The following is a 57,193-nucleotide window of genomic DNA, read 5'->3' as shown; positions in this document are numbered from 1 at the left end:
CCAGCAACCCGCCGCCGGCCTCCACCACCGGCAGCGCGTTGCGCTTCTGCTCCTGGTTGCTGTGCGGGTAGGGCACGTAGACGGCCGGGAGGCCGATCGCGGCCACCTCGGCGCAGGTCATCGCGCCGCCCCGGGCCAGCATCAGGTCGGCGGCGGCGTAGCCCAGCTCCATCTCGGACAGGTACGGCAGCGTGACGTACGGCACCGGCAGGTCGGTGGGGACCGAGACCGGCTCGTTGCGGGCGCCGATGACGTGCAGCACCTGAACGCCGTTGCGGGCCAGCTCCTTCGCCGCGCCGGAGACGGCCAGGTTGATCGAGCGGGCGCCCTGCGAACCACCGGCGACGAACAGCACCGGCAGGTCGGGACGGAGTCCGAAGTGGGCGCGGGCGGCGTCGCGCAGGGCGGCCCGGTCCAGCCCGGCGATGCCCCGGCGCAGCGGCACACCCACCACGCGGGCGTCACGCAACGCCTCAGCCTGAGCCGGCTGGTGCGGGAAGCCCACCGCGACGTTCTTGGTGAACTTCATCCCGAGCCGGTTCGCCACGCCCGGCGGCACGTTCACCTCGTGGATGACGATGGGCAGTTCCCGCCGCCACGCGGCCAGGTAGCCGGGCACCGAGACGTACCCGCCGAAGCCGACCACGGCGTCGGCCTGGACCTCGTCGATCACCTTGCCCGCCGCGCGCGCCGCCTTCCACATCCGGTCCGGGGTGCGCACCAGGCTCATGTTCACCGACCGGGGAAGCTGGTAGGCCGGGATCTGCCGCAGGTCGTAGCCGGCCGGCGGGATCAGCTCGTTCTCCAGCCCTTTCGGCGTGCCCAGACAGGTGATCCGGACGCTCGGGTCGTGTCGGCGCAGGCAGTCGGCGAAGGCGAGCAGCGGGTAGATGTGCCCGCCCGTACCCCCTCCGCAGAGCACCACCGAACGCAGCGGACCCATCAGCGTCTCCTCTCGTTCGCCGTTCCGGCGCGCGCCCGGTCGGACCGGGCGCCGCGCGGCGCGGCCTGGTCGTCCTGCCGCCGCTGCCGGGACCGGGGCACGGACCCTCGGTCGGCCGGAGGCGGCGCCGGTCGGCGGCGCCGGCCGGGAAGCGGCGGCAACGGGGCCCACACTAGTCGGACCCATCGGGCGGGCGGACGGGCGTGCAGCGCTCGCGCCGCGTCCGGCTCCGCGCGGGCGAACGAGGCGAGCATGCCGATCGCGGCGAGCGTCACCACGAGGGCGCTGCCGCCGTCGGAGATGAACGGCAGCGGCACGCCGGTCAGTGGCAGCAGCCCGGTCACGCCGCCGACGTTGATGACGGCCTGGCCGACCAGCCAGGCGGTCACCCCGGCGGCGGCGAGCCGGCGGAACGGGTCCTCGACCCGGCGGGCGATCCGCATCCCGGTGTACGCGAGCACGGCGAACAGCGTCAGGACCACCGTGCAGCCCACCACGCCCAGTTCCTCGGCGACGATGGCGAAGATGAAGTCGTTGTGCGCCTCGGGCAGGTAGTTCCACTTCAGCGAGCTCTGCCCCAGGCCGACGCCGAACCAGCCGCCGTTGCCGATCGCGTAGCGCGCCTGCACGAGCTGGTAGCAGTAGTCGAGCTGCTGCTCGAAGCAGGTCTTCGGGTCCGGCGGGTCGAGCCACATGGTGAGGCGGCCGAGCCGGTAGTTGTCGGCGTCCCGGGAGCCGGAGCCCGCGCCGAGTGAGGCGGCGGCCACCAGCAGGCCGACGCCGGCAAGGCCGATCGCGGACAGCGCGGCGAACACCCGGGCCCGCACCCCCGCCGCCCAGAGCATGCCGACCACCAGCGCGAGCAGGCAGAGCATGCTGCCCAGGTCGTTGTAGCCGACCAGGACGAACAGCAGGCCCACCACCGGGAACAGCGGCGTGGCCAGTTCCTTCCACCAGCCCAGCGCCGCGCCCTTGCGGGCCAGCACGTGCGCCGCCCACAGCACCAGCGCGAACTTCGCCACCTCGACCGGTTGCAGCGAGATCGGGCCGAGGGACAGCCAGAGGAGCTCGGCCTTCAACGGCCCGATCGACGTCACCCCGAACAGCGAGTTCAACGCGACGAGCAGGTTGAGTGTGAGCAGCAGCGCCACCGCCACGCCGAGCGCCGGGCGGCTCACCGCCCGGAACGTGCGCGCGGGCAGCCGCTGGCAGGCCCAGAACGCGCCGATGCCGATCACCGCGAACACGGCCTGTTTGGTCAGCGACGCGGACGCGTCGCCGCCCTCGGCGAAGTCCTTCACGCTGGTGGCGGAGAAGACCATGGTGAGGCCGATGAGCAGCAGCAGGCCGGCGCTGGACAGCAGCAGGTAGTACGAGGCCAGCGGCCGGGCCAGCAGACCGCGCAGCGCGGCCAGGCCGCCGGCCGGATCCCAGCGCGCCCCGGGCGGGTCGGCCGGTGGCGTGGCCGCCGGGGCACGGCGGGCCGGCGGGTCGCTGGTCACCTGGATGTCTCGTCCCTCCCCCACAGGCCCATCATGGCCGCTCGACCCGCCCGCCCGTGGCGCAACGGCCCGGTCGGCGTGTCGGCCGTCAGCTCACGGCGGCGAGGAACTCGCTGTAGAACAGCCCCAGCGCGATGGCCACGCCGATGCCGGCGATGATCCAGAAGCGGACCACGATGTTTACCTCGCTCCAGCCGGCCAGCTCGAAGTGGTGCTGCAGCGGCGACATCCGGAACACGCGCTTGCCGGTGGTACGGAAGGAGATGATCTGGATGACCACGGACATCGTGACGATCACGAACAGGCCGCCCAGGATCGGCAGCAGCAGGATGGTCCGGGTGGACATCGCCATGCCGGCGATCAGGCCACCCAGGCCGAGCGCGCCGGTGTCACCCATGAAGATCCGCGCCGGGGACGTGTTCCACCACAGGAAGCCCACACACGCCCCGGCCGCCGCACCGGCGATCAGCGCGATCTCCAGCGGGTCACGCACGGCGTAGCAGTACGACTCGGTGTAGTTCGGGTCGGCGCACCAGTGCCGGTACTGCCAGAACGCGATGAGCGCGTACGCCGCGAGCACCATCACCGAGGCGCCGGTGGCCAGTCCGTCCAGGCCGTCGGTGAGGTTGACGCCGTTCGTGGCCGCCATCACCACCATGATGATCACGATCACCGCGCCGACCTTGCCGATCTCCAGCGCCGTGATGTCCCGGATGAAGCTCAGCGTGGTGCTGCCGACCGTCTCGGTGTTCGTCGCGTTGCCGCTGACGTCGGTCATGCTCGACGGGAAGTAGACCGCCACCGCGCCGAACGCCGCGCCGACAAGGATCTGCCCGGCCAGCTTGCCGCGCTTGTTGAGGCCGCCGCTGTGCCGCTTGCGCACCTTCAGGAAGTCGTCGATGAAGCCGACCGCACCGGAGAACACCATCAGCCCCAGCAGCACCAGCGCCGTGATGGTCGGCTCGACCTGCGCGATCTGCTTGTCCGGCAGCGTGGTCAGCGCCAGGTGCCCGGCGACGTACGCGATGACGGTGGCCAGGATGAACACCACGCCGCCCATCGTCGGCGTGCCCTTCTTGCCCTGGTGCATGGCCGGGCCCTCGGCCCGGATCGGCTGCCCGGCCTTGAGCCGGGTGAACACCTTGATCGCGATCGGGGTGCCGAACAGCGAGATCAGGAACGCGACGCCGATGGCGACGATGACCGCCCTCATGCGGCGCCGCCCTCCGTCGCGCCCTCGGGGGCGTCCGCGCGCAGCGCGTCGGCCACCTCCCAGGTCCGGTACCGGGAGCCCTTAACCAGCACCACGTCTCCCGGACGCAGCCCGCTCCGCAGCACCTCGACGGCCGCCGCCTGATCGGTGAGCAGCACCGACTCTCCTCCCCAGTTACCTACCGCTGTCGCGCCCTCGTGGATCGGCGCCGCCGGCTCGCCCACCACGAGCAGCCGGTCCACTCCCAGCTCGGCCGCGAGCCGGCCGACCTGCTGATGCCCCTCGCGTTCGAAGTCGCCCAGCTCGGCCATGTAGCCGAGCACCGCGACGGTACGCCCCTCCCCGCGCATGCTGGCCAACGCCCGCAGCGCCACGCCGGTGGAGGCCGGGTTGGCGTTGTACGAGTCGTCGATCACGGTCACCCCGTCGGGACGCTCGAAGACGTCCATCCGCCGGGTGGAGACCAGGCCCAGCTCGTTCAGCGCCGCCGCCAGGTCGGGCAGCGGCAGGCCCAGCTCCCGGCCGACCGCTGCGGCGGCGAGCGAGTTGGAGACCTGGTGCCGGCCGGTCAGCCCGAGCCGCACCGGCGCGCTGCCCTCCGGGGTGACAAGGGTGTACGACGGCCGTCCCCGGCCGTCGAGCGTCACCTCCACGGCCCGCACGTCGGCGCGCTCCGACTCGCCGTAGCGGATCACCCGGGCCCGGGTACGCGTCGCCATCGCGTCGACCCGCGGGTCGTCGGCGTTGAGCACGGCCAGCCCGTCTTCCGGCAGCGCCTCGACCAGCTCCCCCTTGGCGAGCGCGATGGCCTCCACCGAGCCGAACTCGCCCAGGTGCGCCACGCCGACGTTGAGCACCACCGAGATCCGCGGCGGCACCACGTCGCACAGGTAGCGGACGTGCCCGACCCCGCGGGCGCCCTTCTCCATCACCAGGTAGCGGGTCTGGGAGGTGGCCTGCAACGCCGTGTACGGGTGCCCCAGCTCGTTGTTGAACGAGCCGGGCGGCGCCACCGTCGCGCCGAGCCGGACCGCGATCTGGGCGATCAGGTCCTTGGTGGTGGTCTTGCCGGACGATCCGGTCAGCCCGATCACCGTCAGCCCGGGCAGCCGGTCGACCACCGTGCGGGCCAACCGGCCCATCGCGTCGAGCGCGTCGCCGACCAGCACCATCGGCACGCCCGGCACCTCCCGGGTGCCGAGCACCGCCACCGCGCCGGCGGAGATTGCGCCGGCCGCGTAGTCGTGGCCGTCCACCTGCTCCCCGGGGAAGGCGACGAACAGCCCGCCCGGGCTCACCTTGCGGGAGTCGAACTCGACGGTGCCGGTGATCCGGGCGTCCGGGTCGGCACCGGCCAGCCGGCCGTCGACAGCGGCGGCCACCTCGGCCAGCGTCAGCGGGATCACCGCTGACCCACCAGGTCACCGAAGCGGGCGCGCAGCGCCGCCGCCAGCTCCACCCGGTCGTCGAACGGCAGCACCTCGCCGCCGATCTCCTGTCCGCGTTCCTGGCCCTTACCCAGCACGGCCACCACGTCACCCGGTTCGGCCACCCGGACCGCCTCCTCGATCGCCGCCCGCCGTCCGGGCACCTCGATGGCGCGGGCCGGGGTCGCGGCGGCGTACGCGCCGGCCAGCACCTCGGCCCGGATCGCGGCCGGGTCCTCGGTCCGCGGGTTGTCGTCGGTCACCAGCACCACGTCGGCGCCGCGCGCGGCCACGCCGCCCATCACCGGCCGCTTGCCCCGGTCCCGGTCGCCGCCGGCGCCGAGCACGCAGATCAGCCGGCCGGTGGTCAGGCCGCGCAGCGCGGTCAGCACCGCCTCGATCGCGTTGGCCTTGTGGGCGTAGTCGACGACCCCGCGCACCGGGGCGTCCCCGCTGACCAGTTCCAGCCGGCCCGGCACGCCACCGCAGGCGGCCACGCCGCGCGCCGCCGTCTCCGCGTCCACCCCGGCGGCGACCAGCAGCGCGACGGCCAGCAGCGCGTTCGCGACGTTGTGCCGGCCGGGCAGCGCCACGCCGGTGGGCAACATCAGGCCGTCCGGCCCGTGCAGCGTGAAGCGCTGCGCGTACCCCTCGCCGTCGACGCCGTCGGCCCACCAGGTCGCGTCCGGGTCGCCGGCCGCCGAGTAGGTGACGGTGCCCGGCTTGTACAGCGGGCGCAGCGCCGGATCGTCGTGGTTGAGCACCTCGACCCGGCAGCGGCCGTCGAACAGCCTGGCCTTGGCCGCGAAGTAGTCCGCCTCGTCGGCGTGGAAGTCCAGGTGGTCGGAGCCGAAGTTGGTGTAGCCGCCGACGTCGAACCGGACACCGCCGACCCGGCCCATGGCGAGGGCGTGGCTGGACACCTCCATGACCACGGTGTCCACCCCGTGCTCGCGGGCCACCGCGAGCATGGCATGCAGGTCGGTGGCCTCCGGTGTGGTCCGGACGCTGTCGATCACCAGGTCCCCGAGGCGGGTCTCCACGGTGCCGATGAGTCCGGTGACGTGCCCGGCGGCGCGCAGCCCGGACTCCACCAGGTAGCTGGTGGAGGTCTTGCCGGCGGTGCCGGTCACCCCGATCACGGCCAGGCCGGCGGTCGGGTCGCCGTAGATGGTCGAGGCCACCTCGCCGAGCGCGTCGCGCGGGTCGTCGACGACGAGCACGGGCAGGTCCGTGCCGGCCGCCAGCGCCACGCCTGCCGGGTCGGTGAGCAGCGCCACCGCGCCCGCCTCGGCGGCGGCGGCGGCGAACTCCGCGCCGTGGCGCCGGACGCCGGGCAGGGCGGCGTACAGGTCGCCGGGGCGTACCTCCTGGCTGGCGTGGGTCACGCCGGTGACGGCCGGCTCGGCGGCCTCCTCCGGCACGGTCGCCGCCAGGCGGGCGGCGAGGTCGCCGAGCCGTACGGGACGCACGGTTGTGGGACGTGGATTGCCGGGCACGGCGTCAGACCCTACCCGGTCGTCCGGTTCCGACCGCACAGCCGCCCCGGTGGTTCGTCGCCACTCACCGATGATGTCCCGCCGTCCCCGCTCAGCGCGGAAAGACCTCGAACTTCGGGGACTTGTTCGTGAGCGACGGCGGCACCCGGTAGTGGCGGAGAGTGAAGCCCATCATCTCCCGGAACGCGGGCGCGGCGACCGCGCCGCCACCGCCGCCGGGGCTCCACACGAAGACCGCCACCACGTACCGGGGGTTCTCCGCCGGGGCCATGCCGATGAACGAGCCGACCTCGCCGGGCTGGAGCTTGCCGCCGTCGTAGCGCAGCCCGGTGCCGGTCTTGCCGGCCACCCGGTAGCCGGGCACCGCCGCGGCCAGCCCGGTCGCCGGGCCTTCCGGGCCGTCGACCGTGGTGACCGCCTCCATCATCTGGCGCAGCGCCGCCGCGTTGGCCGGGCTGAGCACCGAACGGGTGGTGGGCGCCGCGGCGGGGCTGCGCGCGCCGTCCGCGCCGATGGTCTCCTTGACCAGGTGCGGCTGCACGTACGTGCCGTTGTTGGCGATGGCGGCGTACGCGGCGGCCATCTGCAGCGGCGTGGCGTCCACGCTGTGCCCGATCGGCACCGACCCGTACGCCGAGCCGCTCCACTGGTCCGGCGGCAGCAGCCGGCCGGGCGCCTCACCGGGCATGCCCTCGCCCGTCGCCTGGCCCAGCCCGAACCGCTTCTGGTAGTCGAACAGCCGCTCCTTGCCCAGTTTCTCGGCGACCTCGATGGTGCCGACGTTCGACGAGTAGGCGAGCATGCCGGGGATGCTCATGGTGCGGCCGCCCACCGGGTGGGTGTCGCGGAAGGTGATGCCGCCCCGCACGATCGTGTTCGCCACCGGGAACGAGGTGTCCGGCGTGATCACGCCCTCCTGGAGCGCCGCGCCGTACGTGATCGCCTTGTGGATCGAGCCGGGGTCGACCACGAAGGTGGTGGCCGCGTCGTCCCGGTCGGCCGGCGAGCCGACCTTCGTGGGGTTGGCCGCGTCGTACGTGGGCTGGCTGGCCTGCGCCAGCACCTCACCGCTCGGCACCTCGATGATCACCGCCGCGCCGACGCTGCCCTTCACCTTCGCCGTCTGCCGGGCCAGGATCCGCTGCGTCATGAACTGCAGGTCCCGGTCGACGGTGAGCTTCAGCGAGCTGCCCGGTTGCGGCTGGGTGGTGCGGCTGTAGCCGCCCGGGATGGGTGCGGCCAGGTCTCCGAGGCCCACCTCGTAGGTCCGCTTACCCGCCTGCCCGCGCAGCACGTCGTCGTACTTGGCCTCCAAGCCCTCCAGGCCGTTCATGTCCTGGCTGACGAAGCCGATCAGGTTGGCGGCCAGGTCGCCGCCGGGCACCTCACGACGCTCGTCGCGGTGCACGTTGATGCCGGCCAGTTCGAGCGCCATGATCCGCTTGGCGGTGCCGATCTCGACGCCACGGGCCAGGTAGACGAACTGCAACGGGGTGTCGGTGCCGGGCAGGGTGCGCTTGCGCATCTTCTCGGCCAGGTCGGAGGCGGGCATCCCGAGCAGCGGGGAGAGCAGGCGCGCGGCGGCGAACCGGTCCTTGACCCGGGTCGGGTCGGCGAACACGTACCGGGCCTCGACGCTGTGCGCCAGCGGCTCGCCGCTGCGGTCGAGGATCGCCCCGCGCGCGGCGGGCAGCTCGACCACGGCGAGCCGGTTGGGCAGGCCGCCGTCGGCGTATGCCGGGGTGTCCACGGTCTGGAGGTAGACCAGGCGCACGCCGATGCTGGCGAACAGCGTCAGCGCCAGCAGGGTGCCGAGCCGCAGGCGCCGGCGCGGGTCGCCCAGCCGCGGCGGCCGGCGCGGCTTGCGGACCGGGCGGCGGGGCTGGGCGGCCGGGCGGCGCGGCTGGGACCGGCGGCGCGGCGGCGGTGCGTCGTCCTCGTCGTCGAACGGTTCCCGCACCGGCCGGGACGAGACAGTCCGCACCACGCCGGCCCGGCTGCCCGCGGCGGTGGACCGGCGGCCGGACCGGGCGCCGTCGGTGGCGGGCTCGCGTGTGCCGGCCCGCCCGGCCCGGCCGCCGTCGAGCACCTGCAACGCGGGTCGGAACGGGTCGCCGGACCGGTTGCTCCGGGGGGTACGCCGTTGCTCGGCGCCACCGCCCTCACGCACGGTCCGCCCGCGCGGGGTGTACGCGCGGGCGTCGGAGATCCCGCCGAGGCCCGGCTCGCGCGGCTCCGACCCCCGCGACGATCCGCGCCGGGAGCCAGTGGCGTCCCGGCGCGGATCCTCCGATCTCGGCGGCATCGCTCAGCCTCCGTTGCCCTGCTGGCTGGTGACCGACGGGGCGCCCTGCGCGGGGTGCGGCACCCCGATGGTCTGCCCGTCCGGCAGCCGGATGTACGCCGGGTCCTCGGACTCGACCAGGCCCAGCTTGCGGGCGTTCGCGGTCAGGTTGCCGGGCGCCTTCTGCTCGGCGATCTCCTTCTTCAGCTCCTGCTCGTCGACGTTGAGCTTGTTCTGCTGCTGCTGGAGCTTCTCCAGCTTGAAGGCGTTCTCGTTGATCTTGGTGTTGACGGCCAGGATGCCCAGCACCCCGCCGACCACGAGCACCAGGATCAACGCGACGAAGGGCGCCCGGGGAACCCGGATCGGCGCCGGCGGGGCGACCCGCAGGCGCGGCGCCGGCGTGCCGGTGACCCGGGTACGCTCGGCCGGCCGCAGGGCGGCGCTGCCCTGGGTCGGGAACTCGCGCGCCGCCCCCCGGGCGCGAGTGTCCTCCCGGCCGCCGGCCGCCGTCGTGTCTCGCGTGGTGCGCTGCGCCGCGGTCCGGCCCCCCGACCGCGGTGCGCGCTGCCCGACGGCTCCCCGGCCGTCGCGCTTCTCGACGTTCATGTCCCCTCCCCCTCCTCGTCCGTCCCGTTCGCGTCTCCCGGGGCCGACCGCGGGTCCTCGCCGGACCCCGGTGACCCCGTCCCCGGTTGGTGCATCGCCTTCGCCCGGCGGCGGTACCGTTCGCGGTCGGTACGCCCCTGCCGGGCCGCCTCCGGGTCGAGGCGTTCCGCTGCTCGCAGCCGCACCGAGGCGGCACGCGGGTTCGCGGCCACCTCCGTCTCCCCGGGCAGCTCGGCGCCCCGGCTCAACAGCCGGAACGTCGGGCCCGACCCGGGCAGCTCGACCGGGAGGTCGATCGGGCCCTTACTGCGGACCCGGTCGGCGAGCGCCTGCTTGGTGAGCCGGTCCTCCAGCGAGTGGTAGGACAGGACCACCATGCGGCCGCCCACTGTGAGCTTGTCCAGAGCAGCCGGCAGCGCCGTCTCCAGCGCTGCCAGCTCTCTGTTTACCTCGATCCGTAAAGCCTGAAACGTTCTCTTCGCCGGGTGTCCACCGGTTCGTCGGGCCGGGGCCGGAATGGCGTCGCGGACCAGCTCGGCCAGCCGGGCCGAGGACGTGATCCGGGTCCGCTCCCGCTCCCGGATGATCGCCGAGGCGATCTTTCCGGCGAACTTCTCCTCGCCGTACACCCGCAGCAGGCGGGCCAGGTCCGGGTGGGAGTAGGTGTTGACCACCTCCTCGGCGGTCACCCCCCGGGTCTGGTCCATCCGCATGTCCAGCGGCGCGTCCTGCGCGTACGCGAACCCGCGGTCGGGCGCGTCGAGTTGCAGGGACGAGACGCCGAGGTCGAACAGCACCCCGTCGATCGCCGGGTAACCGAGCCGGTCGAGCACCTCGGGCAGCTCGTCGTAGACGGCGTGCTCCAGGTGGATCCGGTCGGCGAACCGGGCCAGGCGGACCCGCGCGTGGGCCAGCGCCTCGGTGTCCCGGTCCAGGCCGATCAGCACCGTGTCCGGGTGCGCCGTGAGCACCGCCTCGGCGTGTCCGGCCAGGCCGAGCGTGGCGTCGACGTGCACGGTGCGACCGGGCCGGCCCAGTGCGGGGGCCAGCAGCTCGAGGCACCGCTCGAGCAGCACCGGCACGTGCGTGCCGCGTAGCTCCCCCATGTCGACCCCCACCCCGTTCGCCAGCCGTTCGGTCACGTGTCCGTCGTCGCCACGACGCCTCGCCATACCGCCAGATCCCCATCCGCTCCCGCCCGCCGGAGGCCGAGGCCCTCCGTGTCGGATCGTGCGCCTGGCACCGGGGAAGGGGTGCCAGGAACTCGAAAGCGGCTGGAGATCTCGCAGTACGTCGGGCGCCGTCACGCCCTACAGACCGCCGGGCAGCACCCCCTCCTCGATGTCGGCGAAGTCGTCTTCGCTCTCCGCGAGGTAGGCCTCCCAGGCCGCCCTGTCCCAGATCTCCACCCGGGTGCTCGCTCCGATCACGACCAGATCCCGGTCCAGTGCCGCGTACGACCGCAGGTGGCCGGGAATCGTGACCCGCCCCTGCTTGTCCGGCACCTCGTCGTGCGCGCTGGCGAAGAAGACCCGGCTGTAGGCCCGGGCCGCCTTGCTCGTCATCGGCTGCGCGCGCAACTGGTCGGCGATGCGCTGGAACTCGGGCATCGGGAAGACGTAGAGGCAGCGCTCCTGCCCTTTGGTGATCACGACACCCCCCGCCAGCTCATCCCGGAACTTCGCCGGAAGGATCAACCGGCCTTTGTCGTCCAGGCGCGGAGTGTGGGTGCCGAGGAACATCGGCCCAACCCCCTCGCCCTGAGCGGCGTTCGCGGCGCCGCTGACCCCCCGGGCCGGTGCGGCCCTCCCGGCCTCACCATCGCGCCCCACTCTACTCCACTTCCCTCCACCTGCAACCAGAATCGCCCGCGCGGCGTGGCGTTTCCGCGCGCAAAACCGCACGTCAACCCGGGTGGGGCGGAGTGGAGGGGGCAGGGCGCCCGCCGCACCGTCCGCTACCCGACATCGACCGCCGCCGTCCGGCCCCACGCGCTCCGGCCGTCCGCCGCGCCGTCCCCGGCCGAACGGTTCGCCGTCGGCGGCGATCTGGTGGAGGTGGCGGTCCGGTAACCTCGCTCGGGTGACGGACGCGAAGATGCCCTTGCGGGCGAAGGTGGCCAGCTCTGTGTCGCGCACCGCCGCGGCGCTGTCGCGGGCCGCGGGCCGTGGCGACGGCTCGGTGATCGGCGGCTGGATCGGCCTCAAGATCGACCCGGACCTGCTCGCCCACCTCTCGGCCGGGCGCGCGATCGCCCTGGTGTCCGGCACCAACGGCAAGACCACCACGACCCGGCTCACCACCGCCGCGGTCGGCGTGCTCGGCCGGGTCGCCACCAACTCCTTCGGCGCGAACATGCCCACCGGCCACACCTCGGCGCTGGCCAAGGCCGGCAGCACGCCGTACGCGGTGCTGGAGGTGGACGAGCACTACCTCGCCCAGGTGCTGGAGGCGACCGAGCCGCACGTGGTGGCGCTGCTCAACCTCTCGCGCGACCAGCTCGACCGCGCCAAGGAGGTCGCCATGATGGCGCAGCTCTGGCGCGCCGCCCTGGTCCGGCACCCGCGGGTACGGGTGGTCGCCAACGCCGACGACCCGATGGTGGTGTGGGCCGCCTGCCCGCCGGCCGACCCGGCCCAGGGCCACGTGCCGCCGCACGTCACCTGGTTCAGCGCCGGGCAGCGCTGGCACGACGACTCCTGGGTCTGCCCCGAGTGCGGCTCCACCATCCAGCGTTCCGGCGAGCAGTGGTGGTGCACCGGCTGCCCGCTGCGCCGTCCCGAGCCGAACTGGACGGTCGAGGACGACGGCGTGCTCGACCCCACAGGGGCCTGGCACAAGATCCAGCTCCAGCTCCCCGGCAAGGTCAACCTGGGCAACGCGGCCACCGCCCTGGCCGTCGCCGCCGAGTTCGGCGTACGCCCGGTGGACGCGGTCTCCCGGCTCGGCAGCGTCACCTCGGTGGCCGGCCGCTACGCCCAGGTGGACCGCGACGGGCGCAACATCCGGCTGCTGCTGGCGAAGAACCCGGCGAGCTGGCTGGAGGCGTTCGACATGGCCGACGTCGCGCCGACACTGCTGTCCATAAACGCCCGCGACCCCGACGGGCTGGACACCTCCTGGCTGTTCGACGTGGACTTCTCCCCACTGATCGGCCGACAGGTGCTGATCACCGGCGACCGGGCGTACGACCTGGCGGTGCGGCTGGAGGTGAACGGCGTGCCGTTCCAGCACGTACGCAGCTTCGACGAGGCGGTCCGCGCGGTGCCGCCGGGCCGGCTGGAGGTCATCGCCAACTACACCGCCTTCCAGGACATCCGAGCGGAGCTGGACCGTGTCAACTGAGAGCCTGCGCATCGTCTGGATCTATCCCGACCTGCTGTCCACCTACGGCGACCGGGGCAACATGCTGATCCTGGCCCGCCGGGCCCAGCTGCGCGGCATGCCGGTCGAGGTGCTCGAGGTCCGCTCCGACCAGCGGCTGCCCGCCACCGCCGACATCTACCTGATCGGCGGCGGCGAGGACGGCCCGCAGGCGCTCGGCGCCCAGCGCCTGATCGCCGACGGCGGCCTGCACCGGGCGGTGGCCCAGGGTTCGGTGGTGTTCGGCGTCTGCGCCGGCTACCAGCTTCTCGGCACCTCCTTCTTCGCCAAGGGCACCCGATGCACCGGGCTGGAACTGCTCGACCTCTCCTCCGACCGGGGCCCCACCCGCGCGGTGGGCGAGCTGGCCGGCGAGGTCGACCCGCGGCTGGGCATCCCGCACCTGTCCGGCTTCGAGAACCACGGCGGCCGCACCCACCTCGGCCCGGGCGTGTCCCCGCTGGCCCGGGTCACCGCCGGGGTCGGCAACGACGGGGCCACCGAGGGCGCGTGGCGGGGCAAGCTGCTCGGCACCTACTCGCACGGCCCGGCGCTGGCCCGCAACCCGGACCTGGCCGACCTGCTGCTGCGCTGGGCGACCGGCATCCACCAGCTCCCCCCGCTCGACGACACCTGGGCCGACCGGCTCCGCTCCGAGCGCCGCGCAGCGGTGGCCGCCGCACCGAGGCCGTGACCGACGCCGCCCGGCCGGGGCGGCGACCGGTGGCCCGCAGGCTCGCCGGGTTGCTGCGGCAGCCCTCGGCGCGCCGGTTCGGGCTGCTTCTGCTGCTGCTCGCCGGGTTCGGCGTGACGCTGCTGCTGGCGCCCCGGCCGGATCCGGCCGCCCTGCCCCGGCTCGCCGACTCGCTCGGCGGCTACGGCCCGCCCGCGGCGGTGATCGGCGGTGCGCTGCTGCTGGTGGCGCTGGTGCCGCGGACGTTCGTCACGCTCGCCGCGGGCGCGATCTTCGGCCCGGTGCAGGGCGCCGCGTACGCGCTCGGCGCGGCGCTGCTCGCGGCGGCCATCGGCTTCACTGTCGGCCGGGTGCTCGGGCGCGACTTCGTCGCCGAGCGGGTACGCGGCCGGCTGGCCCGCCTCGACGGCTGGTTCGCCCGGCAGAGCGTCGTCGGCGTGGTCACCGTGCGGCTGCTGCCGATCGCCGGGTTCGGTCTGGTCAGCTACGGCTACGGCACCACCGCCGCCCGGGTGCTGCCGTTCCTGGCCGGCAGCGTGATCGCCTCCGCCCCGACCGCGATCGGCTACGCGGCGATCGGCGCGGCCGCCACCAGTCCCGGTTCGATCAACTGGTACGCGGCCGCGCCGGCCAGCCTCGGCCTGATCGCCAGCGCGCTGCTCATCCACCGCTGGTGGCGGGCGGAACGGCGCCGCCGCCTCGACCAGGGCTGAGCCGGCCGGCGACCCGGCGGGGGCGCACCCGGATCGGCACGCCCACGCCGCGGTCTCAGGCGACGACGGAGACCATCCGCCCCTTCACCACGATCACCTTGCGCGGCTCCTTGCCGGCCAGCGCGCCGGCCACCGCCTCCAGCGCCGCCGCGCGCACGGTCTCCTCGGTCGCGTCGGCCGGCACCTCGACCCGGCCGCGGACCTTGCCGTTGACCTGCACCGGGTACGTGACCGACTCGGCCACCAGCAGGGCCGGGTCGGCGACCGGGAAGTCCGCGTACGCCAGCGAGTCCTCGTGGCCCAGCTTGTGCCACAGCTCCTCGGCCATGTGCGGGGCGAACGGCGCGACCATCAGCACCAGCGGCTCGGCCACCTCACGCGGGGTACGCGCCAGCCGGGTCAGGCCGTTCGTCAGCTCGATCAGCTTGGCGATGGCGGTGTTGAACCGGATCCCGTCCATGTCGGCGCGGACCCCGTCGATCGCCTTGTGCAGCAGCCGCCGGGTCGCGTCGTCGGCCGGCTCGTCGGTGACCCGCAGCTCACCGGTCTGCTCGTCGACGACGGTGCGCCAGACGCGCTGCAGGAAGCGGTACGAGCCGACCACCGCCCGGGTCTCCCACGGGCGGGACACCTCCAGCGGGCCCATCGACATCTCGTACACCCGGAACGTGTCCGCCCCGTACGCCGCACACATGTCGTCCGGGGTGACCACGTTCTTCAGCGACTTGCCCATCTTGCCGTACTCGCGCCGGACCTCGGTCTCGCCGTGGAACCAGCGGCCGTCGACCTCGACGACCTCCTCGGCGGGCACGTAGGCGCCGCGCGGGTCGACGAACGCGTACGCCTGGATCATGCCCTGGTTGAACAGCCGGCGGAACGGCTCGAACGACGAGACGTGGCCCAGGTCGTACAGCACCTTGTGCCAGAACCGGGCGTACAGCAGGTGCAGCACGGCGTGCTCGGCGCCGCCGACGTACAGGTCGGTGCCCCCGCAGTCGCCCGCGCCGCGCGGCCCCATCCAGTACGCCTCGTTCTCCGGGTCGGCGAAGCGTTGCGAGTTGGTCGGGTCCAGGTAACGCAGCTCGTACCAGCAGGAGCCGGCCCACTGCGGCATCACGTTGGTCTCCCGGGTGTAGCGCTTGGGCCCGTCACCCAGGTCCAGCTCCACCTCCACCCAGTCGCGCCGCCGCGACAGCGGGGTCTCCGGGTTGCTGCCGGCGTCCTCCGGGTCGAACGTCTTCGGCGAGAAGTCCTCCACCTCGGGCAGCTCGACCGGCAGCATCGACTCGGGCAGCGCGATCGGCGCGCCGGTGGAGTCGTACACGATCGGGAACGGCTCGCCCCAGTAGCGCTGCCGGGAGAACAGCCAGTCGCGCAGCCGCCAGGTGACCGCGCCGGCCCCGTGCCCGTTCGCCTCCAGCCACCCGATGATGCGCGCCTTGGCGTCGGCCACGCCCAGGCCGTCCAGGTCGATGCCGCGCTCCGGCGCGGCGCTGTTGACGGCCGGGCCGTCCCCGGTGTACGCCTTGCCGTCGAAGCCCTCCGGCGGCTGCACGGTCCGCACGATCGGCAGCTCGAAGACCTCGGCGAAGTCCCAGTCCCGCTCGTCCTGGGCGGGCACTGCCATGATCGCGCCGGTGCCGTACCCGGCCAGCACGTAGTCGGCGATGAAGATCGGGATCTGCCCACCGGTCGCCGGGTTGATGGCGTAGGCGCCGACGAAGACGCCGGTCTTCTCCTTGCTGTCCGCCTGCCGCTCCACGTCCGTCTTGGCCGCGGCGGCCTTCCGGTACGCCTCGACGGCCTCGCGCGGGCCGGCGTGCCCACCGGTCCAGGCGTCCCGGGTGCCCTCCGGCCAGGCGGCCGGCGTCAGCACGTCGACCAGCTCGTGCTCGGGCGCCAGCACCATGTAGGTGGCGCCGAAGACGGTGTCCGGCCGGGTCGTGAACACCCGCACCGGGGCCGCGCCGGTCGGGAAGTCGATGTGCGCGCCGGTCGACCGGCCGATCCAGTTGCGCTGCTGCAGCTTGATCGGCTCGGGCCAGTCCAGTGTGTCCAGGTCCTCCAGCAGCCGGTCCCCGTACGCGGTGATCCGCATCATCCACTGCTTCAGATTGCGCTTGAAGACCGGGAAGTTGCCGCGCTCGGAGCGGCCGTCGGCGGTGACCTCCTCGTTCGCCAGCACGGTGCCCAGCCCCGGGCACCAGTTCACCGGCGCCTCCGAGACGTACGCCAGGCGGTGGTCGTCGACGATCCGCCGCCGCTCCCCCACTGTCAGCTCGGCCCACTGACGCCCGTCGGGGGTGGCACGGGTGCCGCCCTCGAACTCGGCGATCAGCTCGGCGATCGGGCGGGCCTTCCTGGCCTCGGCGTCGTACCAGGAGTTGAAGACCTGCAGGAAGATCCACTGGGTCCAGCGGTAGAAGTCGGTGTCGATGGTCGCCACCGAGCGCCGCTCGTCGTGGCCCAGGCCCAGCCGGCGCAGCTGCTCCCGGTACCGCTCGACGTTGGCCACCGTGGTGGTCCGGGGGTGGGTGCCGGTCTGCACCGCGTACTGCTCGGCGGGCAGGCCGAACGCGTCGAAGCCCATCGCGTGCAGCACGTTGCGCCCGGCCATCCGCTGGTAGCGGGCGTAGCAGTCGGTGCCGATGTAGCCCAGCGGGTGCCCGACGTGCAGGCCCGCGCCGGACGGGTACGGGAACATGTCCAGCACGTACAGCTTCTCGGCGTCGGCGCGCGGGTGACCCGGGTCGGCCAGCGGCCCGGTCGGGTTCGGCGCGTGGAAGGTGCCGTCCCGCTCCCAGGTGTCCTGCCAGCGGTGCTCGATCTCGTCGGCCAGGGCGGCGGTGTACCGGAACGGGGGGATGTCGGTCGCCGGTGCGGCTGCCTCACTCATGGCGTCTCCTCGGCGCGGATCGATACGAAATATGTGGGCGGTCTGCTGCGGGCACAAAAAAGCCCCTCGCGCAGGAGGGGCGGCCGTGCTGTCGCGCGTTTTCAGCGCATCAACACGGCTCGGTAAGAAGCAGGAAGAACCCGGCCATGCACGCAGTGTACCTCGCCCCCCTCGGCGTCGGCGCGCCCGTTCCGGCCGGTCGTCCGGTCCCCCGGTCTGGCGAATATTCCGGGCGTAACCGACCGACCACCTGCGGGAGTCGGCGATAACGACAAACATGGTTAGCCTGAGAGGCCAGTGAGATTACTGCGGCAGACGAGGCTCGGCGTCGCGAACCCAACGGCGGGTCCAGGTGCTCTATAAAGAGCTGCCGTCCAGGCGACGAGGAGGAGGCCCGTGACACAACAGACCTGGGACGAGGTGGGCGGTCTGCTGCCGCACGACGAGTTCCGCGCCGCCAGCGAGGCCATCGTGGCCAACATCGAGCAGGTCATCGAGGGCAAGACCGCCACCGTCCGGCTCGCCCTGGCGGTGCTGCTGGCCGAGGGTCACCTGCTCATCGAGGACGTGCCCGGCGTCGGCAAGACCAAGCTCGCCAAGGCGATGGCCCGGTCCATCGACTGCTCGGTCCGGCGGATCCAGTTCACCCCCGACCTGCTTCCCAGCGACGTCACCGGCGTCAGCGTCTACAACCAGGAGACGCACGACTTCGAGTTCCGCCCCGGCGCGGTCTTCGCCAACCTGGTCGTCGGCGACGAGATCAACCGGGCCTCCCCGAAGACCCAGTCGGCGCTGCTGGAGTGCATGGAGGAGCGGCAGGTCACAGTCGACGGGGTCACCTACCAGTTGCAGACGCCGTTCATGGTGATCGCGACGCAGAACCCGATCGAGATGGAGGGGACCTACCCGCTGCCCGAGGCGCAGCGGGACCGGTTCACCGCCCGGATCGCCATGGGCTACCCGGACCCGCGGGCCGAGCTGGCGATGCTCGACGGGCACGCCGCCACCGACCCGCTGCCGGGGCTGCGGCCGGTCTCCGACGCGGCCACCGTCCGCCGGCTGATCGGCCACGTCCGGCAGGTGCACGTCGCCGACGCCGTCAAGCAGTACGCGATCGACCTGGTCACCGCCACCCGGGAGGCGCCCGACCTGCGCCTGGGCGCGTCCCCGCGCGCCACGCTCCAGTTGCTGCGCACCGCCCGCGCGGTGGCCGCCCTGGAGGGCCGCGACTACGTCCTGCCGGACGACCTCCAGGTCCTCGCGGTGCCGGTGCTGGCGCACCGGATCATCCCCACCGCCGACGCGCAACTGGCCCGGCGCACCACCGACGCGATCGTCTCCGAGCTGGTGCACCGCCTGACGCTCCCGCACGACCGGCAGCGCTCGCCGTACGACACCCGGCCCGGCGGCGGCAACAACGGCCGCGGGCCGTACGAGCCGCGGAGGCCGTGACGTGCGCGACGGCCTGCGTGGGCTGACCACCCGCGGCCGCTCGTTCCTGGCGGCCGCGGTGGCCGCCGCGATCTCCGCCGGCATCCTCGGCGAGAAGGACCTGCTCCGGGTGGCGGTCCTGCTCGCCGTGCTGCCCCTGCTGGCCGCCGCGTACGTCGGACGCAGCCGGTACAAGCTGGCCTGCAACCGGTCGCTGGAGCCGCACCGGGTGCCGGTCGGGGCCAGCTCCCGGGTGGTGCTGCGGTTGCAGAACCTGTCCCGGCTGCCCACCGGCACGCTGCTGCTGGAGGACCGCCTGCCGTACGCGCTGGGCAGCCGGCCCCGGGTGGTGCTGGAACGGCTCGGCGCGCACCAGGCCAGCTCCGTGGCGTACACGGTCCGGGCGGACGTGCGGGGCCGCTACGAGGTCGGGCCGCTGGTGATCCGGCTGACCGACCCGTTCGGGCTGTGTGAACTGACCCGGTCGTTCCCCAGCACCGACCACCTCACGGTGATCCCGCAGGTCACCCCGCTGCCGTCGGTGCGACTCCCCGGTGAGTACGCGGGCAGTGGCGACAGCCGGGCCCGCTCGGTGGCCGTGCACGGCGAGGACGACGCCGCCACCCGGGAGTACCGGAGGGGCGACGACCTGCGCCGGGTGCACTGGAAGTCCACCGCCCGCACCGGTGAGCTGATGGTGCGCCGCGAGGAGCAGCCGTGGGAGAGCCGCGCCACCGTGGTGCTCGACACCCGTGCCGGCGGGCACCGGGGCGAGGGCCCGACGGCCAGCTTCGAGTGGGCGGTCTCGGCCGCGGCCAGCATCACCGTGCACCTGCGGGAGGCCGGCTACAAGCTGCGGCTGGTCACCGGCAACGGCGCCGACGTCGGGGCCACCGAGGCCGGCGGCGAGGGACTGCTGCTCGACCATCTCGCCGACGTGCACCTGGACCGGCGCGGTGAGATCACCACGCTGGTGCAGCAGGTCCGGCAGCGGGCCGACGGCGGTCTGATCATCGCGTTGCTCGGCACGCTCGGCGCCGCCGAGGCGGAGCTGCTGGCCGGGCTGCGCGGCAACGGCGCCACCTGCGTGGCGTTCCTGCTGGACAGCAACACCTGGCTCAACCTGCCACCGAACGCCCGGGCCGAGGCGGAGCGGGCACACGGCGCCGCCGCGCTCGCGCTGCTGCAGAGCGGCTGGCGGGTCATCGGGGTGGAGCACGGCACCCGGCTGCCGATGGTGTGGCCGCAGGCCGGGCGGGGCTCGCAGGGTTTCGCACTGCGGGCGGCCATGGCCGAGACGGTGGCCGGCGGACGACGATGACCGGAAGGATGCCCCTGTGACCCCGCACCGCAACATCGGGTTCGTCGCCGCGGCGGCGACGCTGCTGGCGGCGGCCCCGCTGTCGGCGATCTTCGAACGCTGGACCTGGCTGATCCAGGCCGCCATCGTGGTCGCCGTGGTGGCCGGCTCGGCCGCGTTGAGCCGCCTGGGCCGGTTCCCGCTGTGGGGGCAGGTGCTGGCCATGCTGGCCGGGCTGACCCTGGGCCTGACGTGGGTCTTCCCCGGCGGCACCGAACTGCTCGCCTTCGTGCCGACCCCGGCCACGTTCACCCACTTCGGCGACCTGCTCCAGTCCTCGTTGCAGGACATGCGCTCGTACGGCGTGGAGGTGCCGGACGTCGACTCGCTGCTGTTCCTCGCGGTTCTCGGCATCGGCGCGGTGGCCGTGGTGGTGGACGTGCTCGCGGTCGGGTTGCGCCGGCCCGCGCTGGCCGGGCTGCCGATGCTCGCCATCTACTCGGTGCCGGTCGCGGTGTACGTGGACAGCGTCCCGGCCACCCCGTTCGTGCTCGGCGCCGCCGGTTACCTCTGGCTGCTGGTCACCGACAACGTCGACCGGGTACGCCGGTTCGGCCGCCGGTTCACCGGTGAGGGGCGCGACGTGGACGTCTGGGAGGCGTCCCCGCTGGCCGCGGCGGGACGACGGCTCGCAGTGGTCGGCGTGATCGTGGCGGTGGCGCTGCCGCTGGCCGTGCCCGGGATGACCGGCGGGCTGATGAACAACGTCGGCAACGGGCCCGGCGACGGCAGCGGGCGGCCGGGCCAGGGCGGCACCTCGGGCCGGGTCGACCTGTTCGCGGCGCTCAGCGGCCAGCTCAACCAGAGTCAGGAAGTCGAGCTGGTCAAGGTCAGCACCGACGAGACGACCCCGTTCTACCTGCGCCTGGGCGTGGTGGACGACCTGCGGCCGAGCGGCTTCCAGGCACGCGTGCCTACCGGGCGGCCGATCAGCCGCCCGCTGCCCGACCCGGGGGAACGCGCCACGCGCGGCGTGGAGCAGCGGCGCTACCGCGCCACGGTCGAGGTGACGAAGAACCTCAACATGCCGTTGCTGCCGGTCTACGCCGAGCCGGTCGACACCGACGACCTCAACGGCAACTGGCTGTACGACCCGAACCAGCAGGTCGTCTTCTCCAACCGGGACAACGCCCGCGGCAAGAGCTACTCGTTCGACTACGTCCGGTCCACGTTCAGCCCCACGGCGCTGCGCGCGGCCCCGTCGCTGCCCTCGGACAGCCCGGTGATGCGGCAGCAGACCGAGCGGCCGTCGGTCCCGGCCGTCGAGGAACTGGTCGCGCAGTTGGTGAAGGGCAAGCCGAACGACTACGACAAGGTCCGGGCGATCTACGACTACTTCTCGGTGGAGAACGGCTTCACCTACTCGCTGTCCACCCGCAACGGCAGCAGCGGGGAGGACATCACCGACTTCCTCGCCACCAAGGTCGGCTACTGCCAGCAGTACGCCGCGGCGATGGCCTGGCTGGTCCGGGCCGCCGGCATCCCCGCCCGGGTGGCGGTCGGGTTCACGAACGGCAGCAGGGCAGACGGCGGCACCTACGTGCTGACCAACCAGAACCTGCACGCCTGGAGCGAGGTCTACTTCGGCGGGATCGGCTGGGTGCCGTTCGACGCCACCCCGGCGGCAGCGGTGGCCGGCTCGGTCCGCTCGGCCTGGGCGCCGGACATCGACGCCCCCGAGGAGGTCACCCCCTCGGCCGGCAGCACCGCCGCTCCCGACGCGGCCGGCCCGTCGGCCGGGCCGAACGAGGCGGACCGGCTGGACAAGGAGACCGACCAGGGCCTGACCCTGAACCAGGGCGGCCCGGCCGAGGAGAGCCCGGTCTGGCCGTGGTGGCTGGCCGGCGGTCTGCTGGCGTTGCTGGCGCTGCTCGCCGTACCGGCCCTGCGCCGTTCCGCCCTGCGCCGCCGGCGCGTCCGGACGGCCACGCCCGCGGCCACCGCGCTGCCGGTGCCGGGCCAGCGCGGCGAGACGCGGGAGGTGGCCGTCGGCGTGGACGCCGAAGCGGCCCGCGCCGACGCGCATGCCGCCTGGGACGAGCTGCTCGACACGCTCGTCGACTTCCAGGTCCGGGTGGACCGCACGGAGACCCCGCGGGCGACCGCCGAGCGGCTGGCCCGGGAGGCGCTCACCGAAGGCGGAGACGCCGCGACCGGGGTACGCCTGCTCGGCCGCGCCGAGGAGCGAGCCCGGTACGCCCGCGACCCGTTGACCGACGCGGACCTGCAGCCGGCGCTGCGTACGGTGCGGGGCGCGCTGGCGGCCGGCGCGGACCGCCGTACCCGGCTGATGGCGGCGCTGCTGCCCCCGTCGGTGCTGCTGCGCTGGCGTACCGGCCTGGCCGAATGGTCGGCAAGGGTGGTGACCACGAGCGGCCAGGTCCGGCAGCACCTGACGCGCTGGAGCCCTCGCCGCCTGTTGGCCGGCCGCGCCGCCCGCTGACCCCGTCCTCTCCCCGTCCTCTCCCCGCCCGCTCCCCCGTCCGCCCCGCCCGTGCGTCACAGCGGTGGTCAAGGAGTTTGTGTCCACATCCGGCCCGCCCCCGGAGGGCGAGCGCGAAGCAGCCCGATGGCGGGCCTAACCAGCAGCAGCGTCAGCTCTGGCGCGCGCGGCCCAGGCACAACAGGTGCAGAGGGAGACGCGGCGGCGCACGCCGACCGGCGGGACGGCTCACCCCCGCGAACGGGCCGGGAGCGGGCATGGCCGAGAGAGCGCCCTCAGCCGCGTGCGCCACGGCGACCGGCAGCAGGTCGCCCCGGCGGCGCCTGCGATGAGTGCCGCCGGTCTCCCGCCCCATGAGGTCAGGGGCGGGACGTGGTCAGCGGTGGCCCTCCGGGCGCTGCCGCCAGCGGTCCTCCATCCGGTCGAGGAAGGAGCCCCGGCGGCCACCGCCACTGCGGCCACGGGAACGACGCCGGCTCGTTGTGCCGCCGACCACGTGCAGGTCGGGCGACTGAGATCTGCGGTGCGACTGCGCCGCGAAGATCAACGAGGCCAGCATGACGACGAAACCCGCCACTGCCACCACGGGAATCTTGATCACGGCACCGTAGATCAACAGGGCCAGACCAGCGACGACCAGGCCGGCAGCGACGAGCACGCGACGCCGCGCGTGGAAACGCGGGTCGCTGGCGCGCACGGCCGAGGCGAATTTGGGGTCCTCGGCAAGCGACCGCTCGATCTGCTCGAACAGCCGCTGCTCGTGCTCCGAGAGCGGCACGGCACTCCTCCCCGGTCACGTTGGTCGGCCCGGGCGGGCCGACAGACCGTGGCAGCCATCCGGCTGCTTACCCGCAAGTCTACGAGGGCCCCCGCGCGTCGGAAAGCGGGACGACCTACGGCCGGGCCGGTTTTTCGACTTGTCGTGTATCGCGACGGCCGAGAAGACTGGCCGGACCTATGACGGACCGCCCGAATCGGGCGGCCGCCGCGTCGGCCGCCGCCTCCGCCTCACGCCAGCCGCGCTCCGGCGCGCCCAGGGTGAGCTGCTGCGGCGTCTCCCCGGCGGGGGCGAGACCTTCCATCCGGACACCGACCAGCCGAATCGGCTCGCCGGGGGCGAGCGCGGTCCACAGCGCCCAGGCCGTGTCGAACATCTCCCGGGCGGTGTCGGTGGGCACGGCGAGGGTGCGGGAGCGGCTGATCGTCCGGAAGTCGGCGAAGCGGACCTTGAGCGACACGGTGCGCCCGACCTGTCCGGCCGCGCGCAGGCGAGCGCCGGCCTTGTCGGCGAGCGCGAGCAGGGACCGCCGGATCTCGACCGGGTCGCTCACGTCGGTGTCGAACGTGACCTCGGCGCCGATCGACTTCTCCACCTGCTCGGGCGTGACAGCGCGCGGGTCACGCCCCCGGGCCAGCTCGTGCAGTTGGGTGGCGGACGCCTCGCCCACTGCTCGACGCAGCAGGCCGGACGGCGCCTCGGCCAGGTCGCGTACGGTGCGCAGGCCGAGGCGGCGCAGCGCGTCCGCGGAGCGCTCCCCCACGCCCCACAGGGCGGACACCGGCAGCGGGTGCAGGAAGTCCAGCACCCGGGCGGCCGGAACCACGAGCAGGCCGTCGGGTTTTGCCCGGGTGGAACCGAGTTTGGCCACGAACTTGCTCGGCCCCACCCCCACCGAGCAGGTCAGTCGCTGTTCCTCGGCGACCCGGCGGCGGATCAGCGCGGCGATGTCGGCGGGCCGGCCGAACAGTCGGCGGGCGCCCGCCACGTCGAGGAACGCCTCGTCCAGCGACAGCGGCTCGACCAGCGGGGTGACGTCCCGGAAGATCTGCATGACCGCCCGCGAGGCCTCGGTGTAGGCGGCGAAGTCGGGCGGGAGGTAGACCGCGCCGGGGCAGAGCGCCCGGGCGCGGGCGGTGGGCATCGCGCTGCGGACGCCGTATCGCCGGGCCTCGTAGCTGGCGGAGCTGACCACGCCGCGCGGCCCGACGCCGCCCACCACCACCGGCCGGTTGCGCAGCTCGGGGCGGCGGCGCACCTCCACCGAGGCGTAGAACGCGTCCATGTCGACGTGCAGGACGGTGCAGCCGGTGTCGTCGGCGTCCGGCCCGAAGCGCGGATCACCGCCTCGGGGCAACGACTGGCTGCGGCCCATGCCAGCAGGCTAGCCCGCCGGTCCGACAACCCACCGCCCGCCGGCCCGGACGAACCGGGCTCAGCCGCGGACCACCAGCAGCGGGACGGTCATCTCGGCGGCGGTGTCCGCGCCGTGGTACGCCACCAGCCGCGACGCCATCGGCGGTTCGGAGCGGGTGGCGACCACCGCGTACGTGTCCCGGCAGACCACCACCACGTCGCCGATCCGGGTCAGGTGCGCCTCGGGCACCGGCCCGAACCAGCCGGTCGCCACCGCCTCGGCCCGGGTCAGCACCTGCGCGGCCGGGCCCAGCACCTCGGTCCAGGCGGCCGTCACGTCGGCCTCGGCGCCCGGCTCGACGTGCAGGTAGCGGACCCGGGGCTCACCGGCGACCACCCGTACCCCGGCCCGCAGCCGGGGGTCGGTGTCCAGGTCGATCCGGTGCCCGGCGGGCACGTCGAGCTGGCCGTGGTCGGCGGTGACCAGCAGCGCGGCGTCCGGCGGCAGCCCGTCGACGAGCCGGGCCAGCAGTGCGTCCACGTCGGCTGCGGCGGTCCGCCAGGGTGCGGAGTCCACGCCGCTGAGGTGCCCGTGCCGGTCCAGGTCGGGGTGGTAGCCGGAGACGAGCGTGGGCCCGTCCCCGGCGGCCAGCGCCGCCAGCATCCGGGCGGCGAGCGCGTCGACGCCCGCCGCGCCCCGGTAGTCGCCGCCCCGGTTGGCGGCGAGCGTCAGGCCGCTGCCGGCGAACTCGGGGCGGCTGACGACTGTGACAGCGACCCCGGCGGCGCGGGCTCGCTGGTACCAGGTGGGCACCGGCTGCCAGCTCGCCGGGTCCGGGTCGCCGGCCCAGTCGACGTGGTTGAGCACCCGGTCGGTGCCGGGCACCCGGACCGTGAAGCCGAGTACGCCGTGTGCGCCGGACGGGGTGCCGGTGCCGAGGCTGACCAGGCTGGTCGGCGTGGTGGACGGGAAGCCGGTGGTGATCGGCCGGCCGACGGTGGCGGCCAGGCCGGCGAGCGTCGGGGCGTACGGGGCGGCGACGGGGATCTGGTACCAGCCGAGGCCGTCGACGAGCAGCACCGCGATCCGGCGTACCCCGGTCAGGCCCGGGGCCAGGCCGAGCCGGTCGGCCGCGCCCGGTACGTCGAGCAACGCCAGCGCGCTGGGCAGCACGTCGGTCAGGGCGTCACCGTCGTAGCGCGGCGCCACCCGGTCCAGCGGGCCGGGATCCGGGACGGGCGTCGGATCGGGAGCCGGACCGGTCATGCCGGACGGCGGGCGAACAGGTGCAGCTGGGCGGCGAGGTCGCGGTACGGGGACCGGGCGGCCAGGGCGCGCTCCAGCTCCACCAGGGCGGCCTGCTGTCCGTCGGCCACCGCGGCCGGCAGCAGGTCGGCGAGCACCCGTACCCCGTGGATCTCCTCCACGACGAGGCCGGCGGCGGTGAGCAGGGCGCTCGCGTCGGCGGCGTCGTAGCGGCGGCGCAGCGTGTCCCGGCCGCCGGTGGTGCCGTTCGGGTCGGCGGCGAGCGCGGCGGCGGCGTCCAGTTGCCCGTTCATCGCCCGGCCGAGCACGGCGGCGGCCCGGCCGGCGACGAGCACGCTCGCCGCGCCACCCGGACGCAACGCGGCGACCAACGCGGACATCACCGGTTCCGGCTCGTCGACCACCTCGAGGACGGAGTGGCAGAGCACCAGGTCGACGGTGGCCGGTTCGACGAGTCCGGTGAGGGCGTCGGCGTCGCCCTGCGTCGCGCGTACCCGATCGGCGACCCCGGCCTCGGCGGCCCGGCGGGTCAGCGCGGCGAGCGCGTCGGGGCTGGCGTCGACCACCGTGACCTGGTGACCGGCCTCGGCGAGCGGGACGGCGAAGCCGCCGGTCCCGCCGCCGACGTCGAGCACGGAGAGTCGTTCGCCGGCCCGCCGGTCCAGCTCGGCCCGGAGCACCGACCAGATGACGGCGGTGCGGGGGGTGAGGGTTCGGATCTGCTCCACGCGCCGAGCCTAGTCACCCCCCGGCCCGGGTTCAGGACTCGCCGCCTCCGGCGGGGTCGTCCTCGGCGCGGGAGCGCTGGTTGTTTGCCACCGGGCCGTCGGTCACCTGGTATTCCCGCGGCTCGGCCTCGTGGGTGGGCGCCCAGTCGGCACCGAGGCGGGTCCGCCGGGCATTGGCTACGCCACTGGCGTTCGTGCGGTGAAAGGTCATCGGTTCATCCCCCATACCTCGGGTGGGCCACTCTGCCCACCCGCGTCGGGAGTCTCCCGTCTCCGGCTCGGAGAAACCGTAATGTGGATCACTCCATCAACGGAAATCCCTGGATGCCGGTGTGACGGGGGGCTCGATCGAGTCCAGCCGGTCCGCGGTGAGGTTCGTGACGCCCTCGTGCCGCTGCAGCCGGCCCCGCACCACGAGTGCTCCGCTGGTACGGGCGATTCGACGGTATCTCTGCCACAGCCCCGGGGAGCAAGTGACATTCAGCATCCCGGTCTCGTCCTCCAGGTTGAGGAACGTGACGCCGCCGGCGGTCGCCGGGCGCTGCCGGTGGGTGACGATCCCGCCGACCCGGATCCGCTGCCCGGGCGGCACCTGGCCGAGCCGGGCGATCGGCACCGCGCCCAGCGCGTCGAGGCGATCCCTGATGAACCGCGCCGGGTGGCTCTCCGGGGACAGGCCGGTGGCCCAGACGTCGGCGACCAGGCGGTCCACCGCGGCCATGCCGGGCAGGGTGGGCGGGTCCGCGCCGGTCACCGTGCCGGGCAGCCGGCCGGGCCGGTCCTGGGCCGCCGCGCCGGCGGCCCAGAGGGCCTGCCGCCGGGTCAGCCCGAAACAGGCGAAGGCATCGGCGGTGGCCAGGGCCTCCAGCTGCGCGGCGGTGAGACCGACGCGGCGGGCCAGGTCCGGCATGTCCCGGTACGGCCCGTGCGCCGCCCGCTCCGCCTCGATCCGCTCGGCCACGTCCTCGCCGAGGGTACGGACGCTGCCCAGCCCGAGCCGTACCGCCGGGCCGCCCAGTCCCCAGGCGTGCGGCGGCTCTCCGGGCACGCTGCCCCACCTGGTTTCCGCCGTGGATTCCAGCACCGCCTTGGCGCCGCTGGCGTTGATGTCCGGCCGGCGCACCTCGACGCCGTGCCGGCGGGCGTCGTCGGCGAGCGTCTGCGGCGAGTAGAAGCCCATCGGCTGGGCGTTCAGCAGCGCGGCCAGGAACGGGCCCGGGTGGTAGCGCTTGAGCCACGAGCTGGCGTACACCAGATAGGCGAAGCTCATCGCGTGGCTCTCCGGGAAGCCGTAGCTGGCGAACGCGGTGAGCTTGCGGTAGACGTCGTCGGCCAGCTCGCCGCTGATGCCCCGCTCGGCCATCCCGGCGTAGAGCCGGTCGGCGATCTGCGCCATCCGCTCCACCGAGCGCTTCGCCCCCATGGCCCGGCGCAACTGGTCGGCGCCGGCCGCGTCGAACCCGGCCAGGTCGATGGCGAGCTGCATGAGCTGCTCCTGGAACAGCGGCACGCCCAGCGTCTTCTCCAGCGCGTTGCGCATCAGCGGGTGCGCGTACGTGACCGGCTCCTGGCCGTTCTTGCGCCGGATGTACGGGTGCACCGAGCCGCCCTGGATCGGGCCGGGCCGGATCAGCGCCACCTCCACCACCAGGTCGTAGAACTCGCGCGGCTTGAGCCGGGGCAGAGTGGCCATCTGGGCGCGGCTCTCCACCTGGAACACGCCCACCGAGTCGGCCCGGCAGAGCATGTCGTAGACCTCGGGGTCGTCCAGGTCCATGTCGCCCAGGTCGAGGCGGGACCCGATCAGGTCGTAGCCGTAGTGCAGCGCCGACAGCATGCCGAGGCCGAGCAGGTCGAACTTGACCAGGCCGACGGCGGCGCAGTCGTCCTTGTCCCACTGGAGCACGCTGCGCCCGGGCATCCGGCCCCACTCCACCGGGCACACCTCGATCACCGGCCGGTCGCAGATCACCATGCCGCCGGAGTGGATGCCCAGGTGCCGGGGGAACGTCTGGAGTTCGTTCGCGTACGCGACCACCTGCTCCGGGATGTCCGCCACGTCGACCGCGGCGACCGAGCCCCACCTGTCGATCTGCTTGCTCCAGGCGTCCTGCTGGCCGGGCGAGAAACCGAACGCCTTCGCCACGTCCCGCACCGCCGACCGGGGCCGGTACGAGATGACGTTGGCGACCTGGGCGGTGTGCTCCCGGCCGTAGCGGGCGTAGACGTGCTGGATCACCTCCTCCCGGCGGTCGGACTCGATGTCCACGTCGATGTCGGGCGGGCCGTCGCGTTCCGGGGCGAGGAACCGCTCGAACAGCAGCCGGTGCCGGACCGCGTCCACGTTGGTGATGCGCAGCGCGTAGCAGACCGCCGAGTTGGCCGCCGATCCCCGGCCCTGGCAGTAGATGTCCTGCGCGCGGCAGAACGCGACGATGTCGTAGACCACCAGGAAGTAGCCGGGGAAACCGAGGTCGGAGATCATCCGCAGCTCGTGTTCCAGTTGCGCGTACGCCTCCGGGTGCGCCTCGGGCGGCCCGTAGCGCTCGCGGGCGCCGTCCATGGTCAGCCGGCGCAGCCAGCTCATCTCGGTGTGCCCGGGCGGCACCGGGTACGCCGGCAGCCTCGGCGCCACGAGCTGAAGGTCGAAGGCGAGTTCCGCGCCGTACTCGGCGGCCCGCGCCACCGCGCCCGGGTACGCGGCGAACCGCGCCGCCATCTCCGCGCCGCTGCGCAGGTGGGCGGTGGCCGCGGCGGGCAGCCAGCCGTCGATCTCGTCGAGGCTGCGCCGGGCCCGGACCGCTGCCACGGTGGTGGCCAGCCGACGCCGGCCCGGGGTGGCGTAGTGCACATTGTTCGTGGCGACCGTGGGCAGCCCGGCCGTGGCGGCCAGCTCGGCGAGCGCGTCGTTGCGGTCGGCGTCGACCGGGTGGCCGTGGTCGGTCAGCTCCACCGCCACCGTCTCCGCGCCGAACAACGCGGTGAGCCGGTCCAGCTCCCGGGCCGCCGCGTCGACGCCCTCGGTGAGCAGCGCCGCGGGCACGTGCCCCTTGCGGCAGCCGGTGAGCACCAGCACGTGGTCGCGCAGCTCGGCGGCGATCTCCTCCAGCTCGCCGTAGACCGGGCGGCCCTTCTCCCCGCCGCGCAGCTGGGCCCGGGAGATGGTGGCGGCCAGACGCGCGTACCCCTCGTGGCCGTGCGCGAGCACCAGCAGGTGCCGGCCGAGCGGGTCGGGTTCGCCGTTCTGCGGGCCGGGCAGCCCGAGGGACAGTTCCGCGCCGAAGATCGTCGGCAGCCGCAGCGCGCGGGCCGCCTCGGCGAAGCGCACCACGCCGTAGAAGCCGTCGTGGTCGGTGACGGCGAGCGCGGTCAGCCCGAGCCGGGCCGCCTCCTCGGCCAGCTCCTCCGGGTGGCTGGCCCCGTCGAGGAAGCTGAAGTTGGAGTGCGCGTGCAGCTCCGCGTAGGGCACGACGCCGTCCGGGCGGACCAGCTCCGGCGACCGGTATTCCTGGCGCTTGCGGCTCCACGCCGGTGAGTCGCCGCCGTCGGCGTCGACCGCGAGCGGGTCGACCACGTGCAGGTGCCGCTCGCCCTTGGCCCGCCCGGAGAGCACCTGCTCCAGCTTCGACCACGGCATCTTCGGGTTGTGGAAGCTCATCCCGCGCTCCCCCGGCGCTCAGTCATAGATCGCCTCCACCAGCCACTGCCCGCCCTCGACCGCGAGCAGCAGCGCGGCGCCGTCGGCCAGGCACACCTGGAACCGGGCCCGGCGGCACGCCTCGGCCGGCGCCCACCAGCGCTCGTCCACCGGCCACGGCCCGGCCCAGCCGGTGATCTCGGCCGGGCGCCCGTCACCGACCGTCAACCGGGCCGGCGCCGCGCTGACCGTCAGCCGCGCGCTCACCACGACCGGCTCCCCGGCCGCGTCGCGCACGTCGGCCGGCAACGGGGCGGGCAGCACCACGGCCGGTGACGGTGGCGGGATCCGGCCCGGCCACGGCGGCGCGGCCACCGCCCGGCCCCGCCCGGTCCGCCGCCCCGCACCACCCCCAGCGGGTACGACGGCCGGGGACGCCGGTGCCGGTGGCGGTGCGGCGGGCGGCAGGGGTGGCGGACCGGGGCGCGCGGGCACCCGCTCGTCGCCCCACGGGACCAGGCGCACCTGGTCGGCCGGGGAACGTCCGCCGCCGAGCACGGCGGTGACCACCGCCTCGGGGCCGAGGATGCCCTGCACCCGGTTCAGCGCGCGGTGCGCCCGCTCCCGCTCCTCTCCGGTCTCCCCCCACAGCCCGGGTTGCAGGCCCGCCTGGGCGAGCACCCCGTCGGGCACCAGCCGCAAGCGGACGATCCCGGCGGTGGGCCGGACCGGACGCGTCCCGCCCCGGCCGTTGCTGCCGGAGAGCCAGCCGTCGAGCTGCCAGCGGACCCGGTCGGCGATGGCCGCGGCGGTGAGCAGGCCATCGTGCCGCCAGACCCGGTGCAGTTCCTGGCCGTGCGCGGTGACCGCCTCGATGCCGAGGCGGGTGCAGGCCAGCCCGTAGCCGGCCAGCCGCTCGTGCAGCCGCTCGGCGAGCGTGCGGGCGGCGAACGCGGCCGCGTCGACCCGGTCGATCGGCTCGTCGTGGTCGGCGGTGACGGTCAGGTCGGCGGGCGGCTGCCGGACCGCCAGCGGACGGTCGTCCCGGCCGGCGGCGAGCCGGTGCGCCAGCGCCCCGTCGAAGCCGAACCGGGCCAGCACGTCCCCGGCCGGCAGCGCCGCGAAGTCGCCGAGCGTGCGTACGCCGAGCCGGCGCAGCAGGTCGGCCAGGGCGGGCCGGCCGAGCGCCTCGACCGGGCGGCCGGCCAGGAACTCGCGGGTGCCGCCGGGGGGCACGATCCGCCCCTCCCGGGCGGCCAGCCCGGCCGCGAACACCCCGTCGGCGATGCCGGCCTGGCTCTCCACCGCGCAACTCTGCGCGACGTGCTCCACGATCCGCTCGGCCGCCGCCTCCTCGCCGCCGAGGTAGCGGCTCGGCCCCCGGGCCGCCGTGGCGCAGACGCCGGGCCGGATCACCTCGACGCCGGCGACCACCTCCTCCACGGCGGCCACCACCGGCTCGAACGCGCGCACGTCCCGGGCGGGGTCGTGGTCGACCACTGTGAGGTGCGGGCAGCGCCCCTGCGCCTCGCGGCGGCGCAGCCCGCGCCGGATCCCCTCGGCGCGGGCCCGCTCGGAGCAGGCGATCACCCGGTTGGCGTGCAGCACCACGACCGGGTCGGTGGCGGGCACCCCGTCGACGATCTCGGCGGCGAGGACCGGCCAGTCCGGGCACCAGAGCAGCAGCGTCCGCTGCGGTACGCCGCTCACGCCGGACCGGCAGCGGCGAGCGTGCGGGCGGGTGGGGCGACCACGTGCAGCCGGCGCAACGGCGCGGCGGACGGGGCGCCGAGCCCGACCGAGTGGGGGATCACCCGGGTCAGCTCGTCGCCGGGCAACCACACCTTGATCTCCTTGGGGCGGGCGGCCGCGCCCCGGCCCCGGGCCGAGACGGTCACCTCGCGGCGGCGCAGCCGCCCGCGACCGGGGCCGAGCCCCTGCCAGACGCCCCGGACCACCTGGAGCGTGACGTCCGCGCCGTCCCACCTGCCGTACGGGACGAGCACGCTTCCGCGCTGCCGGGCGCGGGCGGCCAGCCGGGTCGCGACCGAGGCGGAGACGGTGGCCGGCACGGCGGTGACCACCACGTCGACCCCGTCGATGAGCGCGGCGACCACTGTGGGCCACTCCGGCCCGGGGTCGGGCACCAGGGCCAGCCGGTCCAGGGCGATGCCCGCCTCGGCCGCCGCGCCGGCCCCGAAGGTGGGTACGCCGACCACCGCGCACCACGAGCCGGCCCGGGACGCCTCGGCGAGCAGCGCGAGGATCAGCGAGGTGGCGCCGCTGCGCCGGGGCCGGCCGGCGCCGACCGCTACGGTGCTGCCACGCCGCAGGCCGCGGTTGGGCAGCAGCCCGGTCAGCTCGGCCCGGACGGGCAGTACCCGGTGGCCGCCGGCCGGGTCGGGCGTGCTCGCCGGACGGACCAGGTCGGCCAGGGCGGCGGAACCGACCACCATGCGGCCCGCCATCGGACCAACCCCCCGTCGTGTTTCGCCACGGGCCTCACCCGTGGATGGTGCTGTGGATCGTGTCGTGCGCGGCACGCGTGTGCCGGGGCGTGGCGCCCGGCCACCCGGAGTCCCGCCGGTGGTGGCCGGGCGCCACGAATCAGGCGGCTGCTGCTCCGGGCCGGGGCGGGGTGTCGGAGACGCCGCGCCGCAGCGGGCGGGGCAGGCCGTCGAGCACCGGCTGGTGGGCCTGTCCGAGCGCGGTCTCCACCACCGTCACGAACTCCTCGGCGGCGCGCAGCAGGTCGTCGGCCTCCCGGGCGGTCACCACGCGGGGGATGCCGGCCTCGGCGGCGGCCCGCTTGCTCGCGCCGGCGGCGAAGTAGGCGGCCCACTCGTCCAGTTCGGGGGCGACGGTGGCGAGCAGCACCCAGACGCTGGTGATCCGGTTCCGGCGGGTGGGCGCGGGGCGGGCGCGGGCGGCGAGCACGGCGGCGGCGGCGCGCAGCGCCGCGAGGTGGGCGGCGGCGTACCGGAGGCCGTCGGGACGGGTGCGGGCGGCCTCGGCCAGCCCGTCGCGGGCCACCGCGAGCAACTGGGTGGGGGTGCGGTGCGGCAGCACGTGCGCGGGCACCGTGGGCGCCTGGGCCGGACTGGTCGGCATGGGTCTCTCCTCCGCGTGTGGCCGGGGCGGGCGCTCGGGCGACGGGGAACGTCGCCCGGTCGCCCGGAGCGGTCGGTGCGGAGGAAGACGCACCTTGTGGCGGCCGGCCGGATGTGGACGCTTCCCCACACCCACACCCGGCCGGCGTGCCGGCGGGTCCGTCGTCCGCCGCCCGGGGGTCGTGGGCGGCGGACGACGACCTGCCTGACGGGCCCGGACTCGCGACTGTCCGAGACCCGGTGCGGCCCGCGGTGCCGCACCTCCCGGAAGCCGGTGCCGCGAAACACCGCTTCCGGAGCGTTCGACGGGTGCGCGACCGGCTCGGATCAGGCCGGGCCAGCCGGGGAGCTGAGCCGCTTGCCGTTGAACCGAATCAAACTGCGAGCCGAATCGAACACTCGTTCTAACTACCCTGACAGTACACCTCCCCACCGACGAAAACGCAACGTGTGACGCGCCGCGACGCACGGGAGGACAACGGCCCCCGGCGGGCCCGCGCGCGGGTGGGGGAAGAATGGGGGGATGCAGCCACACCCGAACGTGCAGGCGGTGCAGCGCGCGCTCGACGAGGCGGGCGCGCGGAACGGATCGGGCGAGGCCAGCCTGGTCCGACTGCTGCCCGACGCGGTGCACACCGCCGCCGCGGCGGCCGAGGCGCTCGGCGTCGCCGCCGGCGCCATCGCCAACTCGCTGATCTTCGACGCGGACGACGCGCCGCTGCTGGTGCTCACCTCCGGCGCGCACCGGGTGGACACCGCGGGGCTGGCCGCCACGCTGGGCGTGACCCACCTGCGCCGGGCCACCCCGGAGTTCGTCAAGCGGCACACCGGGCAGGTGATCGGCGGCGTCGCCCCGGTCGGCCACCCCGCGCCGCTGCGCACCGTCGTGGACACCGCGCTGGCCGGGTACGACGAGGTGTGGGCGGCCGGCGGCGTGCCCCGGGCGGTGTTCCCCACCACGTACGCGGAACTGCTGCGGATCACCACCGGCACCCCGGCCGAGGTGGCGTGAACCCCGAACTCGTCACGCTGCACGTGTGGCGTGTGCCCCGGCGGGCCGTACCCGGTGTGCTGACCCGGATGGCCACCCACCCGGCCCGGCTGCGCCGGCTACCCGGCGTCCGCTTCGCCAAGCTGCTCGGCACCGGGACCGGCACCGGCTTCGGCCCCGGCGACGCCGACCTGACCCGGTGGGCCGCGCTCGTGGTCTGGGACTCCCCCGCCGACGCGGCCGGCTTCGACGCCTCCCCGGTCGCCCGCTCCTGGGCCCGGATCGCCCGCGCCGCGGTACGGGTGGACCTGCGCCCGCTGACCAGCCGCGGCCGATGGTCCGGCCGGGAGCCGTTCGGCACGCCGTCCGGCGGGCGGGTCACCGGGCCGGTGCTGGCGCTGACCCGGGCCCGGCTGCGGGCCCGGCGGGCGGCCACGTTCTGGCGCGCGATCCCACCGGTCGCCGGCGCGCTGCACACCTCGCCCGGCCTGCTCGCCCGGTTCGGCGTCGGCGAGGCGCCGCTGGGCTGGCAGGGCACGGTGAGCGTGTGGCGCGACCCGGCGGACCTCGTCGCGTTCGCGTACCGTTCCCCGGAGCACCGCGCCGCGATCACCCGCACCCCCACCGAGGGCTGGTACGCGGAGGAGCTGTTCGCGCGGTTCGCGGTGGGCGACGTGGTCGGCGACCGTACGGTGCTCGGCTGGGCCGCCGAGGGCGGCCCGGAGACGGTGAGAGGGCGCTCATGAGGCTGGTGCGGTGGACCCCGGACGACCTGGTCCGGCGGCTGGACGACGTGGTGGCCGTCTACGGCGAGGCGATGGGCTACCGGCCCGATCTGCTGGAGGCCCGCCGCGGCTACATCGCCACCCACGTACGCCGCCCCGGCTTCCGCGCCGTCGCCAGCCTGACCAACGAGGGACACCTGGCCGGTTTCGGGTACGGCTACCGGGGCGCCACCGGGCAGTGGTGGCACGACCAGGTGCACCGGGCGCTGAACGCGCAGGCCCGGCAGCGCTGGCTGACCCACCCGTTCGAGGTGGTGGAGCTGCACGTTCGCCCGCCCGCGCAGGGGCACGGCCTGGGCGCCCGCCAGTTGCGCGCGCTGCTCGCCGTGGCCGAGGGCGACACCACGCTGCTCTCCACCCCGGAGGCCGACGAGGAGAAGTCCCGGGCCTGGCGGCTGTACCGCCGGTTCGGCTTCGTCGACGTCCTGCGCCACTTCCACTTCCCCGGCGACGAGCGGCCGTTCGGCGTGCTCGGCCGGGACCTGCCGCTGCCCCCGCCGGACGCCCCGTGAGCGCGAGGAGTGAGCCGGGCCTGCGAGCCCCGCAGTCGCGAACGAAAGAGGGCACCGTGAGCGCTCGGCTGCCCTGGGCGCTGCTGGCCGTGCTGGTGCTCGCCCAGATCTGCTATCCGCTCACCGGCGGCGCGACCCGGGCCGGGCTCACGGTGGCCACGGTGGTGCTCGGCTGGCTGCTCTCGGTCGGCCACGCGCTGCTCACCCGGGGCGCCCGTACCGCCGCCGCGCTCGTCGCGGTCGTCACCGGCGGCGGGTTCGCGGTGGAGGCGATCGGCGTGGCCACCGGGTTCCCGTTCGGCACCTACGACTACTCCGGGGAGCTGGGCCCGAAGCTGGCCGGGGTGCCGCTGATCATCCCGCTCGCCTGGACCTGGATGGCCTGGCCGGCATGGCTCACCGCGGTCCGGCTGGTCCGCTCCCGGGTCGCGCGAATCGCGCTCTCGGCCGTCGGGCTGGCCGCCTGGGACCTGTTCCTCGACCCGCAGATGGTGGCCGAGGGCTACTGGACCTGGCGCGACGCCACCCCGGCGCTGCCCGGGCTGCCCGGCATCCCGGTCAGCAACTACCTGGGCTGGCTGGGCTTCGCTGTGCTGCTGGCCGTCGCGCTGCGCCCGCTCGCCGGGCCGTCGGTGGACCGGGTCGACGGCCGGGACGCCCCGATGTTCGCGCTCTACCTCTGGACGTACGCCTCCAGCGTGCTGGCGCACGCGGTGTTCCTGCGGCTGCCGGCGTCGGCGCTGTGGGGCGCGGCCGGCATGGCGGTGGCGGCGGTGCCGCTGGCGGTGACGCTGTGGCGGGCCCGCCGGGACCGGGCCGCCGAGCCGGCGCCGGCGCCGCGCGTCGACGCCCCGGCATGATCGCCGCCCTCGCGCTGGCCGTGGCGGTCGCCGCGCTCACCGCGCACACGCTCGTCAACGCGCTCGCCTGGCTGCGCCGCCCGGCCACCGGCCCGGCCGAGGTGACCGAGCCGGTGGCGGTGCTGCTGCCGCTGCGCGACGAGGCCGAGCGGGTCACCCCGTGCCTGCGCGCGCTGCTGGCCCAGCGCGGGGTGCCGGACCTGCGGATCGTGGTGCTCGACGACGGTTCCACCGACGGCACCGCCGACGTGGTCCGCGCGGTGGCCGGTGACGATCCCCGGGTCACGCTGCTCACCGGCGTCGCCCCGCCGCCGGACTGGCTGGGCAAGCCGCACGCCTGCTGGCAGCTCGCCACCCGGACCGCCCCGGAGCCGACGGTGCTGGCCTTCGTCGACGCGGACGTGGTGCTCACCCCGTACGCGGTGGCGGCGGCGGTCACCGAGTTGCGCGCGGCCGACGCGGCGCTGCTGTCGCCGTACCCCCGGATCGTGGTGCGGACGGCGGCCGACCGGCTGGTGCAGCCGCTGTTGCAGTGGTTGTGGCTGACGTTCCTGCCGCTGCGCGCGATGGAACGCTCGCGGCGGCCCTCGCTGGCCGCTGCGGGCGGGCAGTTCCTGGTCGTGGACCGGGCCGGCTACCTGCGGGCCGGCGGGCACGCGGCGGTGGCCGACAAGGTGCTGGAGGACATCGAGCTGGCCCGGGCGGTGAAACGGGCCGGCGGGCGGATCGCGCTGGCCGACGGATCCAAGCTGGCGTCCTGCCGGATGTACGACACCTGGCCGCAGCTGCGCGACGGCTACACCAAGTCGCTGTGGGCGACGTTCGGGCATCCCACCGCCGCGGCGGCCGTGCTGGCGCTGCTGTTCGCGCTCTACGTCGCGCCGCCGCTGCTGGCCGTCGGGGCGCTGCTCGCGGGCGCACCGGCGGTGGCGGCCGTGGCGTTCCTGGCCTACCTGGCCGGTGTCGCCGGGCGGGTGGTCAGCGCCCGCGCCACCGGCGGACGGGCGTGGCCCGACGCGCTGGGCCACCCCGTGTCGGTCGTGGTCCTCGGTTGGCTGACCGTCCGGTCGTACCATCTGCGGAAGCGGCGCCGGCTCACCTGGCGGGGTCGCCCGGTCACCTAGGAGGGGCACGCCATGGCGCGCATCGTGGTCATCGGCGCCGGGGTGGGCGGGCTCGCCGCCGCCGCCCGGCTCGCGGTCACCGGGCACGAGGTCACCGTCCTCGAACGGGCCGGCACGGTCGGGGGCAAGCTCGGCCGGTACACCCACCACACCCCGGAGGGGGTGTGGCACTTCGACACCGGGCCGAGTCTGTTCACCCTGCCGCAGGTCTTCCACGACCTGTTCGAGGCGACCGGGGCGAAGCTCGACGAATATCTGGACCTGGTCCCGCTGGACCCGATCGTGCGGCACGTCTTCCCCGGCGGCGGGCCCACTCTCGACTCCTGCGCCGACCCGGACGAGTTCGCCGCCCGGATCGGCGCCGCCTTCGGCGACCGGTCCGCCGCCGACTGGCGCGGCCTGTGGCGGCGCGCCGACCGGGTGTGGGCGGCCTCACACCGGGACATCCTGCGCCGTACCGTCGACTCGCCCCGCGACCTGGCCGCGCTGGCCTGGCGGCTGGGCGACCTGGCCGCCATCGGCCCCGGCCGGAGCCTGCGCGGGCTGGGCCGCCGCCACCTGTCCGACCCGCGGCTGCGGATGCTGCTGGACCGGTACGCCACGTACACCGGCGCCGACCCGCGCCGCGCCCCGGCCGCGCTCGTCGCCGTCCCCTACGCCGAGCTGGCGTACGGCGGCTGGTACCTGCGCGGCGGGCTGGGCACGCTCGCCGACGCGCTGCTGTCGCGCTGTCTGGACCTGGGCGTGGTGGTGCGCACCGACGCCGCTGTCACCCGGATCGACGCCGCGGGCGGGCGGGTGCACGGGGTACGCGTGGCCGGGTCGGCCGTGCCGGTACCCGCCGACGTGGTGGTGGCCAACGTCGACGCGCTCACCGTCTACCGGGACCTGCTGCCCGACCCGCGCCGGCTGGCCGCGCTCACCGACCGCAGCCTGGCCGGGTTCGTGCTGCTGCTGGGCGTACGCGGCGACTCCGGGCTGGCCCACCACACCGTCTTCTTCCCCCGCGACTACGACGCCGAGTTCGACGCCGTGTTCGGTGACCCGGGTCGCGGGGTGCGGGCCCGCCCGGCGCCCGACCCGACCGTGTTCGTCACCGCCGCCGACGACCCGGCGGTCCGCCCGGACGGCCACGAGGCGTGGTTCGTGCTCGTCAACGCGCCCCGGCACGGCACCGCCCCGAGCGCCGTGGACTGGCGGCGGCCCGGCCTGGCCGAGGCGTACGCGGACCGGATCCTCGACGTGCTGGCCGAGCGCGGCGCCGACGTGCGGGACCGGCTGGTGTTCCGGGAGATCCGCACCCCGGCCGACCTGGACGCGGCCACCGGCGCGCCCGGTGGGGCGATCTACGGCACCGCGGGCGGGCTGCTGCGCCCGGCCAACCGGGGTCCGGCGGCCGGGCTCTGGCTGGTCGGCGGTTCCAGCCACCCGGGCGGCGGGCTGCCCATGGTGACGCTGTCCGCGGAGATCGTCGCCGAGGCGGTCGGCCCGGCCTGGTGAGGGGGCCCTTTCTTGACACCCGCTGACCACCGCGCGGGCGCGGTGGTCAGCCGGCGTCGACCAGGGCGCGGCGGACGGCGGAGAGCAACTGGCCGAGGCCGAATCCGGCCAGCAGCACCCAGACCGTGGTGGCCATGGTGATGGTGCCGGCGGTCAGGTCGACGTCGATCAGGCCGGTGAGCCCGGCGACCAGCAGCCCGACCAGGGCCACGGAGACCCGGGTCGGCCGTTCCCCCAGCGTCACCGCGCCGATCTCCCGCATCCCGGCCGAGACCGCCCGCGCCCGTACGTACTCGTGCAGCCAGGACAGGCCGCCGGCCGCGGCCACCAGCGCGCCCGGCGCCCCGAGCAGCCAGAACGCGATCAGCCAGGCCACCTCGCCGAGCCGGTCGGCGACCGAGTCGTACACGTAGCCCAGCCGGGTGGTGCGGCCGGTGGCCACCGCCACCGCGCCGTCGACGCTGTCGGCCACCGCCGCCAGCAGCACGAACAACGCGCCCAGGAACGGTCCGTCGCCGGGCCGGTCCACAAGCAGCGGTACGCAGAAGCAGAGCAGCACCCCGAACACGGTCACCGGGGTCGGGCCGACGCGCAGCCGGCCCAGCACGTAGCCCACGTGGTAGGCGAAGCGCAGCCAGGCGCGCACCACCGGCGCGGCGGTACGCGGATCGAAGCCGCCGTGCAGCCGTGCCCATGCCGTCGCGTACTGGTCCCAGTTCAGCTGTGTGCCCACCACGGATCAACCGTAGAAGCACGGCGCGGGTGTCGTGTGGCCGGTGGTCACACCCGTGCCGCGTCGCGCAGCCGCTGCCACACCTCGCGGGTGGCCGTGGACCGGTTGAGCGTGATGAAGTGGATCCCCGGCACACCCTCGTCGAGCAGCTTCTCGCACATCTCGCTCGCCTGCTCGACGCCGAGGCGGCGGACCGCCTCCGGGTCGTCGGCCACCCGCTCGAATCGCTGCGCCAGCGCCGGCGGGAACGGCGCGCCGGACAACTGCACCGACCGTTCGATGGTGCCGATCTGGGTCACCGGCATCACCCCGGCCAGGATCGGCGTGTCGCAGCCGGCCGCGGCCACCCGGTCACGCAGCCGCAGGTAGTCGTCGGCGTCGAAGAACATCTGGGTGATCGCGAACTCCGCGCCGGCCCGGCACTTGCGGACGAAGTGCGCGGTGTCGCTCGCCACGTCCGGCGAGCGCGGGTGCTTGTACGGGAAGGCGGCCACGCCGACGCTGAAGTCGCCGCTGTCGCGGACCAGCCGGACCAGGTCCTCGGCGTACCGGACGCCCTCGGGGTGGGCGATCCACTCGCCGCCCGGGTCGCCCGGCGGGTCACCCCGCACGGCCAGCACGTTGCGCACCCCGGCCGAGGCGAGTCGGCCGATCACGTGCCGCAGCTCGGCGACGGAGTGGTTCACCGCCGTCAGGTGCGCCATCGGCAGCAGCGTCGTCTCGGTGGCGATCCGCTCGGTCACCGCAACGGTGGTGTCGCGGGTCGAGCCGCCCGCGCCGTAGGTGATCGACACGAACGAGGGACGCAGCGACTCCAGCTCGCGGATGGCCTGCCAGAGCAGCTTCTCCCCGGCCGGGGTCTTCGGCGGGAAGAACTCGAAGGAGAAGGTGGGCCGGCCGTCACGGATCAGCTCCCCGATGGCCGGCTGGGGATTGGGAAGGACCGAGGGAAGACCGAGCGCCACGGACCGACTGTAACCGGGACGGCACGCCGTACCGGAAATCTTCCCAGCCCGCGAACACCTGCCCGGCCCGTCGTCGTACCCCCGGGGTAGAACTACGGCAGCGCGGAGGGGCCGCCGGCGGCCGTCCCGGGGGCCCGCGCGGGGGTCGTCACGACGGTGACGTGCCGGCGCCACCACCTGGCCGGGCGTCCACGTCGCCATCCGCGCCGTCGCCTCCGGAGGTTTCCGATGATCCCGTCCCCGCCGCCCGGCCCGCGCCTGCTCGGGCCGCTGCTGGCCCAGTTGCGGGCCGCCCGTGGCTGGAGCCAGCAGCGGATGGCCGCCGAACTCTCCGCCGCCTCGGGTGTGCCCACGCTGACCCGGCACGAGGTGTCCCGCTGGGAACGCCAGCTCCGGCTTCCCGGCGACTTCTGGTCGGCCTGGCTGGCGACCGTCCTCGGGGTGCCGGGTGAGCTGATCGCCGAGGCCGCCGCCCGCAGCCGTCGGCTGGGCGTGGCGCCCGCGGCGGTGGACCCGGCCGGGTCCCGCGCCCGGCTGGCCCTGCTCACGCTCGCGTACCGCTGGGCCGCCGACCCGGACGGCCGCACGCTGGCCGGTCCGTTCGCCGGGCCCGGGGCGGACGGCGAACCGGGGACGTCCGAGCCGGACGACGCCCGCCACACCGGGGACGGGTGGCACCCGGCGGACGGGGTGACGCTGGCCACGCTGCGGCGCTGGGACGACCTGCTCGGCGGCGGGGACCTCGCCGGGCACGGCGCCCGCCGGCTGCGGCGGGCGGTCCGCGGCTACCGTCGCGCCGGGCCCGCCGGCCGGCGCGCGATGCTCCCCGCGCTCGCCGAGTCGGCGCAGCTCGCCGGCTGGCTGGCCGCCGACGCGGGCGACCTCGGCGGGGGCCTGGTCGCGTACCGGCTGGCGCTGCGGGCGGCGGTGGCCGCCGGGGAGCCGCCGCTGGCCGCGCACGTGCTCGCGTCCGCCAGTCACCTGCTGGCCGGCGCCGGCGACCCGGCCGGCGCGCTGGTCCTGGCCCGGATCGGGTACGCCGCCGGCCGCGCCACCGCCTCGCCCGGCCTGCGGGCGCTGCTGCTGCACCGGGTCGCGCTCGCCGCCGCGCTCGCCGGGCGTCCCCGCGCCGCCGGGCGGGCGCTGGCCGGGGCGGATCGGGCCGGTACGCCGGAGCCCGGCCGGGAGCCGCCCTGGCTCTACTGGCTCGACGCGGCCGAGCTGGCGGCGATGACCGGTCGCACGCTCGTCGCGCAGGGCCGTCCGGCCGCCGCCGTGCCACTGCTGACGCCGGTGGTGGGCGCGCGTGACCGTCCACGCCGGGCCGCCGTGTACGGCGCCTGGCTGGCCCGAGGGCACCTGGGCCTGGGTGCGGTGCCCGAGGCGTGCGCGGTGGCCGGCGAGGCGCTGCTCGACGCGGTCCGGTCCGGCTCCCCCCGGGCCGTCGGCCAGCTCACCGCGTTCCGCCGCGGCCTGGCGCACGCCGCGCCCGGTCCGGCCACCCGGGGGTACGCGCGACTGCTCACGGCGGCCCGCCCGTACCTGCCGGCCGGCGTGCCGCGCCACCGGCGGGACCGTCCGGGCCGGTGAGCCACGAGGCACGCCGGGACGCCGGGCGCGGTGATATCGGGTGTGAACCGCTAGCGTCGTGGCGTGACCGACGCTGCTCCCGTATCCCCCGTCGACCGTGCCGGCCTGCGCCAACGGATCGACAAGGCGCTCACCGAGTTCCTCGCCGGCCAGCGCGGCTGGCTGACCGCCGTCGACGACGGCCTGCTGCCGGTCGCCGAGGCCATCGAGGCGTTCGTGCTCGGCGGCGGCAAGCGGCTACGCCCGGCGTTCGGCTACTGGGGTTACCGGGGCGCCGGCGGGGTAGACTCCGACCAGGTGGTCGCCACCCTTGCCGCGCTGGAGTTCGTGCAGGCCAGCGCGCTCATCCACGACGACCTGATGGACCGGTCGGACACCCGGCGCGGCGAGCCGGCGATGCACAGGCGGTTCGCCGCCCGGCACCGCGCGGCCGGTTGGGGCGGCGACGCGGACTCCTTCGGCGACGCCGCCGCGATCCTGCTGGGCGACCTCTGCCTGGTCTGGTCCGACGAGCTGCTGCACTCCTCGGGCCTGCCGCCGGCCATCGTGGCCCGGGCCCGGCCGGTCTTCGACGAGATGCGCACCGAGGTGACCGTCGGGCAGTACCTGGACGTGCTGACCCAGGCCACCGGGGACACCTCGCTGGACCGGGCCGCCAAGGTGGCCCGGTACAAGTCGGCCAAGTACACGGTCGAGCGCCCGCTGCTGCTCGGCGCCGCGCTGGCCGGCGCGCCGGCCGAGGTGCACGCCGCCTACTCGGCGTACGGGCTGCCGCTGGGTGAGGCGTTCCAGCTCCGCGACGACGTGCTGGGGGTGTTCGGCGACCCGGAGCGCACCGGCAAGCCGGCCGGCGACGACCTGCGCGAGGGCAAGCGGACGTATCTGGTGGCGGCGGCCCTGGAGAAGCTCGACCCGGCCGGCCGGGAGGCGCTGCTGGCCGGGCTCGGCGTACCGGACCTGGACGCGGCCGGGGTGGACCGGCTGCGCGAGCTGATCACCACGAGCGGCGCGCTGGAGCGGGCCGAACGGCACATCACCGCGCTCACCGAGAGCGCCCTGGCCGCGCTCACCGCTGTCGACCTGGACACCGAGGCGCACCAGGCCCTGGTCGACCTCGCCATAGCCGCCACCCGCCGCCCCGCCTGAGGCTGAGGCTGACCTCTGGGCGTCGATCATGAGGTTGGCGGCGAAGTCGATCTCCGATCGTGCCGCCAACTTCATGATCGACGAGGTCAGGCGGGGCGGTGGGCTAGAAGGCCGCTGCCTGGGCTCGGCGTTTGACCTCTCGGGCCAGGTCGCCGCCGAGGGCCACGGCGGGGGTGCCGGGAAGCGCGGGGTCCTCCCGGTAGAGCCAGCGCAGCGCCTCCTCGTCGTCGTACCCGGCGTCGGCGAGCAGGTTGAGCACGCCGGGTAGGTGCTTGAGCACGGTGTCGTTGGCCACCAGGTCGGCCGGGATTCGGCGGACGCCGTCGCGGCGCACCGCGAGCAACTCGCGATCGCGGATCATCTGGTGCACCTTGCTGATCGACAGGTCCAGGTGCTCGGCCACGTCGGGCAGCGTCAGCCAGCCGGCCGGGTCGGCCGGTCCGGCCAGGTCGGGGCCGGTCTCGGTGGGTACGGAATCGGTCACCCGACCACCCTGCCACGTGACCGCCGGGGCCGGTGCACGGCACCCCGCGCCGCCGCCGGGAGCGCGGCGGTCCCCCGTGTCGGAACCCGGCGGTAGCATCCTGTTCTACCTTCACCCTTCCGACACATAGACTGCCTGCCGATGGACACACAGGTCGCCGACACGTTGCTGGGCTCGCTGATCGAGGGGCGCTACCGCATTCGCGGTCGCGTCGCCCGTGGCGGCATGGCGACCGTGTACACCGCCACCGACGAGCGCCTGGAGCGCACCGTGGCGGTCAAGATCATTCACCCGACCCAGGCGCCGCAGGCCCAGGCCCGGATGGCCGGTTTCGTCGAACGCTTCACCGACGAGGCGAAGACGATCGCCCGGCTGACCCACCCGAACGTGGTGGCGGTCTACGACCAGGGCATCCACGCCGGCCTGCCGTACCTGGTGATGGAGTACGTCCGCGGCCGCACGCTGCGCGACGTGCTCGCCGAGCGCCGCCGGCTGAACCCGGACGAGGCGCTCGCGATCACCGAGCAGATGCTCGCCGCGCTCGCCGCCGCGCACCGGGCCGGCCTGGTGCACCGCGACGTCAAGCCGGAGAACGTGCTCGTCGCCGAGGTGCCCACCGGCGGCAGCCGCAACCTGGTCGACAGCGTGGTCAAGGTGGCCGACTTCGGGCTGGCCCGGGCCGTCGAGGCCAGCGCCGAGGACGAGAACGGCAACCAGCTCATGGCGACCGTGGCGTACGTGGCGCCGGAGCTGGTCACCCACGGCCAGGCGGACCCGCGCACCGACGTCTACTCCGCCGGCATCGTGCTGTTCGAGATGCTCACCGGCCGGGTCCCCTACGACGGCGACCGCCCGGTGGAGGTCGCGTGGCAGCACGTCGACCGGGACGTACCGGCGCCGTCGACGCTGGTGCCGGCGCTGCCGCCGGTTCTCGACGCGCTCGTCGCGCGGGCCACCCGGCGGAATCCGGCCGGCCGGCCGGCCGACGCCGCGGCGCTGCTGAGCGAGGTGCAGGCCGCCCGCGAGCAACTGGGCGACCCGCACGCGCACACCACCGTGCTGCCGCAGCTCAGCGACGAGACCGCGGTCCTGAGCCAGCCGACCCAGGTGGTGGCCGCGCTCCAGCCGGTCGAGCGCCCGGCGTGGGCCCGGCTGCCCGAGGGCGGCGCCACCCCGCGCCCGCACCGGCGCCGCGCCGCCGAGGAGGACTCCGGGGGGACCGGGTTCGCCGCCCTGCGTACCCGGATCATGGGCTCGCCGCGCGGACGGCTGGCCGTCGCCGCGACGGTCGTGGTGCTCGGCCTGGTCGCCGCGGTCGGCGGCTGGTGGTTCGGGGTGGGCCGCTACACGGTCGCGCCGCAGCTCGTGAGCCTGACCAAGGTCGACGCGGAGGCGCAGGCCCAGCGCGGCGGCTTCACGCTGCGGTACGCCGCCCCGCGCTACGACGAGAAGGTCCCCAAGGACACGGTGCTCGGGCAGGCGCCCGGGTCGGCCGCGCGGATCGTCAAGGGCGGCACGATCACGCTGACCCTGTCGCTCGGCCCGGAGCGGCTGCCGGTGCCGGACGTGGTGGGCAAGGACTACTCGCTGGCCCAGGCCGAGTTGGACGGCGTCAACCTGGTCGTGGTCAAGGGCTCCTCCCGGTACGACGACGCCCTGCCGGCGGGCGTGGTGCTGGCCACCGACCCGAAGGTGGGCACCGTGGTCAAGCCCGGCGCGAAGGTGACGTTGATCCTGAGCAAGGGCCGTGCGCCGGTCACCGTGCCCAACCTGGTCGGCAAGAGCCTCACCGAGGCGCGGACCATCCTCGCGCAGCTCGGGCTGAAGCCGGTGGAGACCGTCAAGGACTCCGACAAGCCGAAGGACGAGATCCTCGGCCAGAGCCCGGCCGACGGCACCGGCGTGGAGAAGGGCACCCAGGTCAAGCTGGAGATCAGCAAGGGCCCGCCGCAGGTGGCCGTCCCCCGGGTGATCGACATGCCCTGCCAGCAGGCCAAGCAGACGCTGGAGAGCCAGGGCTTCCCGGTCAACATCCAGCTCAACCCGAACGGCGTCGTCCGGCTCCAGAACCCGGCCGAGAACACGCCGGTGCCGCCGGGTACGACTGTGACGGTGACGTGCCTGTGAGCGCGACGGACGGCCACCGCCGGGTGGGGTCGCACACCCCCACCTCCGGCGGCCTGGCCCGGGCGGCCCTGCCGTACGCGGAGGCGGCCGAGTCCGAGGCGGTGCAGGTCTATGTCTCGAACTCGCGCGGCTGGGCGCTCCCGCCCGGCGACCCGGCGCAGGACGCGTTGTTCCGCGACGGGTGCGGCGAGCGTGGCCTACCCGTGTTCATCCACGCCTCGCTGCTGGTCAACCTCGGCTCCCCCACCCCGGCGACTGTCACCCGGTCGGCCGAGACGCTCGCCCACGCGGTGCGGCGAGGGCGGGCGATCGGCGCCGAGGGTGTGGTCTTCCACGCCGGCAGCTCGGTCGACGCCGGTCACGCCGAGGCGGCCCTGCGGCAGGTCCGCGAGGCGCTGCTCCCCCTGCTCGACGAGGTCGCGGCCATCGGCGGACCGATGCTGCTGGTCGAGCCGAGCGCCGGAGGCGGCCGGTCGCTGGCGTCCCGGGTCGAGCACCTCGGCCCCTACCTGGACGCGGTCGACCGGCACCCGATGCTCGGCGTCTGCTTCGACACCTGTCACGCCTGGGCGGCCGGACACGACCTGGCCGCTGAGGGTGGCATGACCGCCACGCTCGACACGCTTGTCGCCACGGTGGGCGCGGACCGGCTGCGGCTGGTGCACGCGAACGACTCGAAGGACCTGTGCGGTTCCACCCGGGACCGGCACGAGAACATCGGCAAGGGCACCATCGGCGAGCCGGCATTCGCCGAACTGATGTGTCACCCGGCGACCGCCGGGGTGCCGGTGCTGGTGGAGACCCCCACGGAGAAGCACATCGGCCACGCCGCCGACATCGCCACCCTCAAGCGCCTCCACCCCTGACGCCCTCGTCACCCCGATCCCTCCCCTGGGGTGAGGGCGGGGCGCGGGTCAGGCCCGCAGGGCGGTGTGCAGGATGGTGGCGGCGCGGTCGATCTGCGCGTCGGTGACGTCCAGGTGGGTGACCAGCCGGGCGGTACGCGGGCCGAGCACCGAGATCAGCAGCCCCTCCGCCCGCGCGGCGGCAGCCAGCGCGGGCGCGTCCAGCGGGTGCTTGGTCAGGTCGAGCGGCACGATGTTGGTCCGCACCACCGCCGCGAGCACGCCGTGCGGGGCGACCGCCTCGGCCAGCCGGGCCGCCTTGGCATGGTCGTCGGCGAGCCGCTCGACGTGGTGCGCCAGCGCGTACCGGCCGGCGGCGGCGAGGATGCCGACCTGCCGCATGCCGCCGCCCATCCGCTTGCGGAGGAACCGCGCCCGGGCGATCTTCTCGGCGCTGCCCACCACCAGCGAGCCGACCGGCGCGCCGAGGCCCTTGGAGAGGCAGACCGACAGCGTGTCGAACAGCGCGCCGTACTCGGTCAGCGGCACCCCGTCGGCCACGTGCGCGTGCCAGATCCGCGCGCCGTCGCAGTGCAGCGCCACCCCGTGCTCGTCGGCGACCTCCCGCATCCGGCGCAGCGTCGGCAGCGGGATCACCCCGCCGCCGCCCCGGTTGTGGGTCTGCTCCACAGCGATCGCGCGGGTCGGCACCGCGAAGTAGCCGTCCGGGCGGATCATCCCGGCGACCACGTCGGGGTCCAGCTCCGCGCCCACCGCCGGCCACGTCCGCGAGGAGATCCCACCGTACGCGGCGGCGGCGCCGACCTCGTACGTGACCACGTGCGCGTCGGCGTCGCAGAGCAGCTCGTCGCCGGGCGGCACGTGCAACTGGAGCGCGATCTGGTTGGCCATCGAGCCGCTCGGGGCGAACAGCGCCGCCTCGTGGCCGAACAACGCGGCCACCTCGGTCTCCAGCGCGGCGACGGTCGGGTCCTCGCCGTAGACGTCGTCGCCCACCTCGGCGGCGGCCATCGCCTCCCGCATCCCCGGCGTCGGCCGGGTCACGGTGTCCGTCCGCAGATCGATCAGCCCGGGGCTCGCAAGCTCACTCCTCGCGTCAGCCACTGTGCCCCCTCCGGCTGCCGACTGCGGGGCTCGCAAGCTCACTCCTCGCGTCAGCCACTGTGCCCCCTCCGGCTGCCGACTGCGGGGCTCGCAAGCTCACTCCTCGCGTCAGCCACGGAGCATCTCCGCCACCAGGAACGCCAGCTCCAGCGACTGCTGGGTGTTCAGCCGGGGGTCGCAGGCGGTCTCGTACCGGTCGGGCAGGTCCAGGTCCTCGATGCCCTGGGCGCCGCCGAGGCACTCGGTGACGTCCTCGCCGGTCAGCTCGACGTGCAGGCCGCCCGGGTGCGTGTCCAGGCCGCGGTGCACCTCGAAGTAGCCGAGCACCTCGTCGACGATCCGGTCGAAGTGCCGGGTCTTGTAGCCGTTGGAGGACTCGTGCGTGTTGCCGTGCATCGGATCGCACTGCCAGACGACCTTGGCGCCGGCGGCGGTGACCTTGGCGACGATCGGCGGCAGCGCGTCGCGGACCCGGTGGTTGCCCATCCGGCTGATCAGCGTGAGCCGGCCGGGGACGTTGTCCGGGTTGAGCTTCTCGCAGAGCTCGATCGCCTCGTCCGGGGTGGTCGTCGGGCCGAGCTTGACGCCGATCGGGTTGGCGATGCGGGAGATGAAGTCGATGTGCGCGCCGTCGATCTGCCGGGTCCGCTCCCCGATCCAGAGGAAGTGCCCGGACAGGCCGTACGCCTTGCCGTCGGAGATCCGGGTCAGCGCCCGGTCGTACTCCAGCGCCAGCGCCTCGTGCGAGCAGTGCAGCGTGACGGTGCGCAGCGCCTCGTCGTCGGTCATCCCGCAGGCCCGGATGAAGGCCAGCGCCCGGTCGATCTCGCGGGCGATCGCGTCGTAGCGCTCGCCGGCCGGGGACTGCCGCACGAAGTCCTTGTTCCAGTCGTGCACCGCGTGCAGGTCGGCCAGCCCGCCCGCCAGGTACGCCCGGAGCATGTTCATCGCGGCGGCCGAGTTCGCGTACGCCCGGATCATGCGCTGCGGGTCGGCGACCCGCGCCTCCGGCGTGGCCTCCAGAGAATTGATCATGTCGCCGCGGTAGGCGGGCAGCCCGCGGGCGTCGGTCGGCAGGGACCGGGGCTTGGTGTACTGGCCGGCGACCCGGGCGACCTTGACCACCGGCAGCGACGCGCCGTAGGTGAGCACGATGGCCATCTGGAGCAGCGTGCGGGCGTTGGCGAGCAGGTGGCTCTCGGTGTTGTCGACGAAGGTCTCCGCGCAGTCGCCGCCCTGCAGCAGGAACGCCTTGCCCTCGCAGACCAGCGCGAGCCGCTGCCGCAACTGGTCGACCTCGTAGGGCGCGACCACCGACGGCACCGTGTCCAGCACCCGGCAGACCTCGACGACCTGGGCCGGGTCGTCCCACGGCGGGGTCTGCGCGCGCGGCAGCTCCCGCCAGCGGTCGAGGCCGAGGGCCGCGTCCTCGGCGGAGTCGGCGGTCGGGCGGCTGGTCTGCAGACCAGGGCTGCCCACGGCGGGGTGACTCAGCTGATGCCACTCATGGCGCATGAGGGAAAGCGTACGGCGACCGAAGCGATCACTCACCGCCGAGGGGGATGGTTCCGGTCACTGGGAGGGCACCGGCGGGGCCGGCACACCCGGCGGCCCCGTCGGGTCGGGGGTCGCGCCGGCGGGCTGCGGCCCTGCCGGGTCGGCGGTCGGCTCGACCGTGCTGTCGACGGGCACCTCGCCGGAGATGCACCAGTCCGCCCCGTTCCGGGTGACGGTGAACAGCAGCGACCGGGCGGCCGTACGCGATCCGGCGGCGACCGTGACCGAGGCGCTGACCTCCTGGCCGTTCGGGCCGGAACGGACGTCGGTGATGGTCGCCTGCGGCACGGTGAAGTGGTCGGCGAAGTCGCCGTTCGGGCCGGTGGCGGCGGAGTCGAAGGCGGCGTGCATGGGCGCGCAGAGCTGGCTGCGGCCGGCGTCGGCGTCGCGGGCGGTCAGCGCGTCCAGGTACGCCTGCACGCGTTCCCGGCTCTTGGCCGCCGCCTCCTCGGCCGGCGCCTTCCCGCTGAGCGTGGCGCCGCCGCCGTCGCCGGAGCCGCAGGCGGCCAGGCCCGCCGGCAGGAGCGTGAGGACGGCGAGCGCGGCGAACCGGCCCCGGTGGCTGCGACCCATCGGTCCTCCCGTCGGCGTGGACGTCATCGAGCGGCGAGTGTGCCACACCGGCCGCACGGCCTGGTGACTCCCCATCCTGACCCGGATCGGCGCGCTCGGCCAGGACGGCACGCGGGCGGGGAGGGGCCGGTGTGGCCCCTCCCCGCCGGGTGGGTGGTGCGTCGGCCCTCGGCTCAGCCGAGACCGCCCTTGATGGCGCCGATCAGCTCGCCGTTGCCGGTGTCACCGGAGAGCTCCCAGAAGAACGCGCCACCGAGGCCCTGGCTGTTGGCGTAGCTCATCTTGCCGCCGATGGTCGACGGGGTGTCGTAGCTCCACCAGTTGCTGCCGCACTTGGCGTACGCCGTGCCGCCGACCGTGCCGGTGGCCGGGCAACTGTTCTTCAGCACCTTGTAGTCCTCGATGCCGGCCTCGTAGGTGCCCGGGGCCGCGCCGGTGGCGCTGCCGCCGGGTGCGGCCTGGGTCACGCCGGTCCAGCCACGTCCGTAGAAGCCGACGCCGAGCAGCAGCTTGCTGGACGGTACGCCCTTGGACTTGAGCTTCTGGATCGCCGCGTCCGACCAGAAGCCCTGCTGTGGGATTCCGGCGTACGAGTAGAGCGGCGAGTGCGGCGCGGTCGGCCCCTGGGCGTTGAAGGCGCCGAAGTAGTCGTACGTCATCGGCATCAGCCAGTTGAGGCTGGTCGCGGCGCCCGCATAGTCGGTGGCGTCGATCTTGCCGCCGTTGCTGCCGTCCGCGGTGATCGCCGCGGTGACCAGGAAGCTGGAGCCGAACTTGCTGCGCAGCGCCGAGACCACGTTCTTGAACGCGTTCGGGCCGCTGCTGTCGCACTGGAGGCCGCAGGCGTTCGGGTACTCCCAGTCGACGTCGATGCCGTCGAAGACGTCCGCCCAGCGCGGGTCCTTGACCAGCGAGTAGCAGGAGTCGGCGAACGCGGCGGGGTTCTGCGCGGCCTGGGTGAAGCCGCCGGACCAGGTCCAGCCGCCGAAGGACCAGAGCACCTTCAGGTTCGGGTACATCTTCTTCAGCTTGCGCAGCTGGTTGAAGCTGCCGCGCAGCGGCTGGTCCCAGGTGTCGGCGACGCCGTCGACGCTGTCCGCGGCGGTGTACGCCTTCTCGTAGTCGGCGTAGCTGTCACCGATGCTGCACCGGCCGCCGGTGGTGTTGCCGAAGGCGTACAGGATGTGGGTCAGCTTCGCGGCCGAGCCGCTGGTGTGGATGTTCTTGACGTGGTAGTTGCGGGCGTAGACGCCCCACTCGGCGAAGTAGCCGACGATCTTCTTGCCACCGGGCGGCGGCGTGGTGGGCGGCGGCGTCGTCGGCGGGGTGGTCGTCGGCGGCGTGGTGGTGGGTGGCGTCGTGGCCGGCGGGGTCGTGGTCGGCGCGGTGGTCGTCGGCGTGCCGCCGCCGGTGCAGGAGCCGCCGTTGATCGTGCAGCTCACCGGCGCCTTGTACGCGCCGGTGCCGTTGTAGCCCCAGCTGAAGCTGGCACCCGGGGCGAGCGTGGCGGCCCAGCTCTTGTTCACCGCCACGTAGCGGTCACCGCTGCGGGTGATGTCGGCGTCCCAGGAGCTGCTGATCGAGGTGCCGGAGGGCAGCGTGAACTCGATGCGCCAGCCGTTGACGGTGGAGCTGGTGCCGTTGGTGACGGTCACCCGCCCCTCGTGGCCGGTCCCCCAGTCCTGCACCTTGGCGAACGTGGCGGTGACGCTGCCGGCGGCCGACGCGGTGGTCATGGGCACCGCGGCGACCGCGAGCGCGACCACGGCGCCGGTGGCCCACAGGGCCCGGCGGAGCGATCTCTTCATACGGCGTCCCTCCAATAGTTAGGAAACTTTCCAAATTGATTGCTGAGACGCTACTCACACCGTCGCCACTTCGTCAAGATGTCAATGCATCGATTTGCCGGCCGGCGCGGCACGGCCCACGCGGGGGCCCGTAGCCTCGTGCCATGACCGTTCTCGACGTCCAGATCGACGCCCTCACCGGCGGCCCGGCCGACCTCGGCCGCTACCGCGGCCGCGCCCTGCTCGTGGTCAACGTGGCCTCCCGCTGCGGCCTCACCCCGCAGTACGCGGGCCTTCAGGAACTCGCCGACACGTACGGCGAGCGCGGGCTGACGGTGCTCGGGGTGCCGTGCAACCAGTTCGCCGGCCAGGAGCCGGGCAGCGCCGCCGAGATCGAGGAGTTCTGCCAGGTCAACTACGGCGTGACGTTCCCGCTGACGGAGAAGGTCGACGTCAACGGGCCGGACCGGCACCCGCTCTACGCGGAGCTGGTGCCCACGCCGGACGCCGAGGGGCACACCGGGGACGTGCGCTGGAACTTCGAGAAGTTCCTCGTGGCGCCGGACGGGACCGTGGCCGGCCGGTTCGCGCCGCAGGTCACGCCCGACTCACCCGAGCTGCGTGCGGCGATCGAGAAGGTGCTTCCGGCCTGACGGCCGCTGGGCACGGCGCAGCGGCACGCCCCCGGCCGGAGGCGTGCCGCTGCCGTGGATCGGGTCAGCCGGCGGCGGACCGGAAGACCGGGTAGTAGCCGCCGGACTGCCCGGCGGCCGTCGGGTGGTACGACTTGCTCAGGTTCAGCACGTTCAGCGCGTGCAGCCACTTGGTCCCGTAGCTGCAGAGCTGGTGACCGACGAAGATGGAGCGCACGTCGGCGAAGGTGAAGCCGGCCGAGACGGCGGCCGTACGGGTGATGTCGTCGAGCAGGTTGATGCCCTCGTTGATCTTCGCCCGGGACGTGGCGCTGAGCCCCACGCAGGTGGTGCCGAGCTGGTAGAAGACCGGGTAGCCGACCACCACGACACGGGCCGAGGGCGACCGGCTCTTGATGCCGTTGTAGACGTTGGCGAGCCGGCCCGCCATCGAGGTGCGGGCGACGTTCATGGCGGACTGCACGGCCGCCACGCACTGGGTCTCCCCCTTGAGCACGCAGGTGCTCATGATGTTGGCGAAGCCGACGTCGTTGCCGCCGACGGTGACGCTGACCAGGGTGGTGGTCGAGGTGAGCGCGGAGAGCTGGCTGTTGATGACGTCCGTCGTGGTGGCGCCGGAGCAGGCGACCGACCGGTACGACGCGGGCTTGATGTTGGTGTTGTAGAGCGCCGGGTAGGCGTTCGTGCTGCGTAGACAGTTACCGCTCTCCGAGGTGTAGCTGTCGGCGCCGACGCCGGAGGCGTACGAGTCGCCGAGCGCGACGTAGCGGTCGGACGGGGCCGCCTGGGCGGGGGCGGCCAGAGAGAGGGTGACCCCGACCGAGGCGGCCAGAGTCAGGGCGAGGGTGGCAAGACGGGATCTCCGCACGTCGCACTCCTGGGGGCGTGAAGTGGTGGTGAGAGATAGATATCAATAAGATCACAGGGCATGGAAGATCACCGATTTACGGGCCGGCGCGCATAGCGACTTGTCCCTATAAATCGGTGCCAGGTGGGCGCATCACAACGAAGGTTTCCGCCGAGCCGGGCGGATCGGCGCAGATCAGGCGTGGACGGGCCGGCTCAGATGGGACGGCGGCCGGCGAAACCGCACTCGACCCGGTGGTACCACCGGATGTCGGTGTCCCCCTCCAGCCAGCACCAGAGCACTGCCCGGCCGTCGCGCTCGCCGGGGAAGTCGAGCAGCACCGGAGCGATCCCCTTGACCGCGATCTCATGCTGATGGAACTCGTCCACCACCACGTGCAGCCGCGCCTCCAGCGCCTTCACCTCGGCGAGCCCGCCGAGCGCGCTGACACCGTGGTCGGCCAGATCGACCCGCAGCTCGGCCAGGTCGGCCCGCAGCCGGATCAGCTCGTCGACGCGTGGCCGCAGCGTGGCCACCAGGTGTCGCGCCTGGGCGAGAGTGAACACCGGGCCAGTATGCGGCACAACTCGTGTCTTCCGGGTCACCGCCCAGCCGCACGTCGACCGTCCGGGCCGGGACGAGACGGTGAGCCTGGAAGGGCCGCGGGAGACCAGACGACGCCGGCAGCCTCCCGCACCTCGGCCTGCCAGGCGCGCAGGGCCCGCTTGATGCGATCGTTCTCGTCCCGGGCGTCGTCGAGCCGCCGGGTCCGCTCCCCCAGCTCGTAGACGAGCCGGTGCAGCAGCGCGTCGACGTCGTCGGTCCGGTAACCGCGCCGGCCCAGTGACGTGCGGGGCAGCTCGACGGCGCTGAGCCGGTCCGCGGTGAGCGGACCGGCCAGCGCGTTGCGGCTGCGGTAGACGCCCATCAGACGCCGAACCCGTCCGGCAGGTGGATCCGCTCTGCCGGCACCCCACCGGCGAGCAACCGCAGCCGCGACCCGGCCACCATCAACGGTGGCCCGCACAGGTAGACCTCCTGACCGGGACGCCAGTGGTCGAGCGCGACGGTGAGCGCGTCACCCTGCTCTCCCGCCTCGGCCAGAGGATCGTGCGAGAACGCGGGCACGACGGTCAGCCAGTTGTTGCTGCTCTGGAGCTTGTCGAGGCTGATCGGATCGTAGAGGTCGGCGAAGGTGCGGGCACCGACGACCAGGGTGACCCGGCGACCGGCCGGCGCGGCGGCGACCTGCTCGACGAGGGCGCGCAGCGGCGCCAGCCCGGTGCCCCCGGCGACGAGCAGCAGGTCCGCATTCGACACCGGATCGAGAGTCAGGCCGATCGACCGGGGCGGGCCGAGCCAGATCCGATCACCGGGGCGTACCCGGTGCACGAACGCGCGCGACACGGCGGCGACGGCACGGATGTGGAATTCCACGGTGCCGTCGGCGCGCGGAGCATTGGCCGGCGAGTACCAGCGCCACCGGCCGGGCCGGCGCTCGGTGCAGACGGGCAGCGCCTGACCGGGCCGGAACGTCAGGCGGCGCCAGGGGCGCACGGTCACCACGGCGATGCCGTCGGCGGCCCGGTCGTGGTCGACGACCTGCGCCGGCCACCAGGGCGGGCCGTCGCCGGCTTGCTCGACCGCACCGCTCACCGCCGCCGTGGCCCGCCGGGCGGCCCCTGCCCAGGCCGCCACCAGCTCCGGTGTCATGCTCACCTGCCGGGACACCGTCGCGACGAGCGCGGCCTCGACGGGGAGCTGGTGCGGCAGCAGCCGGTAGCGGCGACAGGCCCGACCGAGCACGGTCAACAACGCCGCCCGCCCGGCCGGGTCGTCGCCACCGCTGACCAGCCGTCCGAATGCGGCGAGGAACACCGCAGCCTCCCGCTCCGGCAGCTTCCCGGGGCAGCGGTCCTCCACCGCACACCAGAAGTGGTCGGCAGCCTCGCGGGCATACCGCGTGGTGACAGACCACGACGCGGCCAGGGCGGCGGTCACGAGCCGACCTCGTCCGAGAAGGCCCGCTGGGCCGCTGCCACCGAGCACGCCGGCACGTCGAGCGCCCAGAGCACCCCGGCCAGGTAGTCGACCACGCGGCGGTGCTGCGCCTCGGTCAGGCCCAGGCCGCGCCACGCCCCGGCCGCTGGCCGGGCGATGTCGCCCGCCGGCCCGCCGAGCGCCACCGTGAGAGTGAGCGCCAGGTGTCCGGCGAGCCGGGCCCGATCAACCCCGACGAGGTACGGCGCCAGCTCCGCGTCCGCCGCCACCAGCCGCAGCCACCGGGCCACCGCCTCGCGCACCGCCGCCGACCCGGGCCAGCTCTCCGTCGGGTACGCCCCGAGCCCGGTCACGCCCACGGCCAGGCGCCCGGGTCGCCGGCGGCGACCAGTTCGTCCACGCGCTGCTCGGTGAGCCCGGCCGCCCGTAGTGTGCCGCGGCCCCAGCGGGCCAGCCGGCACGGGTGCGGCACCCGCTCGCTGCGGCACAGTGGACCCGCAGGCCACTGTTCCGGCACATGCACCGCCACCGCGCGCACGGCCAGCGCCACATCCTCGTCGCTGACCGGGGTGAGCACCGGGAAGTCGTCCAGCACCGCCGCCATGAGAAGCCCTTCCGTCGAGAGTCGGAGCGGCACCGGGGCGGGCGGGGACGGCGGACGCGCTCGGGTGACGCCCCACCGGAGCCCAGCACCCGCCCCGGGCCATGCGTCCACCCTCGTCAGCTTGCGGCTCAAGGGGTACGACTACGCTCTGCACTTGCGCTGTACCAGCTCTGAAGTCGAGCCGCTGAGGTGCTGGCGGCCGGTCTCGACGCACTCGGAGGCGAGCCGATGACGACCGTGCAGAAGTGGACCGGCCGGGAGACCCGGATGCTGCGGCACGCGCTGCGGATGAGCATTCGCGATTTCGCCGAGCACCTCGGCGTCAGCGAGCGCACCGTCTCGAAGTGGGAAGCCGGTCGGGAGGCGGTGCAACCTCGACCGGAGATGCAAGCCGCTCTCGACACCGCGCTCGCGCGGGCGGGGAACGAGGTTCATCGGCGATTCCGGTCAGGCTTGGGATTGGCCGATGCCGCCGAGCTGCGGCAAGGTGCTGCCGATGTCCAGGCGGAAGGGAACGGTGGCACCTCAATAGCGGACGTCACGGCGGTTTTCCGCAACCGGGCTGAGCTCTCTGCGCACCTGCCCGCGGATCGCATCCTGGACGGCGCCCGAAAGGTTCGAGCGATGGGACTCTCCCTGAACCTGCTGTGCCAACACTACCCCGATCACCGCTGGCGTCAGCTCATCGAAGGCGGCGCGCAGGTCCGATGCCTGTTCCTGGATCCTGATGGCTCGGCGATCCAAGCCAGGGAACGTGAGGAGAGCTTCCCGGCCGGCCAACTCGCGGCACTGACGAAGCTCAACATCGAGACGATGTTGCGGGTGCGTGACCGCCTGTCGGGCGACCTGTACGGCAGCGTGCAGGTCGCCCTCTACGACGAGACGCTTCGGTTCAACGTGCTCCTCATCGACGACCTCTGCCTTGCCCAGGCATACCTGCCCGCGAGCCGAGGGGTCGACTCTCCGACCTTCGTGATGCGACGCCGAGAACCCACGACGGGGTTGTATCCGGTGTATGAGCAGATCTTCGAGTCTCAGAGCGTGTTTGAGAAGGTCTGTTGTGGACGGCGTGGTGGCATGACTTCCACCGGCGAGACGGGCAGGGTGGCGCGGTGTCTGCACGCCGTGGCT

General features: G+C 74.4%; 50 protein-coding genes (1 of these 50 cut by a window edge). 18 read left to right on the top strand and 32 right to left on the bottom strand.

The genetic code is table 11. The features are described 5' to 3' along the window. The 9 genes from murG to mraZ form a co-directional block, all read right to left on the bottom strand. Positions 1 to 943, bottom strand: partial view of an undecaprenyldiphospho-muramoylpentapeptide beta-N-acetylglucosaminyltransferase gene (murG, locus tag ACFYON_RS00250; protein WP_354870154.1) — the 5' portion only. 164 nt of this gene lie to the left of the window's left edge; 943 of the gene's 1,107 nt are visible here — the first part of the coding sequence; its start codon is at positions 941 to 943; the stop codon falls past the left edge of the window. Continuing rightward, positions 943 to 2,445 carry an FtsW/RodA/SpoVE family cell cycle protein gene (locus tag ACFYON_RS00245; protein ID WP_387188802.1) on the bottom strand — a complete coding sequence of 501 codons (1,503 nt, stop codon included), beginning with the start codon at positions 2,443 to 2,445 and terminating at the stop codon, positions 943 to 945. The genes murG and ACFYON_RS00245 overlap by 1 nt, the downstream gene beginning before the upstream one ends. Before the next feature lie 88 nt (positions 2,446 to 2,533). Then, a complete protein-coding gene (gene mraY / locus ACFYON_RS00240) occupies positions 2,534 to 3,658 on the bottom strand; it encodes a phospho-N-acetylmuramoyl-pentapeptide-transferase (RefSeq protein ID WP_354870151.1) in 1,125 nt (374 codons plus the stop codon). Beyond that, complete coding sequence (murF, locus tag ACFYON_RS00235; protein ID WP_354870148.1) at positions 3,655 to 5,064, bottom strand: UDP-N-acetylmuramoyl-tripeptide--D-alanyl-D-alanine ligase; 1,410 nt, start codon at positions 5,062 to 5,064, stop codon at positions 3,655 to 3,657. Before murF ends, mraY begins: the two co-directional genes overlap by 4 nt. Continuing rightward, entirely contained in the window at positions 5,061 to 6,623 is a 1,563-nt protein-coding gene (locus tag ACFYON_RS00230) for a UDP-N-acetylmuramoyl-L-alanyl-D-glutamate--2,6-diaminopimelate ligase (protein WP_387189846.1), read from the bottom strand. The genes murF and ACFYON_RS00230 overlap by 4 nt, the downstream gene beginning before the upstream one ends. A gap of 52 nt (positions 6,624 to 6,675) precedes the next feature. Next, positions 6,676 to 8,889 carry a penicillin-binding protein 2 gene (locus ACFYON_RS00225; protein ID WP_357707356.1) on the bottom strand — a complete coding sequence of 738 codons (2,214 nt, stop codon included), beginning with the start codon at positions 8,887 to 8,889 and terminating at the stop codon, positions 6,676 to 6,678. 3 nt (positions 8,890 to 8,892) lie between these two features. Next, positions 8,893 to 9,477 carry a hypothetical protein gene (locus tag ACFYON_RS00220; RefSeq protein ID WP_354870142.1) on the bottom strand — a complete coding sequence of 195 codons (585 nt, stop codon included), beginning with the start codon at positions 9,475 to 9,477 and terminating at the stop codon, positions 8,893 to 8,895. Beyond that, positions 9,474 to 10,583, bottom strand: a complete 1,110-nt coding sequence (gene rsmH / locus ACFYON_RS00215) for a 16S rRNA (cytosine(1402)-N(4))-methyltransferase RsmH (protein WP_354870310.1) — start codon at positions 10,581 to 10,583, stop codon at positions 9,474 to 9,476. Before rsmH ends, ACFYON_RS00220 begins: the two co-directional genes overlap by 4 nt. 204 nt (positions 10,584 to 10,787) lie before the next feature. Further along, positions 10,788 to 11,219: a division/cell wall cluster transcriptional repressor MraZ gene (mraZ, locus tag ACFYON_RS00210; protein ID WP_073831045.1), complete on the bottom strand. Its 432-nt coding sequence runs from the start codon at positions 11,217 to 11,219 to the stop codon at positions 10,788 to 10,790. Positions 11,220 to 11,574: 355 nt separating this feature from the next. Between mraZ and ACFYON_RS00205 the strand changes: the two genes are divergently transcribed. Genes ACFYON_RS00205 through ACFYON_RS00195 form a run of 3 tightly spaced genes read left to right on the top strand, consistent with a single transcriptional unit; the run spans position 11,575 to position 14,247 of the window. Then, the gene (locus ACFYON_RS00205) at positions 11,575 to 12,822 is read left to right on the top strand and encodes a MurT ligase domain-containing protein (protein WP_354870308.1); all 1,248 of its coding nucleotides are present in this window, start codon (positions 11,575 to 11,577) and stop codon (positions 12,820 to 12,822) included. Continuing rightward, complete coding sequence (locus tag ACFYON_RS00200) at positions 12,812 to 13,534, top strand: glutamine amidotransferase (protein ID WP_354870138.1); 723 nt, start codon at positions 12,812 to 12,814, stop codon at positions 13,532 to 13,534. Before ACFYON_RS00205 ends, ACFYON_RS00200 begins: the two co-directional genes overlap by 11 nt. Positions 13,535 to 13,563: 29 nt before the next feature. Beyond that, on the top strand, positions 13,564 to 14,247 hold the full coding sequence (locus ACFYON_RS00195) for a TVP38/TMEM64 family protein (RefSeq protein WP_387188801.1): 684 nt from the start codon (positions 13,564 to 13,566) through the stop codon (positions 14,245 to 14,247). A gap of 55 nt (positions 14,248 to 14,302) precedes the next feature. Here ACFYON_RS00195 and leuS read toward each other — a convergent pair whose 3' ends face one another. After that, entirely contained in the window at positions 14,303 to 17,143 is a 2,841-nt protein-coding gene (gene leuS / locus ACFYON_RS00190) for a leucine--tRNA ligase (RefSeq protein WP_357707353.1), read from the bottom strand. 396 nt (positions 17,144 to 17,539) lie between these two features. Between leuS and ACFYON_RS00185 the strand changes: the two genes are divergently transcribed. The 3 genes from ACFYON_RS00185 to ACFYON_RS00175 are packed head-to-tail and all read left to right on the top strand — an operon-like array spanning position 17,540 to position 22,377. After that, complete coding sequence (locus tag ACFYON_RS00185) at positions 17,540 to 18,595, top strand: MoxR family ATPase (protein WP_354870129.1); 1,056 nt, start codon at positions 17,540 to 17,542, stop codon at positions 18,593 to 18,595. Position 18,596: 1 nt separating this feature from the next. Then, on the top strand, positions 18,597 to 19,895 hold the full coding sequence (locus ACFYON_RS00180; protein ID WP_355094826.1) for a DUF58 domain-containing protein: 1,299 nt from the start codon (positions 18,597 to 18,599) through the stop codon (positions 19,893 to 19,895). A gap of 16 nt (positions 19,896 to 19,911) precedes the next feature. Beyond that, complete coding sequence (locus tag ACFYON_RS00175) at positions 19,912 to 22,377, top strand: DUF3488 and transglutaminase-like domain-containing protein (RefSeq protein ID WP_354870124.1); 2,466 nt, start codon at positions 19,912 to 19,914, stop codon at positions 22,375 to 22,377. A gap of 376 nt (positions 22,378 to 22,753) precedes the next feature. Here the strand turns inward: ACFYON_RS00175 and ACFYON_RS00170 are convergent, their stop codons facing one another. The 9 genes from ACFYON_RS00170 to ACFYON_RS00130 form a co-directional block, all read right to left on the bottom strand. Next, positions 22,754 to 23,155 carry a DUF3040 domain-containing protein gene (locus ACFYON_RS00170; protein ID WP_354870122.1) on the bottom strand — a complete coding sequence of 134 codons (402 nt, stop codon included), beginning with the start codon at positions 23,153 to 23,155 and terminating at the stop codon, positions 22,754 to 22,756. A 115-nt stretch (positions 23,156 to 23,270) separates the two neighbouring features. Next, positions 23,271 to 24,530, bottom strand: coding sequence for a DNA polymerase IV (locus ACFYON_RS00165; protein WP_354870119.1), 1,260 nt, complete (start codon positions 24,528 to 24,530; stop codon positions 23,271 to 23,273). 60 nt (positions 24,531 to 24,590) lie between these two features. Further along, positions 24,591 to 25,778: an alkaline phosphatase family protein gene (locus tag ACFYON_RS00160; RefSeq protein ID WP_387189853.1), complete on the bottom strand. Its 1,188-nt coding sequence runs from the start codon at positions 25,776 to 25,778 to the stop codon at positions 24,591 to 24,593. Next, positions 25,775 to 26,506, bottom strand: a complete 732-nt coding sequence (locus tag ACFYON_RS00155) for a methyltransferase domain-containing protein (RefSeq protein ID WP_354870115.1) — start codon at positions 26,504 to 26,506, stop codon at positions 25,775 to 25,777. The genes ACFYON_RS00160 and ACFYON_RS00155 overlap by 4 nt, the downstream gene beginning before the upstream one ends. 31 nt (positions 26,507 to 26,537) lie before the next feature. Then, positions 26,538 to 26,717 (bottom strand): hypothetical protein, encoded by a 180-nt coding sequence (locus tag ACFYON_RS00150; RefSeq protein ID WP_355015114.1) that lies wholly within the window; start codon positions 26,715 to 26,717, stop codon positions 26,538 to 26,540. A 96-nt stretch (positions 26,718 to 26,813) separates the two neighbouring features. After that, on the bottom strand, positions 26,814 to 30,164 hold the full coding sequence (locus ACFYON_RS00145) for an error-prone DNA polymerase (protein WP_354870109.1): 3,351 nt from the start codon (positions 30,162 to 30,164) through the stop codon (positions 26,814 to 26,816). 18 nt (positions 30,165 to 30,182) lie between these two features. Then, on the bottom strand, positions 30,183 to 31,853 hold the full coding sequence (locus ACFYON_RS00140; protein WP_387320407.1) for a DNA polymerase Y family protein: 1,671 nt from the start codon (positions 31,851 to 31,853) through the stop codon (positions 30,183 to 30,185). Beyond that, complete coding sequence (locus ACFYON_RS00135; RefSeq protein ID WP_354870104.1) at positions 31,850 to 32,611, bottom strand: hypothetical protein; 762 nt, start codon at positions 32,609 to 32,611, stop codon at positions 31,850 to 31,852. The genes ACFYON_RS00140 and ACFYON_RS00135 overlap by 4 nt, the downstream gene beginning before the upstream one ends. A 139-nt stretch (positions 32,612 to 32,750) precedes the next feature. After that, positions 32,751 to 33,254, bottom strand: a complete 504-nt coding sequence (locus ACFYON_RS00130) for an SAV_6107 family HEPN domain-containing protein (protein ID WP_354870103.1) — start codon at positions 33,252 to 33,254, stop codon at positions 32,751 to 32,753. A 522-nt stretch (positions 33,255 to 33,776) separates the two neighbouring features. Between ACFYON_RS00130 and ACFYON_RS00125 the strand changes: the two genes are divergently transcribed. Genes ACFYON_RS00125 through ACFYON_RS00100 form a run of 6 tightly spaced genes read left to right on the top strand, consistent with a single transcriptional unit; the run spans position 33,777 to position 39,025 of the window. After that, positions 33,777 to 34,265, top strand: a complete 489-nt coding sequence (locus tag ACFYON_RS00125; protein ID WP_354870101.1) for a YbaK/EbsC family protein — start codon at positions 33,777 to 33,779, stop codon at positions 34,263 to 34,265. Beyond that, positions 34,262 to 34,990: a monooxygenase gene (locus ACFYON_RS00120; RefSeq protein WP_354870098.1), complete on the top strand. Its 729-nt coding sequence runs from the start codon at positions 34,262 to 34,264 to the stop codon at positions 34,988 to 34,990. Before ACFYON_RS00125 ends, ACFYON_RS00120 begins: the two co-directional genes overlap by 4 nt. Further along, entirely contained in the window at positions 34,987 to 35,541 is a 555-nt protein-coding gene (locus tag ACFYON_RS00115; protein ID WP_354870095.1) for a GNAT family N-acetyltransferase, read from the top strand. The genes ACFYON_RS00120 and ACFYON_RS00115 overlap by 4 nt, the downstream gene beginning before the upstream one ends. Positions 35,542 to 35,597: 56 nt before the next feature. Continuing rightward, the gene (locus ACFYON_RS00110; RefSeq protein ID WP_354870092.1) at positions 35,598 to 36,401 is read left to right on the top strand and encodes a carotenoid biosynthesis protein; all 804 of its coding nucleotides are present in this window, start codon (positions 35,598 to 35,600) and stop codon (positions 36,399 to 36,401) included. Continuing rightward, positions 36,398 to 37,525, top strand: a complete 1,128-nt coding sequence (locus ACFYON_RS00105; RefSeq protein WP_354870091.1) for a glycosyltransferase family A protein — start codon at positions 36,398 to 36,400, stop codon at positions 37,523 to 37,525. The genes ACFYON_RS00110 and ACFYON_RS00105 overlap by 4 nt, the downstream gene beginning before the upstream one ends. A gap of 12 nt (positions 37,526 to 37,537) precedes the next feature. Further along, a complete protein-coding gene (locus tag ACFYON_RS00100) occupies positions 37,538 to 39,025 on the top strand; it encodes a phytoene desaturase family protein (RefSeq protein WP_354870089.1) in 1,488 nt (495 codons plus the stop codon). A gap of 46 nt (positions 39,026 to 39,071) precedes the next feature. Here ACFYON_RS00100 and ACFYON_RS00095 read toward each other — a convergent pair whose 3' ends face one another. Then, positions 39,072 to 39,761 carry a CDP-alcohol phosphatidyltransferase family protein gene (locus ACFYON_RS00095; RefSeq protein WP_354870086.1) on the bottom strand — a complete coding sequence of 230 codons (690 nt, stop codon included), beginning with the start codon at positions 39,759 to 39,761 and terminating at the stop codon, positions 39,072 to 39,074. 44 nt (positions 39,762 to 39,805) lie between these two features. Further along, positions 39,806 to 40,723 carry a methylenetetrahydrofolate reductase [NAD(P)H] gene (metF, locus tag ACFYON_RS00090; protein ID WP_354870083.1) on the bottom strand — a complete coding sequence of 306 codons (918 nt, stop codon included), beginning with the start codon at positions 40,721 to 40,723 and terminating at the stop codon, positions 39,806 to 39,808. Between the two features lie 228 nt (positions 40,724 to 40,951). Here metF and ACFYON_RS00085 point away from each other — a divergent pair, with 228 nt between their 5' ends. Beyond that, positions 40,952 to 42,313 carry a helix-turn-helix domain-containing protein gene (locus ACFYON_RS00085; protein WP_387189865.1) on the top strand — a complete coding sequence of 454 codons (1,362 nt, stop codon included), beginning with the start codon at positions 40,952 to 40,954 and terminating at the stop codon, positions 42,311 to 42,313. A gap of 63 nt (positions 42,314 to 42,376) precedes the next feature. After that, complete coding sequence (locus ACFYON_RS00080; protein WP_354870077.1) at positions 42,377 to 43,459, top strand: polyprenyl synthetase family protein; 1,083 nt, start codon at positions 42,377 to 42,379, stop codon at positions 43,457 to 43,459. Between the two features lie 103 nt (positions 43,460 to 43,562). Here ACFYON_RS00080 and ACFYON_RS00075 read toward each other — a convergent pair whose 3' ends face one another. Next, positions 43,563 to 43,943 (bottom strand): Rv2175c family DNA-binding protein, encoded by a 381-nt coding sequence (locus ACFYON_RS00075; protein ID WP_354870075.1) that lies wholly within the window; start codon positions 43,941 to 43,943, stop codon positions 43,563 to 43,565. Between the two features lie 141 nt (positions 43,944 to 44,084). Between ACFYON_RS00075 and pknB the strand changes: the two genes are divergently transcribed. Both pknB and ACFYON_RS00065 read left to right on the top strand, forming a co-directional pair. After that, positions 44,085 to 46,070 (top strand): Stk1 family PASTA domain-containing Ser/Thr kinase, encoded by a 1,986-nt coding sequence (gene pknB / locus ACFYON_RS00070; RefSeq protein ID WP_355094702.1) that lies wholly within the window; start codon positions 44,085 to 44,087, stop codon positions 46,068 to 46,070. Continuing rightward, on the top strand, positions 46,067 to 46,936 hold the full coding sequence (locus ACFYON_RS00065) for a deoxyribonuclease IV (RefSeq protein ID WP_357707338.1): 870 nt from the start codon (positions 46,067 to 46,069) through the stop codon (positions 46,934 to 46,936). The genes pknB and ACFYON_RS00065 overlap by 4 nt, the downstream gene beginning before the upstream one ends. A 48-nt stretch (positions 46,937 to 46,984) precedes the next feature. Here ACFYON_RS00065 and ACFYON_RS00060 read toward each other — a convergent pair whose 3' ends face one another. The 4 genes from ACFYON_RS00060 to ACFYON_RS00045 all read right to left on the bottom strand — a co-directional run bounded on the left by ACFYON_RS00060 (position 46,985) and on the right by ACFYON_RS00045 (position 51,978). Then, positions 46,985 to 48,004 carry a GntG family PLP-dependent aldolase gene (locus ACFYON_RS00060; RefSeq protein WP_354870305.1) on the bottom strand — a complete coding sequence of 340 codons (1,020 nt, stop codon included), beginning with the start codon at positions 48,002 to 48,004 and terminating at the stop codon, positions 46,985 to 46,987. A 144-nt stretch (positions 48,005 to 48,148) separates the two neighbouring features. Next, a complete protein-coding gene (locus tag ACFYON_RS00055) occupies positions 48,149 to 49,555 on the bottom strand; it encodes a class II 3-deoxy-7-phosphoheptulonate synthase (protein WP_387320405.1) in 1,407 nt (468 codons plus the stop codon). A 57-nt stretch (positions 49,556 to 49,612) separates the two neighbouring features. After that, positions 49,613 to 50,170, bottom strand: a complete 558-nt coding sequence (locus tag ACFYON_RS00050; protein WP_354870067.1) for a hypothetical protein — start codon at positions 50,168 to 50,170, stop codon at positions 49,613 to 49,615. 173 nt (positions 50,171 to 50,343) lie between these two features. Then, the gene (locus ACFYON_RS00045; protein ID WP_387320402.1) at positions 50,344 to 51,978 is read right to left on the bottom strand and encodes a glycosyl hydrolase family 18 protein; all 1,635 of its coding nucleotides are present in this window, start codon (positions 51,976 to 51,978) and stop codon (positions 50,344 to 50,346) included. 143 nt (positions 51,979 to 52,121) lie between these two features. On the opposite strand from ACFYON_RS00045, the gene ACFYON_RS00040 reads away from it, so the two are divergent. Then, entirely contained in the window at positions 52,122 to 52,610 is a 489-nt protein-coding gene (locus ACFYON_RS00040) for a glutathione peroxidase (protein ID WP_354870062.1), read from the top strand. Positions 52,611 to 52,674: 64 nt separating this feature from the next. Here ACFYON_RS00040 and ACFYON_RS00035 read toward each other — a convergent pair whose 3' ends face one another. From ACFYON_RS00035 to ACFYON_RS00010, 6 genes are all read right to left on the bottom strand, one after another. Next, positions 52,675 to 53,478 (bottom strand): SGNH/GDSL hydrolase family protein, encoded by an 804-nt coding sequence (locus tag ACFYON_RS00035; RefSeq protein ID WP_354870060.1) that lies wholly within the window; start codon positions 53,476 to 53,478, stop codon positions 52,675 to 52,677. A 194-nt stretch (positions 53,479 to 53,672) separates the two neighbouring features. Continuing rightward, positions 53,673 to 54,023 (bottom strand): DUF2203 domain-containing protein, encoded by a 351-nt coding sequence (locus ACFYON_RS00030; RefSeq protein ID WP_354870057.1) that lies wholly within the window; start codon positions 54,021 to 54,023, stop codon positions 53,673 to 53,675. Between the two features lie 35 nt (positions 54,024 to 54,058). Beyond that, complete coding sequence (locus ACFYON_RS00025) at positions 54,059 to 54,385, bottom strand: DivIVA domain-containing protein (RefSeq protein WP_354870055.1); 327 nt, start codon at positions 54,383 to 54,385, stop codon at positions 54,059 to 54,061. Next, positions 54,385 to 55,458, bottom strand: coding sequence for an FAD-binding oxidoreductase (locus tag ACFYON_RS00020; RefSeq protein WP_354870053.1), 1,074 nt, complete (start codon positions 55,456 to 55,458; stop codon positions 54,385 to 54,387). Before ACFYON_RS00020 ends, ACFYON_RS00025 begins: the two co-directional genes overlap by 1 nt. Beyond that, on the bottom strand, positions 55,455 to 55,811 hold the full coding sequence (locus ACFYON_RS00015; RefSeq protein ID WP_354870051.1) for a hypothetical protein: 357 nt from the start codon (positions 55,809 to 55,811) through the stop codon (positions 55,455 to 55,457). Before ACFYON_RS00015 ends, ACFYON_RS00020 begins: the two co-directional genes overlap by 4 nt. Further along, positions 55,808 to 56,062, bottom strand: coding sequence for a hypothetical protein (locus ACFYON_RS00010; protein WP_354870049.1), 255 nt, complete (start codon positions 56,060 to 56,062; stop codon positions 55,808 to 55,810). Before ACFYON_RS00010 ends, ACFYON_RS00015 begins: the two co-directional genes overlap by 4 nt. Before the next feature lie 228 nt (positions 56,063 to 56,290). Between ACFYON_RS00010 and ACFYON_RS00005 the strand changes: the two genes are divergently transcribed. Continuing rightward, on the top strand, positions 56,291 to 57,193 hold a 903-nt coding region (locus ACFYON_RS00005), incomplete at its 3' end, for a DUF5919 domain-containing protein (RefSeq protein WP_357707332.1).

The organism is Micromonospora sp. NPDC005686, assembly GCF_042871665.1.
Taxonomy (GTDB): Bacteria; Actinomycetota; Actinomycetes; order Mycobacteriales; family Micromonosporaceae; genus Micromonospora.
Note: the sequence above shows the minus strand (reverse complement) of the source record. Positions and strands in the feature narration are given on the sequence as shown.

Excerpts from the sequence above, each read along its gene's own strand:
- ACFYON_RS00040 (WP_354870062.1), top strand. The coding sequence starts at position 52,122 with ATGACCGTTCTCGACGTCCAGATCGACGCCCTCACCGGCGGCCCGGCC.
- ACFYON_RS00145 (WP_354870109.1), bottom strand. The coding sequence starts at position 30,164 with ATGAGCTTCCACAACCCGAAGATGCCGTGGTCGAAGCTGGAGCAGGTG.
- ACFYON_RS00225 (WP_357707356.1), bottom strand. The coding sequence starts at position 8,889 with ATGCCGCCGAGATCGGAGGATCCGCGCCGGGACGCCACTGGCTCCCGG.
- ACFYON_RS00045 (WP_387320402.1), bottom strand. The coding sequence starts at position 51,978 with ATGAAGAGATCGCTCCGCCGGGCCCTGTGGGCCACCGGCGCCGTGGTC.
- pknB (WP_355094702.1), top strand. The coding sequence starts at position 44,085 with ATGGACACACAGGTCGCCGACACGTTGCTGGGCTCGCTGATCGAGGGG.
- ACFYON_RS00135 (WP_354870104.1), bottom strand. The coding sequence starts at position 32,611 with ATGGCGGGCCGCATGGTGGTCGGTTCCGCCGCCCTGGCCGACCTGGTC.
- ACFYON_RS00115 (WP_354870095.1), top strand. The coding sequence starts at position 34,987 with ATGAGGCTGGTGCGGTGGACCCCGGACGACCTGGTCCGGCGGCTGGAC.
- ACFYON_RS00055 (WP_387320405.1), bottom strand. The coding sequence starts at position 49,555 with ATGCGCCATGAGTGGCATCAGCTGAGTCACCCCGCCGTGGGCAGCCCT.
- mraZ (WP_073831045.1), bottom strand. The coding sequence starts at position 11,219 with ATGTTCCTCGGCACCCACACTCCGCGCCTGGACGACAAAGGCCGGTTG.
- ACFYON_RS00025 (WP_354870055.1), bottom strand. The coding sequence starts at position 54,385 with ATGGGCGTCTACCGCAGCCGCAACGCGCTGGCCGGTCCGCTCACCGCG.
- ACFYON_RS00010 (WP_354870049.1), bottom strand. The coding sequence starts at position 56,062 with ATGGCGGCGGTGCTGGACGACTTCCCGGTGCTCACCCCGGTCAGCGAC.
- ACFYON_RS00100 (WP_354870089.1), top strand. The coding sequence starts at position 37,538 with ATGGCGCGCATCGTGGTCATCGGCGCCGGGGTGGGCGGGCTCGCCGCC.
- ACFYON_RS00220 (WP_354870142.1), bottom strand. The coding sequence starts at position 9,477 with ATGAACGTCGAGAAGCGCGACGGCCGGGGAGCCGTCGGGCAGCGCGCA.
- ACFYON_RS00165 (WP_354870119.1), bottom strand. The coding sequence starts at position 24,530 with ATGGGCCGCAGCCAGTCGTTGCCCCGAGGCGGTGATCCGCGCTTCGGG.
- ACFYON_RS00130 (WP_354870103.1), bottom strand. The coding sequence starts at position 33,254 with ATGCCGACCAGTCCGGCCCAGGCGCCCACGGTGCCCGCGCACGTGCTG.
- ACFYON_RS00150 (WP_355015114.1), bottom strand. The coding sequence starts at position 26,717 with ATGACCTTTCACCGCACGAACGCCAGTGGCGTAGCCAATGCCCGGCGG.
- ACFYON_RS00125 (WP_354870101.1), top strand. The coding sequence starts at position 33,777 with ATGCAGCCACACCCGAACGTGCAGGCGGTGCAGCGCGCGCTCGACGAG.
- mraY (WP_354870151.1), bottom strand. The coding sequence starts at position 3,658 with ATGAGGGCGGTCATCGTCGCCATCGGCGTCGCGTTCCTGATCTCGCTG.
- leuS (WP_357707353.1), bottom strand. The coding sequence starts at position 17,143 with ATGAGTGAGGCAGCCGCACCGGCGACCGACATCCCCCCGTTCCGGTAC.
- ACFYON_RS00085 (WP_387189865.1), top strand. The coding sequence starts at position 40,952 with ATGATCCCGTCCCCGCCGCCCGGCCCGCGCCTGCTCGGGCCGCTGCTG.
- rsmH (WP_354870310.1), bottom strand. The coding sequence starts at position 10,583 with ATGGGGGAGCTACGCGGCACGCACGTGCCGGTGCTGCTCGAGCGGTGC.
- ACFYON_RS00105 (WP_354870091.1), top strand. The coding sequence starts at position 36,398 with ATGATCGCCGCCCTCGCGCTGGCCGTGGCGGTCGCCGCGCTCACCGCG.
- ACFYON_RS00205 (WP_354870308.1), top strand. The coding sequence starts at position 11,575 with ATGCCCTTGCGGGCGAAGGTGGCCAGCTCTGTGTCGCGCACCGCCGCG.
- ACFYON_RS00050 (WP_354870067.1), bottom strand. The coding sequence starts at position 50,170 with ATGGGTCGCAGCCACCGGGGCCGGTTCGCCGCGCTCGCCGTCCTCACG.
- ACFYON_RS00160 (WP_387189853.1), bottom strand. The coding sequence starts at position 25,778 with ATGACCGGTCCGGCTCCCGATCCGACGCCCGTCCCGGATCCCGGCCCG.